44 protein-coding genes and 1 tRNA gene (2 of these 45 only partly in view) are annotated in these 57,671 nt (G+C 60.0%); 13 read left to right on the top strand and 32 right to left on the bottom strand.

Annotation, left to right across the window (positions count from 1 at the left end; all coding sequences use genetic code 11):
* On the bottom strand, window positions 1-144 hold the 5' portion of the coding sequence (locus V7Z56_RS00980) for an acyl-CoA dehydrogenase family protein (RefSeq protein WP_334127470.1). Its footprint begins 1,062 nt before the window's first position; the window shows 144 of its 1,206 coding nt (coding positions 1-144); its start codon is at window positions 142-144; its stop codon lies beyond the left edge, outside the window.
* Between the two features lie 12 nt (window positions 145-156).
* The gene (locus V7Z56_RS00975) at window positions 157-924 is read right to left on the bottom strand and encodes an SDR family NAD(P)-dependent oxidoreductase (protein ID WP_334127469.1); all 768 of its coding nucleotides are present in this window, start codon (window positions 922-924) and stop codon (window positions 157-159) included.
* A 268-nt stretch (window positions 925-1,192) separates the two neighbouring features.
* Here V7Z56_RS00975 and V7Z56_RS00970 point away from each other — a divergent pair, with 268 nt between their 5' ends.
* Genes V7Z56_RS00970 through V7Z56_RS00950 form a run of 5 tightly spaced genes read left to right on the top strand, consistent with a single transcriptional unit; the run spans window position 1,193 to window position 7,100 of the window.
* Window positions 1,193-1,669, top strand: coding sequence for a formate dehydrogenase subunit gamma (locus V7Z56_RS00970; RefSeq protein WP_334127468.1), 477 nt, complete (start codon window positions 1,193-1,195; stop codon window positions 1,667-1,669).
* On the top strand, window positions 1,666-3,183 hold the full coding sequence (locus V7Z56_RS00965) for an NADH-ubiquinone oxidoreductase-F iron-sulfur binding region domain-containing protein (RefSeq protein WP_334127467.1): 1,518 nt from the start codon (window positions 1,666-1,668) through the stop codon (window positions 3,181-3,183). The genes V7Z56_RS00970 and V7Z56_RS00965 overlap by 4 nt, the downstream gene beginning before the upstream one ends.
* Complete coding sequence (gene fdhF, locus V7Z56_RS00960) at window positions 3,180-6,059, top strand: formate dehydrogenase subunit alpha (RefSeq protein WP_334127466.1); 2,880 nt, start codon at window positions 3,180-3,182, stop codon at window positions 6,057-6,059. Before V7Z56_RS00965 ends, fdhF begins: the two co-directional genes overlap by 4 nt.
* Before the next feature lie 2 nt (window positions 6,060-6,061).
* Window positions 6,062-6,892, top strand: coding sequence for a formate dehydrogenase accessory sulfurtransferase FdhD (gene fdhD, locus V7Z56_RS00955; RefSeq protein WP_334127465.1), 831 nt, complete (start codon window positions 6,062-6,064; stop codon window positions 6,890-6,892).
* Window positions 6,882-7,100 carry a formate dehydrogenase subunit delta gene (locus V7Z56_RS00950; RefSeq protein ID WP_334127464.1) on the top strand — a complete coding sequence of 73 codons (219 nt, stop codon included), beginning with the start codon at window positions 6,882-6,884 and terminating at the stop codon, window positions 7,098-7,100. The genes fdhD and V7Z56_RS00950 overlap by 11 nt, the downstream gene beginning before the upstream one ends.
* 338 nt (window positions 7,101-7,438) lie before the next feature.
* On the opposite strand, the gene V7Z56_RS00945 is transcribed toward V7Z56_RS00950, so the two are convergent.
* From V7Z56_RS00945 to V7Z56_RS00915, 7 genes are all read right to left on the bottom strand, one after another.
* Window positions 7,439-8,497, bottom strand: a complete 1,059-nt coding sequence (locus V7Z56_RS00945) for a phosphotransferase family protein (RefSeq protein ID WP_334127463.1) — start codon at window positions 8,495-8,497, stop codon at window positions 7,439-7,441.
* Window positions 8,498-8,767: 270 nt separating this feature from the next.
* A complete protein-coding gene (locus V7Z56_RS00940; RefSeq protein ID WP_334127462.1) occupies window positions 8,768-9,436 on the bottom strand; it encodes a TetR/AcrR family transcriptional regulator in 669 nt (222 codons plus the stop codon).
* A gap of 155 nt (window positions 9,437-9,591) precedes the next feature.
* Window positions 9,592-10,905: a TRAP transporter large permease gene (locus tag V7Z56_RS00935; protein WP_334127461.1), complete on the bottom strand. Its 1,314-nt coding sequence runs from the start codon at window positions 10,903-10,905 to the stop codon at window positions 9,592-9,594.
* A gap of 34 nt (window positions 10,906-10,939) precedes the next feature.
* Window positions 10,940-11,422, bottom strand: a complete 483-nt coding sequence (locus V7Z56_RS00930) for a TRAP transporter small permease (RefSeq protein ID WP_334127460.1) — start codon at window positions 11,420-11,422, stop codon at window positions 10,940-10,942.
* A 41-nt stretch (window positions 11,423-11,463) separates the two neighbouring features.
* Entirely contained in the window at window positions 11,464-12,585 is a 1,122-nt protein-coding gene (locus tag V7Z56_RS00925) for a C4-dicarboxylate TRAP transporter substrate-binding protein (RefSeq protein ID WP_334127459.1), read from the bottom strand.
* Window positions 12,586-12,836: 251 nt separating this feature from the next.
* Window positions 12,837-16,115, bottom strand: a complete 3,279-nt coding sequence (locus V7Z56_RS00920; RefSeq protein ID WP_334127458.1) for a carboxyl transferase domain-containing protein — start codon at window positions 16,113-16,115, stop codon at window positions 12,837-12,839.
* A gap of 57 nt (window positions 16,116-16,172) precedes the next feature.
* Window positions 16,173-19,469 (bottom strand): acetyl-CoA carboxylase family protein, encoded by a 3,297-nt coding sequence (locus V7Z56_RS00915; RefSeq protein ID WP_334127457.1) that lies wholly within the window; start codon window positions 19,467-19,469, stop codon window positions 16,173-16,175.
* 244 nt (window positions 19,470-19,713) lie between these two features.
* Between V7Z56_RS00915 and V7Z56_RS00910 the strand changes: the two genes are divergently transcribed.
* From V7Z56_RS00910 to V7Z56_RS00900, 3 genes are all read left to right on the top strand, one after another.
* On the top strand, window positions 19,714-21,342 hold the full coding sequence (locus tag V7Z56_RS00910) for an AMP-binding protein (protein ID WP_334127456.1): 1,629 nt from the start codon (window positions 19,714-19,716) through the stop codon (window positions 21,340-21,342).
* 51 nt (window positions 21,343-21,393) lie between these two features.
* Window positions 21,394-22,491, top strand: a complete 1,098-nt coding sequence (locus V7Z56_RS00905; protein ID WP_334127455.1) for a CaiB/BaiF CoA transferase family protein — start codon at window positions 21,394-21,396, stop codon at window positions 22,489-22,491.
* A 596-nt stretch (window positions 22,492-23,087) separates the two neighbouring features.
* Window positions 23,088-24,725: an AMP-binding protein gene (locus tag V7Z56_RS00900; RefSeq protein WP_334127454.1), complete on the top strand. Its 1,638-nt coding sequence runs from the start codon at window positions 23,088-23,090 to the stop codon at window positions 24,723-24,725.
* Window positions 24,726-24,770: 45 nt separating this feature from the next.
* On the opposite strand, the gene V7Z56_RS00895 is transcribed toward V7Z56_RS00900, so the two are convergent.
* The 15 genes from V7Z56_RS00895 to V7Z56_RS00825 form a co-directional block, all read right to left on the bottom strand.
* Window positions 24,771-25,556 carry an IclR family transcriptional regulator gene (locus V7Z56_RS00895; RefSeq protein ID WP_334127453.1) on the bottom strand — a complete coding sequence of 262 codons (786 nt, stop codon included), beginning with the start codon at window positions 25,554-25,556 and terminating at the stop codon, window positions 24,771-24,773.
* 62 nt (window positions 25,557-25,618) lie between these two features.
* Complete coding sequence (locus V7Z56_RS00890) at window positions 25,619-26,338, bottom strand: ABC transporter ATP-binding protein (RefSeq protein WP_443023729.1); 720 nt, start codon at window positions 26,336-26,338, stop codon at window positions 25,619-25,621.
* 34 nt (window positions 26,339-26,372) lie between these two features.
* A complete protein-coding gene (locus V7Z56_RS00885) occupies window positions 26,373-27,131 on the bottom strand; it encodes an ABC transporter ATP-binding protein (RefSeq protein ID WP_334127451.1) in 759 nt (252 codons plus the stop codon).
* Window positions 27,128-28,144, bottom strand: a complete 1,017-nt coding sequence (locus V7Z56_RS00880) for a branched-chain amino acid ABC transporter permease (RefSeq protein WP_334127450.1) — start codon at window positions 28,142-28,144, stop codon at window positions 27,128-27,130. Before V7Z56_RS00880 ends, V7Z56_RS00885 begins: the two co-directional genes overlap by 4 nt.
* Window positions 28,144-29,007 (bottom strand): branched-chain amino acid ABC transporter permease, encoded by an 864-nt coding sequence (locus tag V7Z56_RS00875; RefSeq protein ID WP_334127449.1) that lies wholly within the window; start codon window positions 29,005-29,007, stop codon window positions 28,144-28,146. Before V7Z56_RS00875 ends, V7Z56_RS00880 begins: the two co-directional genes overlap by 1 nt.
* Before the next feature lie 18 nt (window positions 29,008-29,025).
* Complete coding sequence (locus tag V7Z56_RS00870) at window positions 29,026-30,201, bottom strand: ABC transporter substrate-binding protein (RefSeq protein ID WP_334127448.1); 1,176 nt, start codon at window positions 30,199-30,201, stop codon at window positions 29,026-29,028.
* Window positions 30,202-30,248: 47 nt separating this feature from the next.
* Window positions 30,249-31,115 (bottom strand): MaoC/PaaZ C-terminal domain-containing protein, encoded by an 867-nt coding sequence (locus V7Z56_RS00865; protein ID WP_334127447.1) that lies wholly within the window; start codon window positions 31,113-31,115, stop codon window positions 30,249-30,251.
* 24 nt (window positions 31,116-31,139) lie between these two features.
* Window positions 31,140-32,354, bottom strand: a complete 1,215-nt coding sequence (locus V7Z56_RS00860) for a CaiB/BaiF CoA transferase family protein (protein WP_334127446.1) — start codon at window positions 32,352-32,354, stop codon at window positions 31,140-31,142.
* Window positions 32,355-32,796: 442 nt separating this feature from the next.
* A complete protein-coding gene (locus V7Z56_RS00855) occupies window positions 32,797-33,603 on the bottom strand; it encodes an ABC transporter permease (RefSeq protein WP_334127445.1) in 807 nt (268 codons plus the stop codon).
* Window positions 33,604-33,605: 2 nt separating this feature from the next.
* The gene (locus V7Z56_RS00850) at window positions 33,606-34,481 is read right to left on the bottom strand and encodes an ABC transporter permease (protein ID WP_334127444.1); all 876 of its coding nucleotides are present in this window, start codon (window positions 34,479-34,481) and stop codon (window positions 33,606-33,608) included.
* Window positions 34,482-34,503: 22 nt separating this feature from the next.
* Window positions 34,504-35,370, bottom strand: a complete 867-nt coding sequence (locus V7Z56_RS00845; RefSeq protein ID WP_334127443.1) for an amidohydrolase family protein — start codon at window positions 35,368-35,370, stop codon at window positions 34,504-34,506.
* On the bottom strand, window positions 35,367-36,809 hold the full coding sequence (locus V7Z56_RS00840; RefSeq protein WP_334127442.1) for an amidase: 1,443 nt from the start codon (window positions 36,807-36,809) through the stop codon (window positions 35,367-35,369). Before V7Z56_RS00840 ends, V7Z56_RS00845 begins: the two co-directional genes overlap by 4 nt.
* Window positions 36,810-36,814: 5 nt before the next feature.
* Window positions 36,815-38,512, bottom strand: a complete 1,698-nt coding sequence (locus V7Z56_RS00835; RefSeq protein WP_334127441.1) for a class I adenylate-forming enzyme family protein — start codon at window positions 38,510-38,512, stop codon at window positions 36,815-36,817.
* Window positions 38,513-38,585: 73 nt separating this feature from the next.
* Window positions 38,586-39,644: an ABC transporter substrate-binding protein gene (locus tag V7Z56_RS00830; protein WP_334127440.1), complete on the bottom strand. Its 1,059-nt coding sequence runs from the start codon at window positions 39,642-39,644 to the stop codon at window positions 38,586-38,588.
* A gap of 92 nt (window positions 39,645-39,736) precedes the next feature.
* On the bottom strand, window positions 39,737-40,852 hold the full coding sequence (locus V7Z56_RS00825) for an ABC transporter ATP-binding protein (RefSeq protein ID WP_443023696.1): 1,116 nt from the start codon (window positions 40,850-40,852) through the stop codon (window positions 39,737-39,739).
* Between the two features lie 189 nt (window positions 40,853-41,041).
* Between V7Z56_RS00825 and V7Z56_RS00820 the strand changes: the two genes are divergently transcribed.
* Window positions 41,042-42,052, top strand: a complete 1,011-nt coding sequence (locus V7Z56_RS00820) for a LysR family transcriptional regulator (RefSeq protein ID WP_334127438.1) — start codon at window positions 41,042-41,044, stop codon at window positions 42,050-42,052.
* A 27-nt stretch (window positions 42,053-42,079) separates the two neighbouring features.
* Here V7Z56_RS00820 and V7Z56_RS00815 read toward each other — a convergent pair whose 3' ends face one another.
* From V7Z56_RS00815 to V7Z56_RS00790, 6 genes are all read right to left on the bottom strand, one after another.
* Window positions 42,080-43,657, bottom strand: a complete 1,578-nt coding sequence (locus V7Z56_RS00815; protein WP_334127437.1) for a long-chain-fatty-acid--CoA ligase — start codon at window positions 43,655-43,657, stop codon at window positions 42,080-42,082.
* A gap of 160 nt (window positions 43,658-43,817) precedes the next feature.
* Entirely contained in the window at window positions 43,818-45,029 is a 1,212-nt protein-coding gene (locus V7Z56_RS00810; protein WP_334127436.1) for an MFS transporter, read from the bottom strand.
* Window positions 45,030-45,236: 207 nt separating this feature from the next.
* A tRNA-Ile gene (locus V7Z56_RS00805) sits at window positions 45,237-45,313 on the bottom strand.
* Window positions 45,314-45,440: 127 nt separating this feature from the next.
* A complete protein-coding gene (gene rpoD, locus V7Z56_RS00800) occupies window positions 45,441-47,498 on the bottom strand; it encodes an RNA polymerase sigma factor RpoD (RefSeq protein ID WP_334127435.1) in 2,058 nt (685 codons plus the stop codon).
* A 67-nt stretch (window positions 47,499-47,565) separates the two neighbouring features.
* Complete coding sequence (gene dnaG, locus V7Z56_RS00795; RefSeq protein ID WP_334127434.1) at window positions 47,566-49,431, bottom strand: DNA primase; 1,866 nt, start codon at window positions 49,429-49,431, stop codon at window positions 47,566-47,568.
* A gap of 55 nt (window positions 49,432-49,486) precedes the next feature.
* The gene (locus V7Z56_RS00790) at window positions 49,487-49,945 is read right to left on the bottom strand and encodes a GatB/YqeY domain-containing protein (protein WP_334127433.1); all 459 of its coding nucleotides are present in this window, start codon (window positions 49,943-49,945) and stop codon (window positions 49,487-49,489) included.
* Window positions 49,946-50,174: 229 nt separating this feature from the next.
* Between V7Z56_RS00790 and carA the strand changes: the two genes are divergently transcribed.
* From carA to greA, 3 genes are all read left to right on the top strand, one after another.
* Entirely contained in the window at window positions 50,175-51,359 is a 1,185-nt protein-coding gene (gene carA, locus V7Z56_RS00785; RefSeq protein ID WP_334127432.1) for a glutamine-hydrolyzing carbamoyl-phosphate synthase small subunit, read from the top strand.
* Window positions 51,352-54,594: a carbamoyl-phosphate synthase large subunit gene (gene carB / locus V7Z56_RS00780; protein ID WP_334127431.1), complete on the top strand. Its 3,243-nt coding sequence runs from the start codon at window positions 51,352-51,354 to the stop codon at window positions 54,592-54,594. Before carA ends, carB begins: the two co-directional genes overlap by 8 nt.
* 93 nt (window positions 54,595-54,687) lie before the next feature.
* Window positions 54,688-55,164, top strand: coding sequence for a transcription elongation factor GreA (greA, locus tag V7Z56_RS00775; protein WP_334127430.1), 477 nt, complete (start codon window positions 54,688-54,690; stop codon window positions 55,162-55,164).
* Window positions 55,165-55,249: 85 nt separating this feature from the next.
* Here the strand turns inward: greA and V7Z56_RS00770 are convergent, their stop codons facing one another.
* A complete protein-coding gene (locus tag V7Z56_RS00770; protein ID WP_334127429.1) occupies window positions 55,250-55,639 on the bottom strand; it encodes a cupin domain-containing protein in 390 nt (129 codons plus the stop codon).
* 134 nt (window positions 55,640-55,773) lie between these two features.
* On the opposite strand from V7Z56_RS00770, the gene V7Z56_RS00765 reads away from it, so the two are divergent.
* Entirely contained in the window at window positions 55,774-56,265 is a 492-nt protein-coding gene (locus V7Z56_RS00765) for a response regulator transcription factor (protein ID WP_334127428.1), read from the top strand.
* 18 nt (window positions 56,266-56,283) lie between these two features.
* On the opposite strand, the gene V7Z56_RS00760 is transcribed toward V7Z56_RS00765, so the two are convergent.
* Window positions 56,284-57,671: the 3' portion of a propionyl-CoA synthetase gene (locus V7Z56_RS00760; RefSeq protein ID WP_334127427.1), read on the bottom strand. It continues 517 nt past the right edge of the window; only the last 1,388 of its 1,905 coding nucleotides appear in the window; its start codon lies off the right edge, out of view; its stop codon occupies window positions 56,284-56,286.

Here is a 57,671-nt window from a genome sequence, read left to right as displayed (position 1 = left end):
CCACCACTCCTCGTCGTCCATCTTCTGTTGCAGGGGAAAAAGCTTCTCCTTGAAAAGCTCGCTCGCATGGGCACAGATCTCCACCTGCTCATCGGTGAGCCTGAACTGCGCGCCGGCACGATACTGGTCAAAATCGGTGTGCATATGCTTCCCCGTTCAGGCGCTGATAAACTGACCGCCATCCACCGGAATGATCCGCCCCGTGACATAGCTCGCCGCGGGCGACAGCAGGAAGGCGATGACGCGGGCGACCTCTTCGGGAAGCCCGATGCGCGGCAGCGCCGACTGCGCGAGGATCTTCCCCGTCATTTTCTCGCCCCAGTGATTTATGGCGTCCTGCCCCATATCGGTCTCGGTCAGCCCCGGCGCAACAGCATTGGCGCGGATGCCGAACCGCCCCTCCTCCTTGGCGATAACCCGGATCATCGCCTCAACGCCTGCCTTTGCCGCCGCCGTCTGCGCCGCGCGGGGGGAGCCGGCGCGCGCCGCGATCGAGGTGACGGCGACGATGCTGCCCGACTGCTGCTCATGCATGATCTTGAGCGCGGCATTCATGACGTTGAAAAAGCCGTTGAGATCAATATCGATGACGCGTCGCCAGTCCGCGGCCGTCAACTCGCGCACCGACTTCCAGTCGGAGTTCGCTCCCGCAGAATGCACAACGCCGTCAAGCGATCCGACGCGCCGGGCGACCTCGGAAATCTGCCGGAAAATGTCCTCGGCATCACAGATATCGGCCTGCATCAGAAGCGGCGCCGCGCCGTGCGCACGAACGAGATCGGCGGTATCTTCCGCGGCCTTTTGATCCGAGCGATAAAGAATGCCGACATTCTCATAGCTTTCGGCGAGAAGAGCGGAAACCGCACGGCCAATTCCCCGCGATCCGCCGACGACAATTACCAGCTTTTGTTTGTCCACCTGCATGCCTTCCATACCAACGCCCACTTTTCTTATTTCTAACACGCGTTCAAAAAATATCAACTGGAAGATAGTAACATCGCACCAATTATAGCGATAAAAACGCCCGCTGTTACAGATATTTTCTAACTCACGTTTGAAAAATAAATGAAATGTGAGCGGGAAGTGATACGAACAGAAAACTTTTTTTGAGGGATGCATCTTCCTTCGTCCATGATTTAACAAATCACCCCGGATTCTGTTATAATGTCCGATGGGATTGGAGGCCCGGCGGATGAAAACGGACGCGAACGTATTGGAAACAGATGAGATTGCAGATCTGATCGACCAGCATCTGGACCTCGAGGGGCCGCTGCTGCCGATCCTGCATGCGGCGCAGGCGCGCTATGGCCATATTCCCGAAGCGGCGCTGGCGCCGATTGCCGCGGCGCTCAACATCACGCGGGCGGAACTTCATGGCGTTATCTCCTTCTATCATGATTTTCGCGAGCGGCCGGCCGGGCGCCATGTGGTGCGGCTCTGCCGGAGCGAGGCCTGCCAGTCGGTCGGCGCCGAGCGCCTTGCCGAGGAGGTGAAGGCCGTGCTCGGCATCGGCTGGCATGAGACAACGGCAAACAATGCTGTGACGCTGGAGCCGGTCTATTGCCTTGGGCTTTGCGCCTGCGGCCCGGCGGCGATGGTGGACGGCCGCCCATTGGGACGGGCGAGTGCGGCCGGCATCAAGGCGCGGCTTGAGGGGGCAGAGCGATGAAGATCTATGTCTCCGGCGACAGTGCAGGAAAGGCGCTCGGCGCCGATGCGGTGGCGGCGGCGATCCGCGAGGAAGCAGCACGGCGCTCGCTTGAGATCGAGCTGATCCGCCCGGGCTCCCGCGGCATGATGTGGCTTGAGCCGCTCGTCGAGATCGACCGGGGCCACGGCCGCGAAGCCTACGGCCCGGTCGCAGTGGAGGATATCCCTGCCCTCCTCGCCGGCAAGCTCGAAAGTCACGGGCTGATGGAAGAAATCCCCTTCTTCGCGCGGCAAACGCGGCTCACCTTCGCAAGGTGTGGCGTAATCGATCCGCTCGACCTCGCGGCCTATGAGGCCTTGGGTGGCCTTAAAGGCCTTCGCCGCGCGCTCTCGCTTTCGCCCTCAGAAATCGTTGCGGAAGTGACGAAAAGCGGCCTTCGCGGGCGCGGCGGCGCGGGCTTTCCGACCGGCATCAAATGGCAGACCGTTCTCAGTGCCGAAGCCGCGCAGAAATATATCGTCTGCAATGCCGATGAGGGCGACAGCGGCACTTTCGCCGACCGGATGCTGATGGAGGGCGATCCCTTCTCGCTGATCGAAGGGATGATCATCGCCGGGATCGGCGTCGGCGCGACGCGGGGCTATGTCTATATCCGCTCCGAATACCCGGATGCCATCCGCGTGATGGACGAGGCGGTGACTATCGCCCGCCGCGAGAGGCTGCTCGGGCCGGACGTGCTCGGATCGGGCAAATCGTTTGATATGGAGATCCGCGTCGGCGCCGGCGCCTATGTTTGCGGCGAGGAGACGTCGCTGCTGAACTCTCTTGAGGGGAAGCGCGGCGTTGTACGGGCAAAGCCGCCGCTTCCCGCTCTGCAGGGCTTTATGGGACGGCCGACGGTCGTCAACAATGTCATCAGCCTCGCGACCGTGCCGGTGATATTCGAGAAGGGCGCGGACTTTTACGCCAATTTCGGGCTTGGCCGCTCGAAGGGAACGATCCCGATCCAGCTTGCCGGAAACATCCGCCGCGGCGGTCTTTTCGAAACCGCATTCGGCATGACACTCGGTGAGCTGGTCGAGGAGATCGGCGGCGGGACAGCGACAGGCCGGCCCGTCAAGGCGGTGCAGGTCGGCGGGCCGCTCGGTGCTTACCTCCCGACCGAGAAATTCGACATTCCCTTTGGTTACGAGGAGTTCGACTGCCAAAACAGCCTGATCGGCCATGCCGGGATTGTCGTCTTTGACGATCAGACCGACATGCTGAAGATGGCACGCTTCGCCATGGAGTTCTGCGCGATTGAAAGCTGCGGCAAATGCACGCCCTGCCGCATCGGCGCGGTGCGGGGCGTCGAGACCATCGACCGCATCAAAGGGGGCGACCCGGCAGCGATCCCGCTCCTTCGCGATCTATGCGAGACCATGAAGGATGGCTCTCTCTGCGCGCTTGGCGGCTTCACGCCCTTTCCGGTGATGTCCGCCCTCACCCATTATCCTGAAGATTTTTCGATATCGGAGGAGGCCCTGCCATGACCGATAGGCTCCCCCTTGATGACCGCGACTTCGGCACCCCCGCCGCATCGGGCCGGCCCGTGACGCTCCGCATCGACGGCTTTTCCGTCACCGTTCCGGAGGGCACCTCCGTCATGCGGGCCGCGATGGAGGCCGGCCTTTCCATCCCCAAACTCTGCGCGACCGAGAGTCTTGAGGCCTTCGGCTCCTGCCGCCTCTGCGTCGTTGAAATCGAAGGACAGAAGGGCACGCCCGCTTCCTGCACCACACCGGTCCGCGACGGGATGGTGGTCACGACGCAAACCCCGCGCCTTCAGAAAATCCGCAAAGGCGTGATGGAGCTTTATATCTCCGACCATCCGCTCGACTGCCTCACCTGCTCGGCGAATGGCGATTGCGAGTTGCAGGATATGGCCGGCATGGTCGGGCTTCGCGAGGTGCGCTACAAGCCCGTCCGCACCCATTTTGAAACGCAGGATCAGGCGGGCGCGAAGAACCCCGACTATCACGATGTCGATTGCAGCAACCCCTATTTCACCTTCGATCCGGCGAAATGCATCGTCTGCTCGCGCTGCGTCCGCGCCTGCGAGGAGGTGCAGGGAACCTATGCCCTGACGATCGAAGGGCGCGGGTTTGATAGCATCGTCTCGGCGGGGACGCGGAGTGACAGCTTCATGACTTCGGACTGCGTCAGCTGCGGCGCCTGCGTTCAAGCCTGCCCGACGGCGACGCTGCAGGAAAATTCCGTCATCGCACTCGGCACGCCCTCGCGCAGCGTCGTCACCACATGCGCCTATTGCGGCATCGGATGTAATTTCAAGGCGGAACTAAATGGCGATACGCTGGTGCGCATGGTGCCCTATCGCCACGGCAAGGCGAACCGGGGCCATTCCTGCGTCAAGGGCCGCTTCGCCTATGGCTATGCGACCCACAAGGACCGCATCCTGAAGCCGATGATCCGCGAGCGGATCACCGATCCGTGGCAGGAGGTGACCTGGGAGGAGGCGATTTCCTTCGCCGCCAATCGCCTGCAGTCGCTGCAACAGCAATATGGCCGCCGCTCCATCGGTGTCATCACCTCCTCACGCTGCACGAATGAGGAAACCTATCTGGTCCAGAAGCTCGCGCGCGCGGTCTTTCGCAACAACAATACGGACACCTGCGCACGCGTCTGCCACTCGCCGACCGGCTACGGCCTCAGCCAGACCTTTGGCACATCGGCCGGGACGCAGGATTTCGATTCCGTCGAGCAGAGCGACGTTATCATCGTCATCGGCGCGAATCCGACGGACGGCCATCCCGTTTTCGCGAGCCGGCTCAAGAAGCGCCTGCGGCAGGGGGCGAAGCTTATTGTCATCGATCCGCGCCGTATCGACCTTGTGAAATCGCCCCATATCGAAGCGGCCTATCACCTGCCGCTCCGACCCGGCACCAATGTCGCCGTGCTGTCTGCCATGGCCCATGTGATCGTGAGCGAAGGGCTGATGAATGAAGCCTTCATCCGCGAGCGCTGCGATCTTGAGAGCTTCGAGGATTATCTCGATTTCATCCGCGATCCCCGCAGCAGCCCCGAAGCGATGGAGGCGGAGACCGGTGTTCCCGCCGCCGACATCCGCGGCGCGGCGCGACTTTTCGCGACCGGCGGCAATGGCGCCATCTATTACGGGCTTGGCGTCACCGAACACAGCCAGGGCTCGACCGCCGTTATCGCCATCGCCAATCTCGCGATGCTGACCGGCAATATCGGCCGGCCGGGTGTCGGGGTCAATCCGCTCCGCGGCCAGAACAATGTTCAGGGCTCCTGCGACATGGGCTCCTTCCCGCATGAACTGCCGGGATATCGGCATATCAAGAACGCGGATGTGCGGGCAATCTTCGAGAAGGCGTGGAATGTCGAGATCGACCCCGAGCCCGGCCTTCGCATCCCCAATATGTTCGACGCCGCCATAGACGGCACCTTCAAGGGGCTTTACTGCCAGGGCGAAGACATCCTGCAATCCGATCCCGACACGAAGCATGTGGCGGCGGGACTGAAGGCCATGGACTGCGTGATCGTGCATGACCTCTTCCTCAATGAGACATCGGCTTACGCCCATGTCTTCCTCCCCGGCTCGACCTTTCTTGAAAAGGACGGCACCTTCACCAATGCGGAGCGGCGCATCAACCGGGTGCGGAAGGTGATGGAGCCGCGAAACGGCTATGCCGACTGGGAAGTGACGCAGCTTCTCGCCAAGGCCATGGGGGCGAGTTGGGCTTATACACACCCCTCCGAAATCATGGATGAGATTGCCGCGACGACGCCGAGCTTCGCCGGCGTCTCGTACGCGCTACTCGATGCGGAAGGTTCCGTTCAGTGGCCCTGCAATGCCGCCGCGCCCGAGGGAACGCCCGTCATGCACATGGATGGCTTCGTGCGCGGCAAGGGCCGCTTTATCATCACCGAATATCTCGCGACTGACGAGAAGATCGGGCCGCGCTTCCCACTCCTTCTCACCACGGGGCGCATTCTCACCCAGTATAATGTCGGGGCGCAGACGCGGCGGACGGAAAATATCCTCTGGCACGACCGGGATGTGCTGGAGATCCACCCCCATGATGCCGAGATGCGCGGCATCAATGAGGGCGATCTCGTCAAGCTCGCCTCCCGCTCTGGCGAGACGACGCTGCATGCCCACATCACCGACCGCGTCGCGCCGGGCGTCGTCTACACCACCTTCCATCATCCCGGAACGCAGACGAATGTGGTCACCACCGACTTTTCCGACTGGGCGACCAACTGCCCTGAATATAAGGTGACGGCGGTGCAGGTCTCGCTCTCCAACGGGCCGAGCGACTGGCAGGAGGAATACCGGCGGCATCGCGAGCGGGCGCACCGGGTCGCGCCTGCGGCGGAGTGACGATGGTCCCTGTCTCCCGAGCCTCGACCGCCTCCGTGCCCGGTCTCGCCATTCGCCGCGAGGGGGATCGGGATATCGCCCGCATCCTGCCCGAGGAGCGGCCTGTCGCCCTCGTCTTCAACGGCGCGACCGCCGCGGTAATGATGGCGACGCCCGCCGATCTTGAGGATTTTGCGACCGGCTTCGCCCTGACGGAGAGGTTCATCGAGCATCCGGATCAGATCGAGTCGCTGGAGAATATTACCCACGAGAACGGGATCGAGGCGCGCGTCTGGCTGCGTGATGACCGGCGTGATGTTGTTTTTGAACGAAGGCGGACCATGCTGGGCCCTCTCGGCTGCGGCCTTTGCGGTATCGACAGCCTTGAACAGGCGCTCCGTCCGCTGCCCACTCTGACCGGCGACGGCCCTTTCCTTGACCGCCTTGAGGCGGCGCGGGCGACCGATGCACTGCGAAACTTCCAGCCGCTCCATGATATGACGCAGGCGCTCCACGCGGCGGGCTTCCTGCTGCCGGAGCGCGGCATCCTCCTCGCGCGCGAGGATGTCGGCCGGCACAACGCACTTGACAAGCTGATCGGCGCCCTTGCCCGGCAGGGGATCGACCCGGGCGATGGCGCCATCGTGCTGACATCGCGCGTCTCCGTTGATATCGTGCAGAAGACGGTGATTGCGGGCTGCCGCATCCTCATCGCCGCCTCCGCCCCGACCGCATATGCGCTTGAGCTTGCGACCTCGGCAGGGTTGACGCTGGCCGCCTTCGCGCGCGATGGGGAGGTTGACATTTATTCCCACCCGAACCGGATACGCAGAGGCCACCCAGATGAAAGCTGACAAGATGGTAACAATGGCCAACCAGATTGCCGCCTTTTTCAAGACGCAGCCCAACACGGATCAGGCGCGGAGCGTCGCCAACCATATCAACGACTTCTGGGAACCGAGGATGCGGACGAAGCTTTTGCAATATATCGCCGAAGACGGGCCCGGCCTTGATCCGCTCATTCTCGAAGCGAAAGAAGAGATCCGCATCCCGGCCGACTGACGCCGCGACGCCGATATTCCCTCGCCCGCTGCCGCAACATGTGAGCATATCCGGGTCCCGCGCATCACTCTGCACCAATTGCAATGGGAGCCGATTTCACCAGGGCTTCAGTCTGGAGAAACCCGACGGCAAGCGCGTCGGAGAAGTTCTGCTCATTCATCTACGTCATGAAGTCCTGCAGAACGACTGAAGCAATGGCGGTCGGTCCCGTCGCGGGGGGCGCGAGGCCCGCATATGCCCGCACTGGCACTAACCTTAACAACCAGATCCTGACCCGGATCCGTTGCAGAAAAAGCGGGCGCGCATCTGGCGCCCGCTTTGGCTTTTACGCCTGCGCGTTACTTTGCGCCCAGTTTCTGCGCATATTCCCATGCCGTTTTGGCGAGCGGAACGACGCGCTTTGCCGCGAGATGGGCTTTGTCGGACGAGGCGTTCCCCTGCTTGATGCGCCCGGCGATACCTTGCGAGATGCCGGCAAGACGGAACATGTTGAACGCGAAATACCAGCTAAGGTCCGGAATTTCCGCGCGATTTGCCTCCGTGCAGTAGATTTCCAGCATTTCATCAACCGTCGGGATATTGAGCCCACCCAGATCCGCGCCAAGCAGGCCGCCGAAAAGATCATCATTGCGGACCCACTGCATCAGCATATAGCTCACATCCGCCATCGGATCGCCAAGCGTCGAGAGTTCCCAGTCGAGCACGGCCGCAACCCGCGGCTCGGTCTTGTGGAACATGACGTTGTGCAGCTTGTAGTCGCCATGGACAATCGACAGCCGCTCCTGCGGCGGAACGGAGGTCGGGAGCCACTCCATCAGCTTTTCCATCTCGGGGATGTCGCGATCTTTGGTCTCGCTGTACTGACGCTGCCAGAGGCGGATCTGACGCTCGAAATAGTTGCCGGGCCTGCCATAGTCGCCGAGCCCGATTTCGTCGGGTTTGAAGTTGTGAAGCCGGGCCAGCGCCTTCGCCTGCGAAACGAAAATGGAGCGCCGGTCCGCAAAGCTGACGTCCGGCAGGAGCTGGTCGGTAAAGACGCGCCCGTCGATCATCGACATCACATAGAAGGCAGATCCGATCACGGCATCATCCATGCAAAGGGCATAGGCGTGCGGCACGAGATAGCCCTGCTTATGCAATGCCGACATGACGCGATATTCGCGGTCCACGGCGTGCGCGGATTTGACAAGCTGGCCCATCGGCTTGCGTCGCAGCACATAGGCGCCGCTCTTTGCCTCCACCTTGAAGGTCGGGTTTGACTGGCCGCCTGCAAATTTGGAGATTTCAAGCGGCCCTTCATAGCCCGGGATATTCTCCCGCATCCAGTGATCGAGACGCTCCGCATCGACGCCCTGCGCCGCTGCGCCTGCAGCATTCTGTTCGTTATTTCCCTGCATACCGTTTCCTTTGTCTATCACGCGGACTGAAACGAGGGAGCAGCACATATCCGGAAGGTCCGAACGCGCTTTTCCCTCATCCTCACTCCTCTACTCATATATATTTCCGAATGTTGAGCGACTTGATCCCCGACCATCCGGCTAACTTTACGGCGGCGCCGATTAAAGCAATTAAATTGGTTGACCTACCTATTTATATCCGGCCCTTTTTGATTGCGCAACAAAAGCGCCTGCCTGTTGAAGTCCTGATCGATTTATGATTGTGGCGTCTCAGTCCCGCTTCAGCATCCCGTTGAAGAGGACATCAATATAGGTTTCGCAGAGGCCCGCCATATACTCTTCCGGGGGCGTATCGATGTTGTGAATGTCCCGGACAACAGCCTCGAAGACGATGCTGAGATAGCGCGGGACGGAGATGATCGCCGTCAGATGTTCGACAGGAAGATCGCGAATTTCGCCGGATTCCACGGCTTCGGCAATGGTTTTGTCGATGATGGACACGGACCGGCGCACATAATGATCCATCAGCCATTTGAACCGCTCCCCGCCGACGATGGCTTCATATTGGAAGATCCGGCCATATTCCGGCTCCTTGATCGAGGCATCGAAAAGGAGCCGGATATGTGTCTTGGCGCGCTCGACGGCCGGCAGGCTGGTGATCAAGGGGTCATTGATCGGAAAAAGCGCCTTACGCTTTCGCATAATATAGTGAATCGCTTCTTCCCAAAGCAACGCCTTGGACTTGAAGTGATAATGAACCATCGATTGCCGGACGCCGACAGCTTTGGCGATGGCGACAGTGGTAACCCCGTCATACCCGTAGCGGGCGAACAGCTTCGCCGCCACAGCGAGCAACTGCTCTCGAGAATCCCTGTCTTGCGCCACCGCCTTGTTCGGACGCCCCGGCCCCTTGCTCTTCTGTCGTTTAACCTGGTTCATTTCTCTCGAGTTTCAATAGAAAAACCCAAATATACAATAGACTTGCGAACACACAAGACCTCACTCGGAGATCACCTATTCTACGCCAAGCTGCACAGCCGCCTCCGACACCCGGAAGTGTTCCGGGCTGCTTTATGCGGCAGCCCGGAGATATGTCACCCGGTTATCATAAGGCTAGGCAGGAAATGTACCACCTGCGGGACAAAGACCATAAACAGAACCACAAGCAGGTCGACGGCAATGAACCACATAACGCCCTTGAAGATCGTGCCGAGAGAGATACTCTTGTCGACCACCGTTTTCAGGACGAAAACGTTCAACCCCACAGGCGGCGTGATCATTCCGATTTCCAGCATCTTGACCAGGAAGACACCAAACCAGATGAGGGAAATGTCAAGCTGCGCCAGAACCGGCATCACCAGCGGCAGCGTCAGCAGCATCGTCCCGAGCGGATCGACGAACATGCCCATGAAGAGATAGATACCGATCATGCCGAAGATCAGCGTCAGGCGATCGGTGCCAACCTGCAGAATGATCTCGGAAATCAGATCGTCCGCTCCGGAAAAGGTGAGGAAGCGGATGAAAAAGCTCGCGCCGATGGCGATAAAGAACAGGCTCGCCGTGGTGCTCAGCGTCTCGACGAGCGTCGTCTTGATTGCGTCGAAGGTAAGCGTCTTTTTGAAGAAGCTGATAATGATCGTCATCAGCGCGCCGACCGCACCGGCTTCCGTTGCCGTGAACAGGCCGATGAACATACCGCCGAGCACGACGCCGAAAAGAATAAGGACCGGCCATACTTCCTTCAGCGAGGCGACTTTATCGGCCCAGGACGGCTGATCGTCAACCTGTGGCGCAAGTTCCGGGTTAATCGCCACGCGGATGATAATCATCAGGATGTAGGCCAGGGCCGACGCGACACCTACGCCAATTGACGCGATGAACAGGGTATTGATCGACGTTTCCGTAAAAATACCGAAAAGGATCAGAAGGATGCTCGGCGGGATCAGAGCCCCGAGGGTTCCTCCCGCGGCAACCGCGCCTGTCGCAAGGCTCGGCGAATAGTTATACTTCATCATCTGCGGGACGGAGATGCGCCCCATCGCCGCCGCACAGGCCACGCTCGACCCCGAAACGGCCGCAAAACCCGAACATCCAAGGACGGCCGCGACGGCCAGCCCGCCCGGCAGCCGGGAAAGCCATATCCGCGCTGCGGAGAAAAGCCCGGCTGTCAGCCCACCGTGATGCGCCATAAAGCCCATCAGCAGGAACATCGGGATGGAGGACAAGGTCCACTTCGCCGCGAAGGCATACGGGATAACCGACAGGATTCCCCACGCCTGCTTCGTCCCGAGTATGAGGCTGATTCCCACAAAAGACACGGCGATCAGAGCAACCGCAATCGGGACGCGCAGCAGCAGCAGTCCGATTACAGCCGCAAGGCTGATCAACCCGATAATTTCACTTTCCACGGATTACCCTCCCCCGCTTCTTTGTATTTTCTGATTACAGACCGCGCTTCAACGCGTCGGCTTCGACGGCGTCCGGACCTTTGACCATGTGCCGCACGAGAACAAGACCCATGATCGCGAAACTGAACGGCAGGATAAAATATGTCGGCCAGGTTACGAGATTGATTTCCTGCTCGAGAACGAACGCGTTGGTCTGGAATTTCTTCACCGCATATTCCCAGAGGCTGACAATCAGCAGGCCGCAAATAACGAGACTGAGCGTCCAGGAGAAATACATCGTCGCCTTCTGCATGCCGCGCGGCATCACCTGATAGGCGATTTCAACGGTAATGTTGTCGTCACGCAATTCCGCAAGGGCGATCGGGAGAAAGACAACCGCAACCATGTAGTAATGCGTCACGACAACAGAGTTTGCGGGGATGGGGCTGTGAAAGACGTTGCTTGCAATGACGTCGGCCACAACCTGGATCATCATCAGGATGAGAATGACCGCCCCGACAAAAGTCGAGGCGGACACAAGCCTGTTGACAAGTTTATCTAATAAACCGGTCATAGATGTTAGTTGAGCTTGGAGACGTCAACTTTGGAGTAGACTTCATCATAGTAAAGCTGCCCCAGTTCATCGATATTCTTGAAGTCGACCGTCTTGACCAGATCTTCCCACTTCGCCATCAGCGCGAGGAAGCGGTCCTTGCGTGCTTCGGCATCCGGAATGCCATACTGCTCGATGGCGTTCTTCACGATCAGGTCGATATCCTTCGCGCGGAACTCTTCGTGCTTTGCCATGAAGGCGTCGTCCGCCTTGATGATCTCGACGCCATGCTCGCCGGGCTTGCCTTCCATAACGATGAGGTTGTCAGCCTGGTATTCGATCGTCGCTGCCGCGTGGCCATATGCAACGGCCTTCAGGAAGGCACGCTTGTCTTCTTCGGACAGCTCGTTCCAGACATCGAGGTTGGTGCTGAACAGGGAGTTACCCATCCCGAGGCCGATCGGCGCATCGAGAAGATAGTCGGTAACTTCACCCATCGAGAGGTTAATGATGGTGTAGGCGGTGTGCGTGGAACCGCTCAGAACGCCCTGGCTCATCGCGCTGTAAACGTCGTTGGACGAGATGTTGGACGCGGAGCCGCCCATTTCCGTTACCCAGCGACCGAAGGTGCCGAAGCCGCGGATTTTCTGGCCCTTCATGGTTTCCAGCGAATCGATACGCGGCTTGGAATACATGTAGTACGGGCCGATTGCCGTCATGCCGGTCAGCAGCTGGTTCTGCTTCTTGAACTCTGCGATACATTCATCGCAGGTCATGTAATATTCGTTCAGCGCACCGGACGCCGCATACGGATCGGCGCCTGCAGTAGCAAGGTCGGCGATCAGGTTGGTCTGCGGGTATTCAGCACGGAAGTAGGGTGCGACAAGGAAGCCGACATCGGCGAGACCTTCGCGCAGCGCCCCGTTGGTTTCGCTGTAACCGAACAGGTTGCCGATATAAACCTTGGCCGTGTAGCGGCCGTCGGTCTCTTTTGCAAGCACTTCGGCGAACTTGTCAGCGCCCCGTGAAAGGCCCGATTCGCTACCACCAAAGTTATACTTCAGCTCTTTCGCGTCCACGGCGGCGACGTTCATGCTGACAGCCATTGCCGCGCCGAAAACCAGGGACAGATACTTCGCTTTTTTCATTATGTACTTTCCTCCCAGTACGTTAGGACTGCTTCTGTTTCTGTTATTCTACTTAGGGCCAGACGGTGCGCCGACCATCCACAGAATTTCACTTACTTCTTTCTTAATTTTATCGCATATTAATCAGCGCCGGTTCACCGTGTCAATATTAATTGGTCAATCTAACAATTAATATTTCAGCCCTTTGCAGAACAAGGATTTAGCGGCTTTCGCTGATATTTTAGTGTCGATTTCATCACCGGTTTCCGGCCTCAAATCGGTGCAATCGAGCGGAATTTCGGCGGCATCCGGGACGGCCGCCGCGCCGGTGCCCGTTCAAGAACCTCGATGATCCGCTCGCGTGTTTCCGAGGGCAGAATCAGCTCGTCTATGCCAAATCCTTCCGCCGCTTTCAGGGGGTCGATCTCGCGGCGCATCTCGTCGATCAGCTCCTGGCGGCGGGCCTGCGGATCCGGCGCATTCTGATACTGTTTGGCATAGGCGACGTCGATCGATCCTTCCACCGACATCGCGCAGATTTCAGCGGTCGGCCAGATGAAGTTGGCATCCGCATCAAAGCTCCGCCCGCCGGCCATCACCACATAGCCAAGCCCGTAGCCCTTGCGAAGAACGATTGAGATGCGCGGCACCGTCGCATGGCCGAGCTCGAACAGCATCTTCGCGCTCCGCCGTCCGAGATTGGTATCTTCCGCCGGTGTGCCGATGGACATGCCCGGGATATCGACCAGATAGACGAGCGGTATTCCGTAGGCATCGCAGAGCGCGATAAAGCGCGCCGCCTTCTCACAGGCATCCGCATTCAGCATTCCGCTGAGATGCAGCGGCTGGTTGGCGATAATTCCGACCGGACGCCCGTCAATGCGGGTCAGAGCCGTGATGACGTTCTTGGCAAAATCGGGCTTGATTTCGAACACGCTGTCCGCATCGGAAAGAATTTCGATCACCCGGCGCATGTCATAGGATTTGCGCGTATTCGCCGGCACAAGGCTTTCGAGAAGCTCCTGATCCTCCTTCGGGGCAATGGCGGGCTTGATATTCGCCGGCGCCTGCGCGTTGGAGGGCAGATAGGAGAGGAACCGCCTTAAGGTGAGGATCGCTTCTTCCTCGCTGTCGACGGCCGCATCCGCAAGACCGGTCTTTTCGACCTGCCGCGCGGTTCCGCCAAGCTCAACCGCGGTGATCACCTCGCCGGTTCCGGCTTTGACAAGCGCAGGGCCCGCGAGACCCATTGTCGACTTGCCCTTCACCATCAGCACGAGGTCTGCCATCGCGCTGTAGTTGGTGTTTGCCGCGAACCCGAAGCCGAGAACCGCGGAAACGATCGGCACCCAGCCGGTCATCCGGGCAAAGGTCGCGAACAGATCGCGCGAGCGGGCATAGGCGCGGGAATTCTGGCCGTCCTGAATGCGATGTCCGCCGCCATCGAGCAGCAGGACCAGGGGGCAACCGTGCAGCTCGGCGAGTTTGGCGATGCGCACCAGCTTTTCACTTCCCAGATGCCCCGAACTGCCGCCATAGACGGAGAAATCCTGCGAGACGACCATCACCGGGCGGCCCTCAATGCGCGCAGACCCGGCGACGATCCCGTCCGCCGGTGCTTCGCGCGAGAGCGCGGGATTGCGGATCAGGCTGCCGATTTCTTTGAAAGTCCCTTCATCGCAGAGGATATCAATCCGCTCGCGTGCGGTCAGCGATCCGCGCTTGTGAAGCGATTCCACCATATCCGGCCGGCTTTCATCGAGCACCGAACGCCGTGCCGTCCGCGCAACCTCAAGCGCTTTCTCGGTCTCGGCATCGGGTCCTTCTTCTTCCTGATGCGCCTCCGCGACGTCGCCAACCTCGGCCGGCTCAAAGAAATAGAGGGTTTCGCCGCGCTCGATCGTGCCGCCTTTTTCCGCGGCAACCAGTCGGACAATGCCCGACCGCTCCGCCGTGATGATATGCTCCATCTTCATGGCTTCGATAATCGCGACTTTCGTGCCCGCAGCGATGAGCGCGCCTTCTTCGGCTAAGATCTCGACGAGCAGCCCGCCAAGCGGCGCCGGCGCGGCACGGGTGCCGGCCGGTCCCTGCGACTGCGCGGCATCCGCGGAGCCCGAGTTGTCAGCCGGTGCGTCATTCCTGAAATAGCGCGGATGCTCCATCCCCTGCTCGACAATCTTCGGCGCGTAGGCCTCAACAAGACCGGTTGTCGTGTGTCCCTCTTCAACCTCGGGAAGCCGCATCAGGCTTTGCAGAAAGCCGATGTTGGTCTCAAGCCCCTCGATGCGGAATTCGGAAAGTGCCCGGTAGCCGCGCGCGAGAACGTCCCGGATATTGCCGGACGGGGCGAAGGCAATCACTTTTGCGAGCAACGAATCAAAAGCGGATGTTGTCCGGTAGCCCGTATAGCCGAATGTTTCCACCCGGATACCTGCCCCGCCCGGAGGCGAGAAGGCGCGGAGCGTGCCGCCTGTCGGCATCGCGGTCCCGTCAGCCGACACCTGCTCCATATTCACGCGAAGCTGCACCGCCATGCCGCGCGGGCGTCCGATGGCGTCCTGCGACAGGCCGAGCGCCTCAAGGCTCTCCCCTGCCGCGATGCAGATCTGGGTCTGGACGAGATCAATGCTCATGACCTCTTCGGTGACCGTATGCTCGACCTGAAGGCGCGGGTTGGCCTCCATAAAGACGAAGCGATTTGCCGCCGGGTCCGGATCGACAAGAAACTCCATCGTGCAGAGCGTGTGAATTTTCGCGGCGCGGGCAAGTTCAACGGCCGATGCGGCAATTTGATCGCGTAAATCAGGGTCAAGACCCGGCGCGGGGGCGAATTCGATCAGCTTCTGCTGGCGCCGCTGCAGGCTGCATTCGCGCTCGAAAAGATGGATGACGTTACCGGCACGGTCGCCGACAATCTGGATTTCCACATGGCGGGCAGGCCGGATCAGCTCCTCGATATAAAGCGCGTCCGAGCCGAAGGAGGCCTTCGCCTCCGAGCCGGCGCGAACAAAGGCGTCCTCGAGGTCGTCAATGTTTTCGACAACACGCATCCCGCGGCCACCACCGCCGGCAAGCGCCTTGATCATCGCGGGACGGCCGCCGAAGCTTTCCATGATGCGGCGGGCTTCTGCGAGATCGGTCGCGCCGACGCTGCCTTCGGCAAGCGGGACGCCGATTTTCTTGGCAAGCGCCCGCGCCTTGCCTTTATCGCCGAGCAGCTCAAGCGCCTCCGGATCGGGGCCGATAAAGGTGAGTTTGGCGTCCTTGCAGGCGCGCGCGAACGCCGCGCTTTCAGCGAGAAAGCCATAGCCCGGATGGACGGCATCGCAGCCGGTCTCAACCGCCGCCGCGACAACCGCCGCGATATCGAGATAGGCGGCCGCTCCCCGTCCCGGCAACGCCACCGTTTCCCCGGCCTGGGCAAGATGCAGGGAGGCGACATCCTCCGGCGCATAGACGGCAACGGTTTTGATGCCAAGGCCATCCGCCGCGCGGGCAATCCGGATCGCCACTTCGCCGCGGTTCGCAATAAGGATCTTCTCAAACATTTTCTTTAATCGCTCCCCGCATCACTTCGTTGCGTTGCTAGCTGACTTTTTTATTTTTTACCAGGGATCAATGTAGCGGTGCGGCGTCGCGCCCCACGGCCGCGCTTCGTGCCCTTTCAGCATGATGGAAATCAACTCCCGGGTGTCTTTCGGGTCGATCACGTCGTCAATCTCGAAGAAGGTGGCGACATTGAGCCCCTTGCCCCGCTCATAGGCGGCGTCAACCATTTCCTGATATTTCGCTTCGCGCGCGACCGGATCCTCGATCGCTTCCAGCTCGCGGCGGAAACCGAGGCGGACGCTGCCCTCAAGCCCCATGCCGCCGAACTCGCCGAGCGGCCAGGTCACGGCATATTGCGGCACGAAGAAGTCGCCGCCTGCCATTGCCATGGCGCCAAGCCCATAAGCGCGGCGGAGGACGACCGTCATAAGCGGGGATTCGAGCGCCGCGCCCTTGATAAAGAAGCGCGAGAACTGGCGGACCGCCGCTTCCTTCTCGGAGTCGGGGCCAACCATGAAGCCGGGCGTATCGCAGAGCGAGACCACGGGCAGATCATAGGCGTTGCACAGCTCGATGAAGCGGGAGGCTTTACTTGCCGCCTCGCTGTCGATTGCGCCCGAGAGATGCTGGCTGTTATTGGCGATCAGGCCGAACGGACGCCCCTCAATGCGGGCAAGCGCGGTGATGATGCCGAGCCCGAAGCTCTCGCGGATTTCGAGAACGGAATCGGTGTCGCAGAGCGCGTGGATAATCCGCCGCACGTCAAAAGCGCGTTTGCGGTTCTCGGGCACCATGTGACGAAGCAGGCGCTGATCCTCAGCCGACCACTCATTGATCGGTCCCTGGAAATAGGAGAGATATTTCCGCGCAACCGCCGCGGCCTCGATCTCGTCCTTCACCAGAATGTCGATGACGCCGTTCGCTGTCTGCACATCGACCGGGCCGATATCCTCGGGCCGGAAAACGCCGAGGCCGCCGCCTTCGATCATCGCAGGCCCCCCCATGCCGATATTGGCGTCGGGTGTTGAAATGATGACATCGCAGCAGCCAAGCAGCGCCGCGTTCCCGGCAAAGCAGCGGCCGGAGACAATCCCGATCGACGGCGCCTTACCGCTCCGCCGCGCCAGCATGGTGAAGGTCGGGAAGTTCAGGCCGGCGACGCGGAGGTTGTCGATATCGCCCGGACGACCGCCGCCGCCTTCGGCAAAGAGGATCAGCGGCAGGTTATCGCGCTCGGCGATATTGAACATCCGGTCCATCTTTTTGTGGTTGGCGCGTCCCTGCGTTCCGGCAAAAACGGTGTAGTCATAGGCGATGATGGCGCATTTGCTGTTCTCGCCCGGGAACTGCTCGGAGTTGACGCGCGCCGTTCCGGTGATCAGACCGTCGGCGGGGCTCATCTTGATCAGCTCTTCCATGCTGCGCCGGCGCCGCTGCTCGGCGAGGACAAGCGCGCCATATTCCCGGAAAGTTTCCGGATCGCAAACCGCGGCGACATTCTCGCGCGCCGTCTGCTGCCCCGTCTTGCGCCGGCGGGCAACCGCATCGGGACGGAATTCATCTTTCAGCATGTCTTTGCGCGCCAGAATTTCCGCAAGCGACGGCGGAATGGCATCAATCGACTGCTCGGCCGCGTCAACGACTTCGCCCTCGCCCGCCCCCGCCGGATCGATCGCGAGGATGATCGAGCCGACCTCAAGCTGCGCGCCGCCCTCAAACGCGATTTTTGTGACAATGCCACCTTCCGGCGCCACGATGATATGCTCCATCTTCATCGCTTCAAGGACGGCAATCGGCTGGTTGGCGGCAACAACATCGCCTTCGGCGACGAGGACTTCGGCCAGATACCCGACCATCGGGGCGGAGACCGCAATATTGCCGGCCGGAACGTCGATCTGCTGCACTTCCTGGGCGGCGACTTCCGTTGCTGCTGGCGCCTCCGCCTCCTGCAGCGCGACGGCCCTCGCCACCAGCTCCGCGCCCTTCTCTTCGATAAAGCGCGTAAAGACCTTGTTGGCCGCGAGGTCGGGGTGCGCAAGCAGGGCACGCTGGAAATAGAGGTTCGTCTCGACGCCGCCGATACCGCATTCATTCAGCGCACGCTGCGCCTTGATCAGGAGCCGCTGATAGGCTTTATCATCGGCGCCATTTACCGAGACAATGACTTTCGCAAGCAGGCTGTCATAGGTCGGCATGACACGATAGCCCGAATAGCCGAAGCCGTCGATCCGGACACCGGGCCCGGACGGCATATCATAGCGCGTAAGCGTGCCGCTCGCCGGCAGGATCTCTCCAATTGCGGTCAGCTTTTCCATATTGACGCGAAGCTGTACGGCGAATTTCGATGGTTTCGCAATGGCATCCTGCGAAATGCCGATATCGGCAAGAGTCTCCCCCGCCGTGATGCGGAGCTGCGCCTGCACCAGATCGACGCCGGTGACCTCTTCGGTGACCGTATGCTCCACCTGGATGCGCGGGTTGACTTCCATGAACCAGTAGCGGTCGCCTTTATCGGCATCGACGAGGAACTCAAACGTCGCGGCGCCGCGATAGTTGACTTCTGCCGCCATTTTCAGCGCATCGCGAAGAAGCGCGGCGCGCACCTCTTCGTTCAGGCCGGGCGCAGGCGCAAACTCGACCAGCTTCTGGTGGCGGCGCTGCAGCGTGCAGTCGCGCTCGCCGAGATGGACAAGACCGCCCTTGCCGTCGCCAAGGATCTGCACTTCGATATGGCGGGCGCGGGGTAAATATTCCTCGACATATAGTTCGCCGCTGCCGAAGGCTTTCTCGGCTTCCGAGGCGCAGGCCGCATAGGCTGCATCGAGATCGCGGCCCTTCTGCACGATCCGCACACCGCGTCCGCCGCCGCCGAGCAGCGCCTTCAGCATCACGCCGCCCGTCTCCGGCGCCTTCTCCAGAAATGCGCGGACCTCATCGAGTGACGTTGCCTTGTTGGTGCCGGAAAGCAGTGGCACACCGAGTTTCAACGCCAGCGCCCGGGCCGCCGCCTTGTCGCCAAGCTTCTCCAGCATATCCGGCGTCGGGCCGACGAAGGAAAGACCCTCCGCTTCACAAGCCCTTGCAAATTCAGCGCTTTCGGAGAGGAACCCGTAGCCCGGATGCACCGCAACGCAGCCCGCCTCTTTGCCTGCCGCAATGATCGAGTTGATATTGAGATAGGCCGCAACGCCTCGTCCCGGCAAGGCAAGGGCCCGGTCGGCCGCCTTTACATGTAACGAATCGCTGTCATCAGATGCGTAGATCGCAACACTTTCGACCCCCAGTTCGGCCAGCGCGCGGGCAATGCGCACCGCGATCTCCCCACGATTTGCGATCAGTACAGGTCCAGACAACAAGGCGAACTCCATTCGATTTTCAGGTCAAAAAAAAGGGATTGCGAGTAATTATAATTTCCGTTCTTCTTCACTCGGCTGTCGCGAAACTATCAAAAAATAAATTGATTTGTCTACCAATTTATTTTTGGATAAAGTCATCAAAAATCAAAACCGCTGCCCCTCACAACCCGCAGCACCCGACCAACCTTATGTGAATAAAAAGAATGCCGTCGCATCCGGCACAGACCGAGGGAGACTATTTATGAGTTCTCAGCTGCCGCACCTGCTGAAAGTGAAATTACCCCCTTTAATGGAACGGACGGCGAGCGCCGTCATGAAGACCGCGCTCGCGGAAATCCCCGACAAGCTGGCGCTTCGCGGTCCGGAGCGGGAGCTGACCTATCGTCAACTCGTAGAGGAAGGCCTCAATCTCGCCGGCGCGTTCGTTGACCTTGGTGTCGAGCGCCAGAAGGTGGTGCTCGCCATGCTGGACAACTCGGTCGACTTTGTCCTGCTCTCGGTCGGCCTTTCATTGACGGCCCGGATCGAGGCGCCGATCAATACGGGATACCGCGGCTCGCTCCTCGCCCATGTCATCCGCACGTCCGGCTCAAAGATTATGATTGTCGAAGCGAAGTATGTCGAGCGGCTGGTTGAAATCGCGGGTGAACTCGACATGATCGAAACGCTGGTTGTGCGGGGCGAGATGGCGACGCGCCCGGATCTCCCGGCGCATATGAAAGTCATCGCGTTTGACGATCTGAAGCGGCGGCCGGAACCAATGGAGGACGTAAAGCCCTGGGACACGATCTGTATCATCTATACGTCCGGCACGACGGGCCCGTCCAAAGGCGCCATGATCAGTCACGCGCAGGCCTACAGCTATGCCTCCATCGTACAGCAGGACAATCTCGACAGCAGCGACGTCAGCATGGTCGTCCTGCCGCTCTTTCATGTCACTGCAAAATGGGCCGGCGTCTACGCGCCCTTTATCTATAAAGCGACGGCCGTCATCCTTCCCGGCTTCTCGGCCAGCACCTTCTTCGACAGCGCGCGGAAATATGGCGCAACCTCGTCGCGCATGCTCGGCACGATCGCGCAATATCTGCTGAACCAGCCGGAGCGGCCCGATGACAAGGATCAGCCGATCAAGAAGATCGGCATCACCCCGGTCATTGCCGATCTCGAGCGCTTCAAGGAACGCTTTGGCGTTACCGGCGTGGCCACCGGCTATGGCTCGACCGAGGCGTCGGTCATCGCAACGGCGCCGATGGGAAAAGGCCTCAGCGGCTATGCCGGCTACATCCGTGACGATTATGAGGCGCGGATTGTCGATGAGAACGACATGGAAGTCGCGCCCGGCGAAGTTGGCGAGATGGTTGTCCGCTCCCGCGAGCCGTGGATGATTATGCAGGGCTATGTGAATATGCCCGAAGCGACCGCCAAGGTCATGCGCAATGGCTGGTTCCACACCGGCGATCTGATGCGAATGGCGCCGAACGGCCAGCTTATCTTCTGCGATCGCAACAATGATGCGATCCGCCGCAAGGGGGAGAATATCTCAAGCTTCGAGATCGAGCGGGAGATTAATGCGCATCCGGCAGTCTTTGAATCGGCCGCCATCAAGGCGCCGAGCGATCATGCCGATGACGACGTCAAGGCCTGCATCGCGATCAAGGAAGGGCACTCGGTCACGCCCGAGGAAATCATCGAGTTTCTGACGCCGCGCCTCTCGGCCTTCATGCTGCCACGCTATATCGAGTTTTTCGATGCCCTGCCAAAAACGCCGACGGAAAAGATCCTGAAGGCCGACCTCAGAAAAACGCCGTTCACCACGACCACCTATGACCGCGAGACCAAGCGATACCTGGTTGACGGCAAGCCTTTCTGAGCAGGCCGCGAACGACATGAGTTGATGAATAAAGATTTTAAGGAGTTTAATATGAGTGGCCCTCTTACAGGTCTTAAAGTGGTTGAGTTTTCGGGAATTGGGCCGGGTCCGTTTTGCGGCATGCTCCTCGCCGACATGGGCGCAGACGTCATCTGCATCGACAGGAAGGCGGCGGAGAATGAAGCGCAGAACTCCGTTCTCTCCCGCGGCAAGCGGTCTATCGCGCTCGATCTCAAGAACCCTGCCGACGTTGAAACCGCGCTTCGCCTCGTCAAACGATCCGACGTTCTGCTCGAAGGTTATCGCCCGGGCGTCATGGAACGGCTCGGCCTCGGCCCCGATGTCTGCCTCAAGGCAAACCCCGCGCTCATCTACGGGCGCATGACCGGCTGGGGTCAGGAAGGCCCCCTTGCCAACGCGGCGGGACACGACATCAACTATATCTCGCTGACCGGCGCGCTCGCCGCGATCGGCCCGAAAGATGGCGCGCCGGTCATCCCGCTCAATCTCGTCGGCGATTTCGGCGGCGGGGCGCTCTATCTCGCCATGGGCATCTGCGCCGCGCTTTTTGAGCGTTCACGGTCCGGAAAGGGACAGGTCATTGACGCCGCCATGGTCGACGGCGCGACCTCGCTCGCCGGCAGCATTTATGCGCGCGCGATGGAAGGGGTCTGGAAGGCCGGGCGCGCATCGAACCAGATTGATGGCGGCGCGCCCTATTACAATGTCTATGAGACATCGGACGGCGGCTATGTCTCCATCGGCAGCATCGAGCCGCAATTCTTTGCGATGCTGAAAGACAAGCTGAAGCTGGAAGGTGCGCTCTGGGACCAGCAGCTGAACGAGGCCAACTGGCCGGCGATGACCGAGGAGCTCCGCAAGATCTTCCTCACCCGCACCCGCGATGAATGGTGTCAGTTGATGGAGGGAACCGACATCTGCTTTGCGCCCGTCCTCACCTTCACCGAAGTCGGAAACCATCCGCACATGAAGGCGCGAGAGACGGTTGTTACCGTCGATGACCGCCCGCAGGTCAACGCCGCGCCCAGGTTCTCAAGAACGCCGTCCGCCGTCGGACGGCTGCCGGAGAAAATCGGCGCGCATACAAAGGAAATCCTCCGCGAACTCGAGATGGAAGCGACCGCATAGGATAAACAAAACGGGGCGGGAGAGCGTCACGGCCCCTCAACAGGGATCAACTCTCTCCCTCCCCTCATATAAAGTGACGCCAGGCTGGCGACGGGGCGGGACAACCTGTGGTTTACTTGTCCTTTCGACGCCTAAGTCTCGGCTCGCCCTGACAATGCCGCAAAAGGGGCCGGGCGGGAGATAAAAACCGCCCGGTTTCGTCCGCGCCTCCAGGACTTATTTTCCCCTCCCCCGTCCCGATCAGTGAAGGAAAGCTTGTCAGCCTTTCTGTTTATTGTTATTAATTGAGCTACCAATTAATAACAATAATTCGGCGCCTTTTCCTCCGCTCCGGAGACCGAAGCACCAGGCAGAATGACGTGAAATGATGGACAGGCTACGCGTGATCCCCCGTCCGCCAACTCAAAAGCCATCGCACAGCTTTTGGCTGACTGCCGGGCGTCCGTCCCGATGGAGCGTCGGGATCGGATGTCTATAAGCAATGAACCCGTTGGGATGTAAAAACAGCAGATCAGTAAAGAGAATGCGCCGAGCGTAGAACATTCCATATAATATAAAAGCCCGAGACAAGATGGACCAATCCGAGGGAGGAAAGAATGCACTCAACCGATTCGATATCAGCGCCCTTTTCTGATCCGCGCATTCCGCCGCGTGACCAGTGCGTGCTGCGCCATATCCTCGACCGGCTGGCTGTCGAGTGTCCGGATCGCGAGTTCGCCTGGTTCGAAAACGAGGCCGCCTGGACGTATCAACGGATGCAGCAGGAAGCGCAGCGGACCGCCGCCGGCCTTCAGAAACTTGGCGTCCGCCGCGGTGACCGCGTCCTCGTCTGGATGCCGAACGGACCGATGATTTTGCGCTGCTGGTTCGGCATCAACTATATCGGCGCCGTTTTCGTCCCCATCAATATTGCCTATCGCGGCACGCTGCTTGAGCATGTCATCCGCAATTCCGGCGCCAAGGTCATGATTGCCCATGCCGAGCTTGTCGAGCGCATGGAAGGGCTCGACCTCGCCGATCTCGAGACCGTTGTTGCGGTCGGCGGCGCGGCCGCGCTCACGCAGGCGAAAGTTCTCGGCGCCGACGCGCTCGGCGAAACGGGGGACGTGCCGGAGCCGCTCGATCGCCCGATCGATCCGTGGGATCTGCAATCCATCATCTATACCTCGGGCACGACCGGCCCATCGAAAGGCGTCCTCTCCTCCTACCTGCATCTCTACACGATGACCACCAGCCTGCAGGTCATGCTGACGGAGAAGGACCGGCGGCTGATCAGCCTGCCGATGTTCCACGCGAGCGGCACCAATGCGATTTACGGGATGCTCGCTAAAGGCGGATCGATTGCCATCGTCGATTCCTTCAAGACCGATCAGTTCTGGGATACCGTGCGGCGCTCGAAATCGACGGGGGCAACATTGCTCGGCGCGATGACCCCTTTCCTGATCAAAGCGCCGGCGAGCCCCGATGATCGCAATCATACGCTCCGCATGGCCATGATGGTCCCGCTTTCCGAAGATGCCGCGGCATTCCATGAGCGGTTCGGAACGGATCTTTACACGGCCTTCAACATGTCGGAAATCAGCGGCCAGATCCTGTCGGAGAAGAACCCGACGAAGGCCGGCACCTGCGGCAAGGTGCGCCCCGGCGCCGAAGTCCGGCTGGTCGACGCCAATGACTGCGAGGTTCCGATCGGCGAGATTGGCGAGATGGTCATTCGCGATGAGCGCCCGTGGGGCCTCAGCCACGGTTATAACAACAACCCCGAAGCGACCGCCGCCGCCTGGCGGAACGGCTGGTTCCATACCGGCGATCTTTTCTATCGCGATGAAAGCGGCAACTACTTCTTTGTCGACCGCGCCAAGGACGCCATCCGTCGCCGCGGCGAGAATGTGTCATCGTTTGAGGTGGAAAACGAAGTGCTGTCGCATCCCGATATCCGCGAGGCGGCCGCCATCGGGGTCCCGAGCCCGCTCGGCGAAGATGAAGTGATGGTAGTGATTGCGCCGGTTCCGGGCCGCACGATCGACCCCGCCGCACTGATCGAGTTTCTCCGTCCGCGGATGGCGCATTTCATGATCCCGCGCTACATCCGCGTGATGGATGCGCTGCCGAAAACCCCGACCGAGAAGGTTCAGAAGCATCTTCTGCGCGATGAGGGCATCACCGCGGACACCTGGGACCGGGAGGATGCGGGCATTCGCATCACCCGCGACAAGATCGGAACGTCTGTTTAAGCCGCAGCGCAGAGAAGATTCCCGCCGGGCGTGAAGACGGGGGTGTTATTTTCCCTGATCGTTCTGCCCGGCGTCACGGAACAGCCGCTCGGTAATATAATGCGATGCCTGCTCCGCTGAGTCCTGCAGCACCCCCTGCAGCCGGTCGATGGAAAGCGCCTTCATCCGCGCTGTCGGGCCGACCACGCCAATGCTGAACAGGCCCGGCATATTGGCGACGATCACCGGACAGGCGACACTGTAGACGCCCTCATCGATCTCACCGTCGCAGATGGCAATGCCGTTCTTTCGCACATTTTCCAGCTCCCGGCTGAAGGCGCCCCAGTCGTGGCTCGGCGCGTTGCCGTCATTGAGATAGGCTTCGTAAATCTCCCGCGCCGTATCATCTTCAAGATAGGCCAGAATCGCCTTGCTGGACGAGCAGGTATCGACCGGCCGGGCGCCGGTTCCGGGGTAAACGTAAGAACGCCCGGTTGATTCGGGCGGAACGGCCTCCAGCAAATCGATATGCTTCTCGACCCGGCGGGCAAAAAACGCGGTCTCGCCAAGCTCGGCGGTCATCGATGCGAGAAGCGCTCTTGGCAGATAATCCATCGCACTTGCCGCAAGACTGCGTTTCAGCAGTTTCAGCAGCCCCGGGCCGATGCTGTAATGCCCGTCCTCCTGCATTTCGACATACCCGACCGCGCAAAGTGCCGCCGCAAGCCTGTGGGCCGTGCTCCGTGGCAATCCGCTTGCCTCGACTAGTTCACCCAGACTGATACCCTGAGGAGCGCACGAAACAATCTCCAATATCTGATTATATCGCACGAGCGGCGCGGGAACTTCCATATTTGCCTCAACCTGCTATTTATTCGCTGCCTTTTTATTAGCGCCAAATGACGCATTTCTCCTCATGAAACTTCATCTATACCAATAAATGCCGATAATAGCGCGGGATCTGTTCTAAGTTTGGCCGCCGGACCCGATTTTACGATACGGCCCGCTTCCATGACATAGGCGCGATGCGCAACGCCAAGCGCCGACTGGACATTCTGCTCGGCGATCAGCACCGCGCAGCCGCTTTTCATGATCGTCACGACAATCTCGAACACCCGTTCCACGAGAAGCGGGGCGAGACCAAGCGACGGCTCATCGAGAATCAGCAGTTTCGGCCGCGACATCAGCGCCCGGCCGAGCGCCACCATCTGCTGCTCGCCGCCCGAGAGCGTACCGGCGAGCTGACTCCAGCGCTCCCGCACCACGGGGAACAGCGTTTCGATCTCATCGAGCTTCTCGCTGATCTGCGCCTTGGTGAGGGTGAGCCTCGTCGCACCGAGCAGCAGATTGTCGCGTACCGACATTTCCGGAAAAAGATGCCGCCCCTCCGGACAGAGGATAGCGCCGCCCCGAACGGCCTCTTCCGGCGTCCATCCTGTCACATCCCGCCCCTCATATTGTATGGAGCCGCCGAATGACTTCTGGATCCCGACAACAGCTTTAAGAAGCGTGCTTTTCCCCGCGCCATTCGCGCCAACGAGCGCGACGCATTCGCCGGCGCCAACCGTCAGGGAGGCCCTATCGACTGCAATCCGCGATCCATAGGCAAGCGACAGGTTATCGATTTTCAGGATTGTCTCATTTTCGCTCATCATGATCTCCAGTCCTTCAGTCCGCGCTCGCCGGACGGCCGAGATAGGCGTTCTGTACAGTGATATCATTGGCGATATTCTTCGGCGTATCGAGGGCGATCATCTTGCCCGCCGACATGACCATGATGCGATCCGAGAGCGCCATCATAAGGCGCATCTTGTGATCGATGACCACAATCGTAACGCCGCGATCGCGAATGCGGCGGATGAAGGCGAGCAGTTCCAGCACTTCCGCTTCGATCAGCCCGCCCGACGGCTCATCCAGCAACAGCAGCTCCGGACCGGTCATCAGCGCCATGCCGATTGCGAGCTTCTGCTGTTGCAGGTTCGTGAGTTCCGAGGGCAAGGCGTCCTCCATCCCCTCAAGGCCGATAAAGGGAAGGAGCGCCCGCATTTCTTCGCGATCAGAGTCGAGATCGACCGGCCGCAGCCATCCCGAAATGCCGCGGTGCTTGGCCGATCCGGCCGACAAAAGGCTCTCGCCGATCGTATGGGTCGGAAACATTTGCGACGCCTGGAACGTGCGCCCGATCCCCATCCAGCAGCGCTTTTGTGTCGGCAGCCTGTCAATTCTCTGGCCAAACGCCTCAATAGTGCCGTGACTTGGCGGGAGGACACCCGCGATCAGGTTGAAGAGCGTGCTCTTCCCCGCGCCGTTCGGGCCGACAATCCCGAAAACCTCATGTCTTTTTACCCGGAACGACACCTGATCGACTGCCGCAAGCCCGCCGAAGGAGCGGGACAGGTTTTCCGTTGAAAGAATCCATTCCTTCATAGCGCACCTTTTTGCTTTGAGAGCGTCTCATCGGCGTCCGGCGCGGACCCCGTTGCCTTCAATAAAAGTTTTTCCATCACTTTATGGATAAGCGCCTTGCTGCGCCCGGCCAGCCCGTCGGGCGCGAACAGGACGACGAGGATCAGGATCAGACCGAGCGTGATGAGGCGGAACTGGTCCGCGCTTCGCAGCAGCTCCGGCAGAATGACAAAGATCGCCGCGCCAAGGAACGGACCCGCGACGGACGCCCGTCCACCGATGATAATTGCCATCAGCGCGGTAAAGCCGATCTCGAAACTCGCGATCGAGGGTTCGATATAGGAGAGGTAGGACGCCTGGAAACTGCCGGCGAAGGCGGCCATCCCGGCGCTGACGAGAAAAGCGACGAGACGCGTGCGCGATACGTCAATGCCGACAGCCGCCGCCAGCGCCGAATTGTCCCGAATTGCCCGCAAGCGCCGCCCCGTCGAGGTCTTCATCAGCAGGAAGGAGCCGAGAACGCAGAGGAAGCAGATGACAGCCATCAGGTAATACATCCCGAGCGAGGGATTGATTGCGAATTCATGAAAGGCGATTGCCTTCGGGATCGGGCTCAAGCCGAGATCGCCATGCGTGAGGTCCGTCCAGTTGCGGATGATGATGGTGATAAGGAGCCCGATGCCGAGCGTCGCGATCACAAAGTAATGCCCATCGAGGCGAAGGGTCAGGACACCGATGCCCAGCCCGACGAGGGCGCCGATCAGGATCGAGACCGGCAGGGTCGACCAGAAGCCCCACCCCACATCGACGGTGAGGATACCGGTGACGTAAGCGCCAAGCCCGAACAGCGCGCCATGCGCCACCGAGACAAGCCCCGCATGCCCCACCGCGATGTCGAGCCCGGTGAAAAGGATTGTCCAGATCAGCAGCTGCGTCAGGATCTGAATGTGATAGGGCGATTGAAAGATGAATGGCAGGATTGCGAGAAGAAGGATACCTGCCGCCGTTGGCAGTATGTTGGAACGATTGAACATCAGGCCACCCTCACCGACTTGCCGAACAGGCCCTGCGGCCGGACGATCAGCACAAGAACAAACAGCACGACCGGATAGGCGTCCTTGAACTCAAGCGACAGATACGCCGATCCGAAGGATTCGCAGAGACCGATAATGATCCCGCCAAGCAGGGCGCCGTTGATGCTGCCCATCCCCGCGAGCACAATAATGATAAAGGCCTTGAGAACGATGGTGTCGCCCATCGTCGGATAGACCTGGGCAATCGGAGCGAGCAGCGCGCCGGCGAGACCCGCGAGAGCGCTGCCGATCGCCATCGTGATCAGGCCGATCCGCCGCGGCGACAGGCCGACGACGAGCGATCCCGTCCGGCTCTGCCCGACGGCGCGAATGCTGCGCCCGGTTTTGGTGTAGCGGAGAAACAGGTTCAGCCCGACCACCGCGACGACTGTTGCGACGACCACCAGCATCCGCTGATAGGTCACCATGGCGCCGAAAATGGTCGTGCCCCCGGAGATCGCCGGCTCGACAGTATGGTTGTTGGGGCCGAACAGGATCAGCGCAACCCCCTGCAGAACCAGCAAAAGCCCGAACGCGGCGATAAACAGGGTGGCGGGCGGCGCGTTTCGAAGCGGATCAAAGATCAGCGCCTGAACCAGAACGCCGAGGATCACCATCAGCACTATCGCCACCGCCACGGGGATCCAGTATCCATAACTGGCTAACATTGCGACCGTATAAGCCCCGAGCATGGCATGTGCGCCAAACGCAAACTGGGGGACTTCCAATACACCAAACACAAGCGCCAGAGACACCGCCAGAAGTCCGTAGATGCTCCCGGCCATCAAGGCATTGGCAATATTCTGCGCAATGTCAGCCATCATGGTACCGCTCCCTATCGATTAGTTGCTGTCTGTGTAGTCGATGACATCATTCGGGCCCTTGACGACACGAGGATGAATGATCGCCGTCGTCTCGCCGTTGCTTTCCAGGTCGTAAATGTCGAGGACGTTCCATTCCTGATCCATCACGCCGGCCATTGCGGCGCGAATTTTCTCGGCGCTGTCATAGCCGCCGGCAGCCTCAACAGCGGCGAACAGCCACATCGCCTGGGCATATCCATCGGTTGCGATGACCACGGCCTCGCGGCCAAATTTCGCCTTGAAGGCTTCCTTGAATTCGGCAACACGGGGAGAGTTGCTGTCCCAGCCGCTGCCTTCAAAGACGGATCCGACAAGGGAGTCCCAACTCGCGAAACGCGCCGCCTCTTCCGGACCGCAGGAGACCTGGAAGATAAACGGCCCCTTGAAGCCAAGCTCGATCGCCTGCTTCACGACCGGGGCAACCTGCGGGCACGCGCCCGGAACGGCAAGGGTATCGGGCTTCTCTTTCAGAAGCGCCGTCAGCTGGGGATAGAAATCCGTCGAGCTGTTGGCATAGGTTGCAATCTGCCCAAACTCGCCGCCGGCGGCTTTCCAGCCGGCGGAGAATGTGTCCGCCCATGCCTTGCCGAACTCATCCTCGCTTTGCATGATCGAGATTTTGCCAAGCTCCGGCAGGGTGTTTTTCAGCCGCTTGGTGAAGCCGTTCATATATTTATAGGTGTTGAACCAGTAGCGCGCGACGAGCGGGTTGCCAAGCTCCACCAGCTTGTTCGACGCGGACGAGCTGATAATCAGGAACGGCGGAACGGCCGTCGTGTTAAAGCTCATGATCGGAAAGGTCTCGATACTCGTCGAAATCAGCATCGCCGGCACCTGATCCTGAGACGAAAGCCGCCGCCCGCAGGCCGCGGCCGTTGCGGAGTTCGCCTGCGTATCGCAGTAGATTGCCTCCACCTTGACGTTCTTGCCGTTGATGTTGAGGCCGCCCCTGTCGTTGATCTCCTGCACCGCCAGCCGGATGCCGTCGGAATAATTTGCGCCATATTCCGCGAATTTGCCGGTTTCGGGATAGGGAACGCCGAAGCGGAACACCTCGTCACTGGCCGTCGCTACACCCATCGACATGGATGTGAGTGTCACGCCCGCGGCCACGCCCGCCGCAATCGCAAGACTTCTTGATCTTCTGAATTTCATCTTGACCTCCCTTGGTTTGAAATTTTGATCGCGCGCCTGCTGGTTACTCACCGTTTCGCAAACGCGACGATCCCGTTTTTGATTGCGAGATCGCCCGATTGGGTGGCGAGCTCGTAGGCGGCGACCTGGCCGCCGTCATTGGCTTTGTAGAGCTGGTAGCTGAGCGTGAGCGCAGTCGGCACGATAACCATGGCGCGCAGCTCGGCCGAGACGCGTGAGACAGGACGCGGATCGCCGCCCGTCACCCCGTCGCTAATCGCCGAGACCGCCATCGCAATCGTCGCCGTCCCATGCAGGATCAGCCCCGGCAGTCCCGCCGTCTCGGCAATCCCGAGATCGGTATGGATCGGGTTCCAGATCCGCGCACATTCCGAATAGACATGGCACGCCGTCGCGCCGACCTCGATCGTCCGGACGACCCGCTCGCCAATCGTCTGGCCGAGCGCGGGACGTGCCGGAAGCGCCGGCGGGCGATCCTCGCCTTCCACCGCAACGTCACGGAAGATCGCCCCCGAGATTGTCGTCGCCAGCAGCTCGCCCGCCTCCGTCGACGTGTCATTCTGCATTGTCGCAAACGCCCCGGCCCGGTGGCGATGCACCCCGATGAGCTTCGCTGTCGTCACGGTGCGGATACCGGAGATCAACGGCTTGAAAATCTGTGTATCCTGCATCACCTGAACGCCCTTGCTAAGCTCGGCCTCCGTCAGCCCGAGCTTGCCGCGGATCAGCTTCTGGCTCTCCCACTCGGGATGCGACAGAAACAAGGGATGCACCGGCACCGAGCCGCCGCGCGTGTCATAGAGGATCTCGCTCTCATCCGCGATCGACGCGGCATAGTTCATCGCCCAGCGATTATCCACCTCACAGGCTTCAGGACGCGAGGTGAGACCGATCAGGCTGCTTGAATAGGGCATGAGAATTACCTTTCTGTTGAGGGATTAAGACGCCCGGGTGGCGCGTTCAATGGCGGCGGCGTCGAGCCCGGCAATACCGCCCAGCACCGCCGCATTGTCATGTCCGGCGGTAACCGTCTCGGCGGGCGCGATCTCGGGCTTTGGAGTCATTCGGACCGGGCTTGCCGGCAGCGGCCAGCGCCGCCCATCCGGCGCCATCACTTCTTCGACCATCTCGCGCGCGCGCGCCTGCTCCGTTGACAGCACTTCGCCTGCGCCGAGCACCGGACCCGATGGTACCCCCGCCTTCGCCATCGCCGCCGCCGCTTCCTCGCGCGTGCGTACCGCGAGCCACGCCATCATCACCGGTTCAATGCGGCTGTAGAACTGATCGACCCGCCCCGCGCCGCTTCGCAGATCGGGATCGGCAGCGAGATCCGGCGCGTCAATCGTCTCGCAAAAGCGCAGCCACTGTTCCTCGCTCGCCACCGCAATGCAGACATAGCCGTCTGACGCCTGATAGAGCCCGTAAGGGGCAAGATTGGGGTTGATCCGCCGGCCATATTGAAACGTCTCCCCCGTCATCAGGGTTGTCGCGATGGCCAGCTCGTTGATCGAGGCGCAGGAATCGAACATCGCGATATCGACATAGCTGCCCTCGTTGGTAAGGCCGCGGCGCAGCAGCGCCATCAGGATCCCCGACACCGCATGGAGCGAGGGCACCAGATCGCCGATAGCCGGGCCAAGCGCCACCGGCTCGCCGGTTTCGGGCCGGTGCTGCACCAGCCCGGTCATCGATTCCGCCACCAGGTTAAACGCCGGCCAGGCGCGCAGCGGCGATTCCGCACCGCCAAAGCCGCTGATCGAGCAATAGACAAGCCGCGGATTGATCTCGCGGAGCGCCTCCTGACCGAGACCGAGCCGGTCCATCACGCCGGGGCGGAAATTCTCCACCACCACGTCGGCCTTGCGCACCAGCGCGCGGAATGCGTCCTTGGCGTCGGGATTGCGCAAATCGAGCGTCACGCTCTTCTTGCGCCGGTTCAGGCGGAGGAAATAGGAACTGACCGGCTCATGGTCGGCCTCGTGCAGGATCGGCTCAAGCGCACGGGTGATCTCACCGCCTGCCGGCGGCTCAATCTTGATCACCGTCGCCCCGGCATCCGCCAGCATCATCGTGCAGTAAGGGCCCGCAAGCCACCGCGTCAGATCCAGAACAACCGTCCCCGATAACGGCGCAACATTTGATCGATCCTGCATCTTAACTCCCCTGTCATACGTTGTTCCCACCCGGAATTCTTGCGTCCGGACCAGTTTTTTCATCCCATTTTACAGGATATTATCCTAAATAATAAGATGGACATTTTGCTTGTCAACGGCTTTCTAATGTAGAAAAGCGCGGACAGATCAGCGCCACCGACGCCGCGGATGCAAAGCCACGGGCCTGACTATCGAAAATCGGGAAAAAACGTAAAGCAACTATAGGAGGATTATTATCATCTTGCCTGCGACCCGGATCGGACAATCTTTTCTGTTGAAGATACGCGCCATAAGGGGAGAAGAATGCGGCAATCAGGCGAATTTACGCCCTGATTTATTTGGATAAAATGAGAAAAAAACGCAGCCCACCGGCCGCATCTCTGTGCATCCAGTCCCTATTCTTCCTACGAACGGACTACACTACTAAGACGTATTGAATATTTTACTTGTGCGTCTTGGCACTATCGGGATCGACAAAGAACTGTAGGCCGACCAGCCGTTCCAGCAACAGCACAAGCACCAGCGTCAGCAGCACGAGGGACGTTGAAATAGCCGCCACAACGGGCGTTCCACTTTCCTGGATGAAGGAATAGATCTGCACCGGAAGGGTCGTGACGAACGGTCCCACCAGGAACATGGTGGTCGTCACCTCATCGAACGAAAGAATGAAAGAGAAGAGGAGCGACGTGATCAGGCCGGGACGGACAAGCGGGATGGTCACGAAGAAAAAGGTCTTCCACCGGTTGGCGCCGAGACTCATCGACGCCTCCTCCATCGATCGGTCGAGCTTCTTGAGGCTGACCGAGATCGGCCGATAGGCATAGGGCAGCGTGATAATGCAGTGCGCAAGCAGGAGCCCGGCAAAAGTGCCATAGATATAGAACATGGACAGCAGCGCAAGCGCAGTCACGCCAAGCGCAGCATGGGGAAAGATCAGCGGCAGCATGATCGCCGTCTCGAACCAGCGGAAGAACCAGCCGTCGTTCCGCGCAACGACATAGGCCGCAAGAAAGGCTGTTACCGTACTGAAAATCGCCGCGGCCACAGCCAGTTGCAGGCTCGTCATAAAGCCTTCCATCCAGCGCGGATCGCTGAGAAACTCTTCATACCAGCGCAGCGACAGCGCGCCCGGTGGAAAGCGGATATAGCCAACCTCGCTGAAGGAGGCGGCGATGACAATGATGATCGGCGCCGGGAGAAAAAGCAGTAGCGCCCAGATTCCAACCTTATCCCAACGGAAGAGATTCATCGCTAGTTCCCTCCCGCGGTGCCGCCGGCGGAGAATCGCTTCTCAAGCTTCTGGAGCGGAATAATGACCGCAAGGCCAACGATCAGGAGCAGGAAGGCGAGCATCGATGCCTTCGGGAAATTAAAGGTCTGGATTACTTCCTGATACATCTGCGTGCCGACCATCCGGTCCTGCACGCCGCCAAGCAGGATTGGCGTGACAATCGCGCCGGTTGACATGAGATAAACCAGCATCGAGCCGGAAATGATCCCCGGCATGGTCAGCGGCAGCGTGATCCGGCGGAAGGTGTGAAACGGCTTCGCGCCAAGGCTCATGCTTGCTTCCTCGAGCTTCTGATTGAGATGCAGCATGACCGAGAGGATCGAGATGATCATGAAGGGCACCAGAACATGCGTGAGGCCGATGATCACGCCGGTCGAGTTGAACATCATCTTGACCGGGCTGTCGATGACGCCAACCCATTTCAGAAATTCATTGATGAGCCCCCTGGGCCCGAGAATGACAATCCAGCCGTAGGTACGGACCACCAGACTGACGAGCCACGGAAGGATCACGGCGATCATCAGGTAGTTCCGGTTGCCCTTATATTTCCAGATCGCAAAGGCCATCGGATAACCGATGAGGATGCAGAAAAATGTCACCGCAAAGGAGATCAGCACCGTGCGGATGTAGATTTCAATATAGTCGGGGCGGGAGAAAAACTGGATGTAATGTTCCAGCGTAAAGCCGTTATTGTCAAAAAAGGACAGACCGATCATACGGACCACGCTCACCAGAAAGAGGGCAAGGATGATCAGCGCCGGAACCATCAGCAGGATCGACCTGCCGGGAAACCGGAGTTGCGTCTTGCGTGCCGCTTTCGCCTCGCTGCGTTGCACTGTTCTCTGCCCCTCCCTCACATCAGCCCGCTAACCCGAGGAACCGCCGGGCATTCTCATAGAGCCACTTGCGCTTCACCGTCTCGCTCAAGGGCAGCGCCTCCACCTCGCGGATCGTCCGCTCGATCGGCATCAGCGGATAGGAAGTTCCGAAGATGATCCGGTCCTGCAGCACGGTGCGGCCATATTGCAGCAACGGCTCATAGCCGGATCCGGCGACCGCAAGATATTTCGGGCGGACAGCGACAAGGCCGATATGCACATTGCGATGACGCCAGGCGACGCCGATCAACTCATGCACCCAAGGAAAACCGGGCGGCGCCGCACAGACGCGAAGGTCCGGAAAATGCGTCATCACCTTATCGAGCAGGATCGGACGGCCGTATTCCATCAGGCTTTCGGTTGAGAAATTGATGCTGCAGTGGAGATTGACCGGGATATCGAGCTCAATGCATTTTGCATAAAGCGGATACATCTTGGGATCATCAATGGCGAGCTTATGCTCGAAACACTGCAGGTTCAGGCCACGCAGGCCAAGCTCGCGCACGGCATATTCGAGCTCGCGCAGGGCCACGATGCCTTTATGCGGATCAACGCCGGCAAAGCCAATAAACCGGCCGCCCTGCGATTTGCAGAATTCGGCAACTTCCTCATTGCCGATGCGCCAGCCGAAGGTGGTTTCAAGATCGCGCGCCTTGACGACGATATGCTCGGCCTCCATCGCGTCATAGACCTTGAGATAGTCCGCAAAGGCATCCTCACTCGGCGGCGTGGTCGCGGCTGCGGCAGATTCGCTCGCTTCATAGATCGTCCGATAGCGTTTGAGATGCGCGGTGTTTGACTGGTCAAATGCCGGAACAGGCGGCCGGCTTCCATAGTCGATGATCACGATACAGTTTCCTCATGTGCAAGAGCTGGCCATAAATTCTGCCAGGGAGAAATGCTTTCAATGGCGGCAGCGATGGCGACCAGCCGCTGCTCCGCATGCCAGGGCGCAACGATCTGCAGGCCGACAGGAAGCCCGTCCTTGCTAAGGCCGCACGGCACCGATATGGCCGGGTTTCCGCTCGGGTTGAACGGGATGGTGTAGCAATACCAGGTCTCCCGAAGCGTCCCGAGCGGCGTCCCGTCGATGACGAGCGGCTGATCGGCCTTTTGCGTTACCGGGACGGTCGGCGTGGAGACGGTCGGCGTGATCAGCACGTCGCAATGATCGAACAAGGATTGAACGCGGCGGAAGAGATCGGTCCGCCGGCTGAGGGCGGCGCGAAGCGCGGCAATCTCCTGCACCCTTCCGCCGTCAAGGATCGCGACAACCGTCGGATCCATCTTGTCGCACCATTCCTCGAGAAGATCGCCGTAGCGGTATGTCTGATAGGCACGCATCAGCGCGCCGCCGATATCCAGTCCCCAGTCCGTTATCTCCGGCCCGTCAACGACTTCCGCCCCGTTGTCGCAAAGCCGGTTGACCACGGCGGTGGTCAGGCGTTCGGTTTCGGGATCGAGATAGCTGTTGATCGTCCGCGGCATCCAGCGGATGCGAAGCCCTTTGAGGACCGCAACCGGGTCCTCTGCAAGGGTAAGCGGCGAGAAGGAGCCGCCATACGACCAGGGATCCCGCGCATCGGGCCCCGCCATCACATTGAACAGCAGGGCAAGATCGCCGACAGTTCTTGTCATGGGACCGATCACCGAGAGGGAGCCGAAAAGATCGGTCGTCGTTTCATGGGGAATTGCGCCAACCGTCGGCTTCAGACCGACAACGCCGCAGCAGGACGCCGGAATGCGCCCCGAACCCGCGCCGTCAGTCGCAACCGCAAGCGGTCCGAAGCCCATCGCCACGGCCGCCGCCGCCCCGCCGCTCGATCCGCCGGGAGATCGCTCGAGCGCCCAGGGGTTGCGCGTCAGGCCATGCAGCGGGCTGTCCGTCATCACCTTGTGGCCGAGTTCTGGCGTCGTCGTCTTGCCAAGCACAATGCCGCCCGCCGCGCGCACTCTGGCAACCGCCTCGGTATCCTGATCGGGGATATTGTCCGCAAAGGCGTGCGATCCGTAGGCGGTTCGGAGCCCACGTGTCGGCAGCAGATCCTTCACGGTAACCGGCAGGCCATGCAACGGCCCAAGCACGTCCCCCCGGATCGTCGCGGTATCCGCTTTCTCGGCATCGGCGATCGCCTGCTCACGATCGATCAGGGCGAAGGCATTGACGGCGGGATTGAGCCGGTCAATGCGGCTGAGGAGAGACGACACCACTTCGCGCGAGGAGATCTCCTTCTCTCTGATCTTCCGGGCAAGCGCGGTTGCCGGCAGTTGCCATATCTCGGTCATGTCGATTATTCCATCTCCTGGTGCCACCTGTTTTCGATGCGATCGAACGCCCCTACCCGCAAATTGCTCTTTGCTTTCAGAAGTTCGCCTTTGGCGACTTTTTCCGAGGGCGTGCGCGGCAGCGCATCGATGAACTCCACATATCGCGGCACCTTGAAGGCCGCGAGATTAACCTGGCAATGCTCGAATATCGCGCCGATCAGCTCATCATTCACCGTCAGGCCGTCTTTCAGGACGATATAGGCCTTCACTTCCTGGCCGCGGGTGTCATCGGGCACGGGGATGATCGCCGCATCGACAATCTCGGGCATATTCTTGAGCACCGCCTCGACCTCGCGGGCAGCGATATTCTCACCAGCCCGGCGCACCATGTCCTTGAGGCGGCCGACGATGTAGAAAAAGCCCGCTTCGTCCTGACGGAACAGGTCCCCGGTTCGGAACCACTCGCCGAAGAATGAGTCTTTGTTGGCTTCCGGCTTCTTGTAGTAGCCGAGCATGATACCGGGGCCGCGGATGATGAGCTCCCCGATCTCGCCCCTTGGCACATCTTTTCCGGTCTCATCGACGATGCGACATTCCCGAAACGGCGCCGGAATACCGCAGGAGCCGGAACCGACCATCTGCGTTTCCTCAAGCGGCACATAGATGGCAGGACCGACTTCCGTCATGCCGAACGCCTCCATTGCGGGCACGTTGAAACGCCTCCGCAAATCGGCATGAATTTCCTTGCGCACACCATAGATATTTGCCCGGCGCAGCACGAGCTGACCGTCCAGCGGGGTCGGCGGCTGCTTGTAGACGACTTCCGGGAACAGGCAGAAGTGAATTTTATGCTCATGGAGCCAGGAGACAAACCGGCTCGCACTCTGCCGATAGGCAACAACGAGCGTCGCTCTCTGGTAAAAGGTCAGGATCAGCAGCCACTGCGGATCGAGGTAGAAAAACGGGGTCGAGGCGAAAACCCGCTCATATCGCCGGCCATCGCGGACGCCGTTCACCTTCCCGCTGCTCAGCCAATATTCCTGCGTCAGCATGCATCCCTTTGGGAAGCCCGTCGTCCCGGAGGTATACTGGATATTCATCAGCTCCGTCGCCTCGACAGTATAGTCGAGCGCAAGCTGCGCCGAGCGGCCCTTGGTCAGATCGTCAAAACGCGCGTAAGGCGGCTTGGTCGCGGCGCCGACGATCGCAATCCGCTCCGGCGGGATGGCGAGCGCTTCCCCCTCCATATCATGAGCGGGGGAGAGAAGATCGACATGCTCCGCGTGCACGATAAGAAAAGTCGCGTCTGAATCATTCGTGATGTAGCGAAGCTCACGCGCGGTATAGCGCGTATTCACCGGCACCATCACCGCGCCGATACGCGCGAGCGCGAGCCAGATCGTCGGCATGGTCGGAATGTTGGGGAGCATCACCGCGACATGGGTTCCGCGCGCGACGCCCCACGCCATCAGCCCGTTGGCCGTCCGGTTCACCTCCGCCACCAGTTCTGAATAGGTTGTCGTTATCTTGCTTTCAAAAAAGTTCCAGGCCGGCTGGTCACCGACTTCGGCGGCCGCCTGATCGAGAAGCGCACCGATATTCTGCGGCAGCGGCTCCGCTTCAATCGCCTGCCGACGCTCCTGATACGTCATTCGTGCCAGACGCTCGACATAGTCATCAATGGGCAAATGCCGCTTTTCCATACGCACTGGTAAATCCATATCTTGTAATTTTTCCGGATTTTATGAGGGGCAGCCGGCGCTGCCTGCACGCGGCGCCGGCCGAAGGTTATTTTTACTGCGCGTTTGCAATCACCTTCTCGAGGGTATTGATACGCTCTTCCTGATGTTCGGCGATATATCCCCAGTCCGGCTGATAAAGCTTGGTCATCAGCTCCTTCAGCGTCATGCCCATCTGCTCTTCCGCTTCCGGGGGCAGCACGGCAGTGGCGTTGAGCGGCAGGTAGCCACCCAGAACCGATCCCCGGAGCTGCGGATCCGCCTGCGAGACATAATCCATGAACTTCTTCGTCGCTTCCATTTCCTTGGCCCCCTTCGGCGCGACCAGCAGATAGGGGATCATGAGCGCCCCTTCTTCGGGCACAACCATGGTGACATTCTCCGCTCCCTGCTGGCGGAGGTGCCAGACGCGACCGGAATAATAGGGACCCGCCGCCACTTCGCCGCGCGTCAGAAGGCCGTTCATATGAGCGATCGAGCTATAGGTGGTGAGAACATTGGGAACAATTTTCTCAAGGAGCGCGATACCGGAATCGGCATTCACCGCATCCCCGCCGGTTGCTTTCGCCATGATCGGCAGATCATAGGAGGAGAGAAAAATCGGCCGCGTCAGGGTGATCCGCCCCTTCCACTTGGGATCGGCAAGATTGCTCCAGGACGAGAAATCCTCGGGCTTTGCCTCGTCCGTGTTGACGGCAATTCCGTAATACATGAAATAGGGGCTGACGCCGGCGAGTTTCCCGTCCGCTGTGCGCATCAGATAGTCAGGATTGGTATCCTTCGTCGCCGGCAGTTCGTTCGGATCCAGCAGTTCGATCATATTGTCGCGGAGCAGGTTCGCCCCTTGCGGATAGGTCACCATCACGGCGTTATACTGCGGATCACCGGCCTGCGTGCGGAGCTGGGCTTCGGGCGAAGGCACCGGGACAATCGTCACCTTGATACCGGTTTCCTTGGTGAACGGCTCGGCGAAAGCCGTCTCCCACACCTTTTCAACCCCGCCGCCCCATGTCGCGACCAACAGCTCGGTCGCACTGGCCGCACCTGCGGCAAAGAGCATCGTGCCTGCCGCCGCGCAGCCGAGCAGGAATGGCTTCAACTTCCCTTTTTGCATTTTGAACTCCCCGTATTTAGCCTCTGTGAAGGTGAACAACTTTTTGATGACTGACGCAGACGCGACTTTCAAATCAACATTCTCTCCTCTTTTCAATGCGTTGGCGTCTTTAACGGAACGGCCACGACATTATCTTCCGACCAGCCGAAATAGACCGGCTGACCGGCTTTATAGATGCTGTTCTGCAGATGCGTGGTCGGCACGAGAGCGATAAACTGCCCGACCTCCGATGCAATCGCGTAGCGTGAGTTCGCACCGACAAAGGAGCTGTCGACAATTGTCCCGGCATGGGCGGCGCCCGGCTGATCATCCGCTGCCTGCACCACAAGATGTTCGGGGCGGATCGAAATACCGACCGCCTGGCCAATTTCGAGCGCCGGGTTATCCCGCGCGGTGATGGTTCGGCGAAGCGTCGGCACCTCGATTTCCGCGGCGCCGCCGCTGCGGGCGATCAGGCGTCCTTCGAAGAAGTTGGTCTCGCCGACGAACTGCGCCACGAACGGCGTTGCCGGCCGGCTGTAGATGACCTCCGGCGTGTCGATCTGTTCCAGCACCCCCTCGTTGATCACCGCAATCCGGTCCGACATCGTCAGGGCTTCTTCCTGGTCATGCGTGACAAAAATGAAGGTTGCCTCGACGCGCTGCTGAATGCGTTTCAACTCGAGTTGCAGCTGGCGGCGGAGTTTGAGATCGAGGGCGCTGAGCGGCTCATCAAGAAGCAGCACCTCGGGGCGCATGACCAGCGAGCGCGCCAGCGCGACCCGCTGCCGCTGTCCGCCGCTCAGTTCGCCGACGCGCCTCCCCTCATAGCCGGCGAGATCGACGAGGTGCAAAATCTCCTCCGTTTTCTGAACGATCTCCTTCTGTTTCTCGCCGCGGATCTGTAGCCCGTAGCCGATATTCTTGCCAACCGTCATATGCGGGAAAAGTGCGAGATTCTGGAACACCATGCCGATCGGGCGCGAATAGGGCGGAATATCATTCATTTTCCGCTTGGCGATATGGATTTCCCCGCTTGTCGGGGTTTCAAAGCCGGCGATCATGCGAAGCAGCGTCGTCTTGCCGCATCCGCTCGGCCCGAGCAGGGTGAGAAACTCTCCGCGGCGCACCGTCATGGAAATATTATTCACGGCAGGGTGGCTGCCAAACCATTTGCTGACGCCCAGAATATCAAGATTAGAATCTGAAGTTATGTTTGGCGCTTCCAAGCCCCGCTCCCAATCATTCCCAAAAACGCGATTTTTATGCGTATCCCCTTCGCCTGTTTCGGCGTTACAGGTATCACAACACGGTTGCAACCAACCGTCAAATAACTAATACTATATTATTGATAACTTAAAGTTATATACCTGAAGGCCGACATCGGCGTCAGCCTCCGACCATCGGAAAGAAGTGAAATGGGCATTACGCACCGCCAGCTGGAAGTGTTCCAGCAGTTCATGGAGACCGGGTCTGTCACCGCCACGGCGGAGCGCCTGCGGGTTTCCCAGCCGGCCGTCAGCAAAATACTTGCAACGCTGGAAATGGACCTGAAACTTGAACTTTTCATCCGCGAGAGGAAGCGTATCGTCCCCTCAAGCGACGCGCATCTTCTGCACAGGGAAGTATCGCGCGTTCTCTCGTCCTTGAGCGAAATCGAGACCTATGCCGAGGAAATCCGAAATCTGAACGCGGGCGAACTGCGCATCGCCTCCGCCGCCTCGCTCGGAAATACGATCCTCGCAGATACCATCGCGAGCTTCGCGCGCAAGCACACGAACACCCGCATCGTCTTCAATGTGACCAACACCGTCAGCCAATTCGTGATCAACAACCATGTGGACATGGGCTTCTCGCTGCTGCGGGTTCCCCATCGCAGTCTTAGCATCGAGCCGCTGATGCATGCGCGTGCGGTCTGCGTCGTCCCGCATACCCATCGCCTCGCGGGGCGCGATGTCATCACCGCCGAAGATCTGCGTGATGAGGAGTATATTTCATTTATGCACAACAGCCGCATGCGCCATCTGATCGACGCGACGTTTGAGCAGCTCGGCATTTCCCGGGACTTGCGCTGCGACGTGTTCTCATCCGTTGAAGCCTGCGCCATGGTCGAGCGCGGCTTCGGCGTCAGCATCGTGGAGCCTTTGGGCGTCGGCTACTATAACCCGTCCGGCATTTCGGTCGCCCATTTCGAGCCGCCGATCTATTTCACCTTCAATATCCTCCGGGCGCGCGACAAGGAGATCTCAAAGCTGTCGGAAGCCTTTTATACGCTGCTCCTCGACAATATCCGATCATCGGGGGAGCGGGATGCGTACAAGGGCCGCAAGATCGACCTCATTCTGCCCGAAGATTTTTCATCGTTTCGAAAGGCTGGCGAAAGGGAGCGCATTGGCGGGAGAGGCTTTACGCTCTCGCCCCGTTCATAGCCAAATAAGATTGTTCGCAGTCGCGGATCAGTTGATGCGGCGCGACTGGTCCTGCCAGAAGCGTTCGCGGACCGCCTTTTTCAAGATTTTTCCGGGTCCGCTCTTCGGCAGCGGCTCGGCGCTGAACTCAACGGATTTCGGGCATTTATAGCCGGCAATCAGGGTGCGGCAATGCGCGATGACATCCTCCGCCGTCAGGGACGCGCCGTCTTTCAGCACAATCACGGCATGGACGGCCTCGCCCCATTTCTCATGCGGAATACCAACGACGGCGCATTCTGCAATATCGGGGTGCTTGTAGAGCGCATTCTCGACTTCGGCGCTATAGACATTCTCCCCGCCGCTGATGATCATATCCTTGATGCGATCGGCAATATAGAGATAGCCATCTTCATCCATATAACCGGCATCGCCCGTGTGCATCCAGCCGCCGCGAAGCGTCTCGGCTGTAAGCTCCGGCTGGTTCCAGTAACCTTTCATCACCATCGGGCCGCGCACCACGACTTCGCCAACCGTGCCCGTCGGCAGCTCGCGATCCTCGGCATCGACGATCCTGACCTCGGCCGTGGTGATCGGCCGGCCGGCCGAGCGACGCCGGCCTTCCTTGCCAGGCGGCGGCAGGTGATCTTCATGCCGCAGGATCGAGACGGCCGGCGAGGTTTCCGTCATGCCGTAGGTCTGCAGCATGCGCGAATTGGGAAACACCTCGAGCGTTTTCAGAAGCAGCGATTCCGGTATCGCCGAGGCGCCATAGCTCACAAGCCGCAGGCTGCGGAAATCATACTTCTCAATACCCGGCCAGTTGACGATGCTATTCAGCATCGTCGGCACGACGGTCGCATGCGTGACCTGCTCGCGGTCGATGGTATCCAGCACTTCAGGCAGCGAGAACTGCGGCAGAACCACAAGCGTCGCGCCGGCAATGACACCGCTGTAGACGCGCGAGCCAGAGCCGAGATGGAAGAGCGGCCCGCTGACGAGCGCGGTCGAATCTTCCCGCATTCCGATATCGCCCGACGTGCCAAGGGCGTTAAACCAGAGGTTATTGTGGGTCAGCATGACCGCCTTCGGCTGGCCGGTGGTGCCGCCGGTGTAGTAAAGGCAGGCGACGTCATCGCCGCCGCACATGGCATCTTCAACCGGCTCGGCACTCGCCATCATCTCTTCATAGCTCTGCGTGCCATCAGGCAGCGGGCCCTCCTCGTCAATCAGCAGGACGTGGCGAAGGTCCCTCGCCCCCTGCCGGATCTCGGGCAGCATCGACACATGACTGTTGCCGATCAGCAGGATTTTCGCGCCGCTGTCGTTGAGGCAGGCCGTAATCTCGCTGACCGAATGGCGGGTGTTGAGCGACGAAATCATGCCACCCGCCCAGACGGGGCCAAAATAGGTTTCGATGAAGGTCGAATTGTTGTTGGCCAGAATGGCGATGCGATCACCGCGCTTCATGCCCAGCGAATGAAAGAGCCCGGCCTGCCGGGCGATGCGGTCGACAAATTCGTTCCACGTAAACCGGCGCTCGCCGTCAACAAGCGCGATATCATTCCCCCGCAGACGACGCGCCCGTCGCAGCGCGTTGGTCAGATGCATCTTGTGATTTTCCAAAATCTTTCCCCTCGGCCCATTGTTCTTATTAGATTTGACTGGCGCCAATTAGACGAGATACCCATTGTGTCGGCCAAAAATATAGCGCCCGGGTCCGGAAGACAATGGTTTTCTCGCCGCGGCTGTGGGCGGCGCAACGCGCACCAATTTCCCGCCCGGCTCAGCGCGCCGGGCGCTCACTCGCCAGCAACGGCCGCATGGCGACAAGACCCAGGATCGGGCCGATTATCAGGAAAAGAAACAGCCAGCGCACCTCGATCACCCCGGCAAGCCATGACAGCAGCTGGATACTGACAATGGTGATTGCAAACCCGATGCAGTTGGCGATCGTCAGGGCCGAGCCGATCAGCTCCTTCGGCGCGTTCATCGCGTTCAGGGTCGAAAACTGCGGGGAATCCCCCACCACCGTTATGCCCCAGAGCAGCAAGAATGGGAGGAGGAGGACGGGCGAGAGGCCGATGATGAGCGGCGAGAGAAGACAGCAGAGCCCGGAGAGGAAAAGCTGCGCCACGGCAATGCGGGCGCTGCCGAATTTATCGGCGAGCAGGCCGCCCGCGATGCAGCCGATGCAGCCCGATCCGATGATATAGAAGGCCCAAAGCGAGACGTCGCGCTCCGTGAAAAGCCCACCCTCACCCGCACTTGCAAGGATAAGCGGCACGAAGGCCCAGAAGGCGTAAAGCTCCCACATATGCCCGAAATATCCGAACGCGGAGGCCCGGAAGCCGCGCGAGCGGAAGATGATCTTCAGCGCCGCCGGATCGAACACCGTTCCCTTGCCGACATAGGGGCCGTCCGGAACCGCGACATACATGATGATCCCGCCAAGCGCCGCGATGGCAGAAACCATAAGGATGACATCGCTCCAGAGGAGATGATGACCGATCGCTTTCAGAAGATGGGGGAACGCCGTGCCAAGCACCAGCGCGCCGACGAGATAGCCGAGCGCCCGTCCCAGCCCCTCGCGGTACCAGCCGGTCGCGATCTTCATGCCGACTGGATAAATCCCGGCGAGGAAAAAGCCGATCAAAAAGCGGAGAAGGAGCAGCGAGACGAGCCCGTTGCCGAAGAGATAAATCCCGATATTGCACGCCGCGCCCGCGAGCACGCAGACAAGGAATACCCGGCGCGGCGAGAAGATGTCGGAGATGCTCATCACCGCAAAGACCAGCGTGCCCATGATAAAGCCGAACTGCACGGCGGATGTCACATAGCCAAGCGCCGCAGGCGACAGTCCCCAGATCGCACTGAGATCGGGCAGCACGGCGTTGCCGGCGAACCAGAGCGACGTTCCGGCGAACTGCGAAAAGACAATTGCGGGGAGAATGCGCCGCGGGCGCGTTGGTTCGACGAGAGCCGCTTCTTCGCTCACCGGAGGCGACCGGCGCGGGAGATATCCGCTTTCGGTATTTCCATCGCCATTCCGGCGCGCCGGACCATGACATGGTCTTTGGCAAGGATAACAACAACTTTCGCCATTTCAGAAACTCACCCGGACAGGCTGGTCACATTCGAAAGGATATCAAAGACCGCAAGCGAAATCCATGATGACAGAGCAGGTCCGGAATCCGGGAAGCGATGGTGGGCCCGGTAGGACTTGAACCTACGACCAGTCCGTTATGAGCGGACGGCTCTAACCAGCTGAGCTACAGGCCCTTATCGCATGTTCCCTTGCGGACATGACGTCCGCAAGGGGTTGCTGTGCCTATTTAGCCCGATCAAGACGGCGACGCAATTGGCGAAATGCTTACGCCGCCAGTTTTATCGCCGGGCCTTGCTTCCGTTACGTATCGAGGAAACTTCTCAGCTTGCGTGAACGGCTCGGGTGCTTCAGCTTGCGGAGCGCCTTCGCCTCGATCTGGCGGATACGCTCGCGCGTGACGGAGAACTGCTGGCCAACCTCCTCAAGCGTGTGATCGGTGTTCATGCCGATACCGAAACGCATTCTGAGGACGCGCTCCTCGCGCGGGGTGAGCGAGGCAAGAACGCGCGTCGTCGTCTCGCGCAGGTTCGACTGGATCGCGGCATCGAGCGGCTGCACCGCATTCTCGTCCTGGATGAAGTCGCCGAGATGGCTGTCCTCTTCATCGCCGATCGGGGTTTCAAGGCTGATCGGCTCCTTCGCGATCTTCATGACCTTCCGCACTTTCTCGAGCGGCATGCCGAGCTTCACGGCCAGCTCCTCCGGTGTCGGCTCGCGGCCGATCTCATGCAGCATCTGGCGTGAGGTGCGGACCAGCTTGTTGATCGTCTCGATCATATGCACCGGAATACGGATGGTGCGCGCCTGATCGGCGATCGAGCGGGTGATCGCCTGGCGGATCCACCAGGTCGCATAGGTCGAGAATTTGTAGCCGCGGCGGTATTCGAACTTGTCGACCGCCTTCATCAGACCGATGTTGCCTTCCTGGATGAGATCGAGGAACTGCAAGCCGCGGTTGGTGTATTTCTTGGCGATCGAGATTACGAGGCGGAGGTTGGCCTCGACCATCTCCTTCTTCGCCCGGCTAGCCTCGCGCTCGCCCTGCTGCACGGTCGAAACAATGCGGCGGAATTCATTCATCGGCAGGCCGAACTCGGAGCTGATCTTGATAATCTCGCTGCGGATCTCGGCAATCGCGTCGCCTTCCAGCGTGATAAAATCCTTCCAACCCTTGGTTTTTAGCGTCGCCATCTTGTCAACCCAACCCGGATCGAGCTCGTTGCCGACATAATGCTCAAGGAAGCTCGCGCGGGAGACTTTGTGCCGCTCGGCGAGGCGGAGCAGACGGCCTTCAAGGCTCATCAGCCGCCGGTTGATACCATAAAGCTGATCGACCAGCGCTTCGATGCGGTTGTTGGTCAGATGCACGTCATCCATCAGCTTGACCATCTCAAGCTTCAGCTTTTCGTACTTCTTTTCCTGTGCGCTGGAGACGACTTCATTTTCAAGCGCGGCGGAAAGACGCGATTCCTGCAGCTTGTAGAGCTTTTTGTATGTCTTGGCGATTTCATCAAAGCGCTCGAAGACTTCCGGCTTCAGCGTTTCTTCGAGGGCGGCAAGGGACATGGTGTTCGCCTCGCCCTCTTCCTCCTCGTCTTCCTCGTCATTACGATTGCGCTCGGCGTCCTCGTCGTCCTCGTCGCGCTCCTCGTCATCATCGGCGGCGGAGTCGCTCTCTTCCTCATCCGCAAGACCTGCAGCCGGCAGTTCATCCTCTTCGCTTTCCTCGCTGAAGCCTTCACGGAGCGCCTTTTCCGCCGCGGCGCCCGCACCATAGGTCGCATCGAGATCGATGACGTCGCGCAGCAACAGTTTTTCCTGCAGCATCAGCTCGCGCCAGTTGAGGATCGCGCGGATGGTCAGCGGGCTTTCGCAGATGGCGCCGATCAATTTGCCGCGGCCCGCCTCGATGCGCTTGGCGATGGCGATTTCACCCTCACGCGAGAGCAGCTCAACCGTGCCCATTTCGCGAAGATACATGCGGACCGGATCATCGGTGCGGTCACCGGCGGTAGTGGCGGGTTTTTCGGCGACTTCCCGGCCCCCGCGCTCATCCGCGTCGTCGGCCTCGTCATCCTCCGCGTCCTCTGACACGCCCTCCTCGCCGCCTTCCTCGTCATTCTCGACGACATTGATGCCCATCTCCGAGAGCAGGGACATTGTATCCTCGATCTGCTCGGACGACATCTGGTCCTGCGGCAGGACGGCGTTCAGCTCATCGAAGGTCACATAGCCTTTGCCCTTCGCTTTCGCGAGCATCTTTTTAACTGCAGCCTGAGAGGCATCAATAAGGGGGCTGTCGGGGCTTTCGTCATTCTGGTCTGACGTATCAACAGCTTCCGCACTTTTTGTCGCCATAAATCCTCACTCCTGAAAATTTTCGCTGAAGGGTCCCGCCCGGCGGGTCACTCAAGATCCTTGATGTCTAAATATTCTTGCTTCGTCCGGAGGCCAAGCCAAATCCTTCCAGGCTGGCTTCGCTTCCCGAAGCCTCATCCAATGCCTTTTTCGCCAGCTTGAGCCGTTCGAGATTCTCCGCCGTCGCATTTTCTCCCAATTGGCGCTCCGCAATCGCCAAATCCCTGCGCAATGCATCCAGCTTGTGGCGGTCAATGATATGCAGCCAGGCGCTGAGCGCATCCTCATAGGCCGCGTCGGGGCTGGCGAACCAATCCATGGACCTTGTTGACGGCCGTTGTAACCTCTTTACCTGATCAGACAAGCCACGTTTTGCTAAATGGTGTGCCATACTCGTGTAGTCAAGAGGGGATTCGACCGTGGCAATATCTATTATTGCGCGCCTCAGTCTGTCAAGTCGCGGCGCCTCCAACTTCAGCGCCCCCAGCGTCTCAAAGTGATTTTCCATTATCTCGGGATGGTTTATCACGGTCAGCAGGATCAGTTCTTCGCGCCGGTTCCCGGGCTTTGCCTCGCGCGGGCGGAGCAACGGAGTGGCGCGAGAGCGTGAATCCCGGGACTGATTCCCGAATCGTCCGAATCTCTCGCTGCCGGCATTTTGCGAGCGCGGCCGAAAAGCCTGCCACAACCGCTCCTTGAAGAAAGCCCGGTAATGCCCCTGCACGGCCTGATCCTGCATCGCATCACAAAGCCCGTAAAGCGCCTTTTCAAGCGCCGCCTTACGCTCCGGCGTATCCACATCCCGCCCCTCGGTTTCCTTGCGCCAAAGGATCTCGGACAGCGGCAGGGCATTTTCAAGCACCTCGCGGATCGCCTCGACGCCGCGGCTGCGGATCAGATCATCGGGATCGAGCCCGTCGGGCAACAGCGCGAAACGCAGTGAATGCCCGGGCCGGAGAAGCGGCAACGCCCGCTCCGAGACTTTAAGCGCCGCGCGCCAGCCCGCCGCATCGCCGTCAAGACAGAGGATCGGCTCCGACGCCATCTGCCAGAGGATGCGCAATTGATCCTCCGTCACCGCGGTGCCGAGCGGGGCGACCGCCTCGGCGAAGCCCGCATCGCTGAAGGCGATCACATCCATATAGCCTTCCGCAACGATGAGCCGTCCCGCCTCGAACGCCGCTTTCCGCGCCGTCGCCATATTATAAAGCACACGGCCTTTGTGAAAGAGCGGCGTTTCCGGCGAATTGAGATATTTCGCGCTCGCCTCGCCGAGCGCGCGCCCGCCAAAGGCGATGACCCGGCCGCGCTGATCGGTGATCGGAAACATCAGCCGGTCGCGAAAGCGGTCGTAACTCTCCCGCCCGTCGTCGGGTTTGATGATGAGCCCGCCTTCGATCAGCGTCGCCTCGCTCACTCCCCGTGCGATCAGCGCTTCCTTCAGCGCCGTCCGGCTCGCCGGCGCATAGCCAAGCCGGAAAGAGGCGACCGCCGCTTCCGACAGCTGCCGGCGCGAAAGATAGTCGCGCGCACCGCGGGCCGCCTGCCCGCCAAGCTGCGCCGTGAACCATTTTGCGGCGAGTTCCATGGCATCATGCAGCGTCGCCGAGCGCTTCTGCCGCTCCCGCTCCTCCGGGCGCTGCGTCGGCACGGCGATACCGGCCATAGCCGCGAGCCGCTCGACCGCCTCCGGGAATTCAACCCCTTCCGTCTGTCGCACAAAGTCGATCAGATCGCCATTCGCGCCGCAGCCGAAGCAGTGGTAAAATCCCTTCGCCTCATTCACGGTGAAGGAAGGTGTTTTTTCATTGTGGAATGGACAAAGGCCGGAATATTCCCGGCCCTTTTTCACCAGCTTGGTCCGGCGCCCGATCAGATCCACAAGACTGACGCGCGCCTTGAGCTCATCCATGAAATGCGGCGGAAAAGCCATCTTCGCCTATTCCGAAGTTAACCGGTTAATAATTCCCATTCCCGAAGCGGACCGATCAGGCCCCGAGCGCTTCCTTGACGATAGCGCTTGCTTTCGAAAAATCCATTTGCCCGGCAAAGCGGATTTTCAGCTCTGCCATCGTACGCCCCATGTCCTTCAGACCTTGCGCGGAAATATCTTCAATCACCTCGGCAACGGCGGCGCGGGTCTCCGCCTCGTCGAACTGCTTTGGCAGATACTCGGAAATGATATCGATTTCCTCCTGCTCCGCCGTCGCGAGATCCGCCCGCCCGCCTTTCTCATAGGCAGCGATGGAGTCTTTGCGCTGGCGAACCATCGTCGTCAGCATCTGCAGGATCTCCTCGTCGGTGATTCCTTTCTCCGCCCCCTTGTCGCGGGCCGCCAGATCGCGGTCCTGCAACGTCGCAATGATCAGGCGCAGCGTCGAAATCCGCCGCTTATCCTTTGATTTCATTGCCTCTTTCAGTGACTCTTTTATCCTGTCTCGCAACATCAATCGTGCACCTGTCGGGAAGAAAGGCGACATCTTAACGGAAAGAAAGATCAATAGCAATCGCAAACTCGATTGTAAGCCATTGAAACATAACGGGAAATTTTCCACTGAAAAGTATTTGAAAAACTTGACGCGCCCGGTCAAACTGCTTATGTTCCGGCGCAACATTCAGCACCAGGCCAGAGAAAATTCGGCTCGGCGGAACTACCGCAAGAGGGTCCCTATCATCATGTCTTATGAAAACAATGGAGACGCGGTCGATCTGAACAGTGAACGGACGGCGACAGCGGTCCTTGTGCTGGGCGATGGGACCGTATTTCGCGGTTTCGGCGTCGGCATCGAGGGCGAGACAGTTGGCGAAGTCTGCTTCAATACCGCGATGACCGGCTATCAGGAAAGCCTGACCGACCCGTCCTTCGCCGGCCAGATCATCACCTTCACCTTCCCCCATATCGGCAATGTCGGCTTCAACGACGAGGATATCGAGACGCAGGGGCGCGCGGCGAACGGCCTTGTCATCCGCGCCAGCATTACCGATCCCGCCAACTGGCGCGCTGCCGGCCCGCTCAACGACTGGCTGATCGCGCGCGGCCTGATCGGCATCTCCGGCGTCGATACCCGCCGCCTCACGCATTATATCCGTAAAGCAGGCGCGCCGAACGGCGTCATCGCCCATCGCAAGGACGGCAAGTTCGATATCCCGGCGTTGCAGAAAAAAGCGGCCGAATGGCAGGGTCTTGAAGGGATGGATCTCGCCAAGGTCGTCTCCTGCACGGAACCTTATGAATGGACGGAGACGGCATGGCGGCTGAACTCCGGCTACGGGCGGCAGGACGCGCCGACACGGCATATCGTTGCCGTGGACTATGGCGTCAAGCGTAACATTCTGCGCTGCCTTGCCGAGCTTGGATGCCGCATCACGGTGGTGCCCGCGACAACGACGTTCGAGGAGATTACCGCACTGAAGCCCGATGGGGTCTTTCTCGCCAACGGGCCGGGCGATCCGGTTGCGACGGGCGAATATGCGGTGCCGGTTATCCGCTCCTGTATCGACAGCGGCATGCCTGTTTTCGGCATCTGCCTCGGCCATCAGATGCTGGCCCTCGCGGTCGGCGCGAAAACCATCAAGATGCATCAGGGCCATCGCGGCGGCAACCAGCCGGTCAAGGATCTTGTCACCGGCAGGGTCGAGATCACCTCTCAGAACCACGGCTTTGTCGTGACGCGCGAAAGCCTGCCTGACGGCGTCACGGAAACGCATAAATCCCTTTTTGATGATGTCGTCGAAGGCATCAGCCTCGATGGTCGTCCGGTCTTCTCCGTGCAGTATCATCCCGAGGCAAGCCCCGGTCCGCAGGACAGCCAATATCTTTTCCAACGTTTCATAGACCTGGTCGATAGAAAAAATGCCTAAACGTACCGATATCCAGTCCATCATGATCATCGGCGCCGGGCCCATCATCATTGGCCAGGCCTGCGAGTTCGACTATTCCGGCACTCAAGCCTGCAAGGCGCTGAAAGAAGAGGGATATCGCGTTATCCTGGTGAACTCCAACCCGGCCACCATCATGACCGACCCGGGCCTTGCGGACGCGACCTATGTCGAGCCGATCACGCCCGAGGTTGTCGAGAAGATTATCGCCAAGGAACGTCCCGACGCAATCCTGCCGACCATGGGCGGCCAGACGGCGCTCAACACGGCGCTTGCGCTTGCCGAGAACGGCGCGCTTGAGCGCTACGGCGTGCAGCTGATCGGCGCCAACCGCGAAGCCATCGCCAAGGCAGAGGACCGCGACCAGTTCCGCTCGGCGATGCTGAAAATCGGTCTCGATATGCCGAAGAGCGGCGTCGCCCACAGCCTCGCGGAAGCCTGGGCGGTGCTTGAGGAAGTCAAGCTCCCCTGCATCATCCGCCCCTCATACACCCTCGGCGGCACCGGCGGCGGCATCGCCTATAACCGCGAGGAATTTGAAGAGATCGTCACCAGCGGCCTTGACGCTTCGCCGACCACGGAAGTGCTGGTCGAGGAAAGCATCGTCGGCTGGAAGGAATATGAGATGGAAGTGATCCGCGACAAGGCGGATAACTGCATCATCATCTGCTCGATTGAGAATGTCGATCCGATGGGCGTGCATACGGGCGATTCCATCACGGTCGCACCGGCGCTCACGCTGACGGACAAAGAATATCAGATCATGCGCAACGCCTCCATCGCGGTGCTGCGCGAGATCGGCGTCGAGACCGGCGGCTCCAACGTGCAGTTCGCGGTGAACCCCGAAAACGGGCGGCTGATCATTATCGAGATGAACCCGCGTGTCTCCCGCTCAAGCGCTCTTGCCTCGAAGGCAACCGGCTTCCCGATCGCCAAGATCGCGGCAAAACTTGCCATCGGCTATACGCTTGATGAGTTGAAGAACGATATCACCGGCGTCACGCCGGCGTCCTTCGAGCCGACCATCGACTATGTGGTGACCAAAATCCCGCGCTTCACCTTCGAGAAGTTTGCGGGCGCCGAAGCCAAGCTCGGCACTTCGATGAAATCGGTTGGCGAAGTCATGGCTATTGGCCGGACCTTTGCCGAAAGCCTGCAAAAGGCTCTCCGCTCGCTCGAGACGGGCCTGACTGGCCTCAATGAACAGAATTTCTCCCGCAGTTCCGGACAGAAGGCGGACAAGCAGCAGATCCAGGCAATTCTCGCGCAAGCGACGCCGGACCGGCTCCTCAATATCGCGCAGGCCTTCCGCGAAGGGCTGAGCCTTGAGGAAATTCACGCGGCCAGCAAGTATGAGCCCTGGTTTCTCGCCCAGATCCGCGCGATTGTGGAGATGGAGAATGCGGTTCGCAAGAACGGCCTGCCGACGACCAAGGGCGGGCTGCTGACCCTCAAATCCATGGGCTTCAGTGATCGTCGCCTTGCGGAGCTCGCAGGCGGGCGCGAAGAGCATGTCGCGGCGGAGCGGCGGAAATTCGGGATCGAACCCGTCTACAAGCGCATCGACACCTGCGCCGGCGAATTCCCGTCGCAGACGCCCTACATGTACTCCACCTATGAAGGCAATGAGTGGGACGACGCGGTCTGTGAGGCGGAACCGACGGATGCGAAGAAAGTCATCATTCTCGGCGGTGGCCCCAACCGCATCGGCCAGGGGATTGAGTTTGACTATTGCTGCGTGCATGCGGCCTATGCTCTCTCCGAGGCAGGCTATGAGACCATCATGGTCAACTGCAACCCCGAGACCGTCTCAACCGACTATGACACCTCCGACCGGCTTTATTTCGAACCGCTGACCGTCGAAGATACGCTTGCGATCATTCGCAAGGAGCAGACGAACGGCACGCTGCATGGCGTGATCGTACAGTTCGGCGGCCAGACGCCGCTTAAACTTGCCGCCGCGCTCGAGGCCGCGAACGTGCCGATCCTCGGAACAACGCCCGATGCCATCGACCTTGCGGAAGATCGCGAACGGTTCCAGCAGCTTCTCCATAAGCTCGGCCTCAAGCAGCCGGAAAACGGGATCGCGCGCTCTGTGGAGGAGGCGTTTGCGGTGGCCGAGCGGATCGGCTATCCGGTTGTCGTTCGCCCCTCTTACGTTCTCGGCGGGCGCGGCATGGAAATCGTGCGCGACGGCGCCTCGCTCGATCGCTATATGCGCGAGGCCGTAATCGTCTCGGGCGACAGCCCGGTGCTAGTGGACGGATATCTGCAGAACGCCATCGAAGTCGATGTCGACTGCCTCTCCGACGGGAAAACCGTCTTCGTTGCCGGCGTCATGGAACATATCGAGGAAGCGGGCATCCATTCCGGGGACAGCGCCTGCGCACTGCCTCCCCATACGCTGCCGGCGGATGTGATTACCGAGATCAAACGCCAGACCCGTGAAATGGCGCTCGCCCTCAACGTGATCGGGCTGATGAACGTCCAGTTCGCGGTCAAGGAGAACGACATCTATATCCTTGAAGTCAACCCGCGAGCGAGCCGCACGGTGCCGTTTGTCGCCAAGAGCATCGATTACCCGATCGCCAAGATCGCCGCGCGCGTCATGGCCGGGGAAAGCCTCGCCTCCTTCAATCTCCAAGATCGCACGCTCAACCATGTAACCGTCAAGGAAGCCGTCTTCCCCTTCTCGCGCTTCCCGGGCGTTGATGTGGTGCTGGGTCCGGAGATGCGGTCAACTGGCGAAGTGATGGGCCTCGACAATGACTTTGGCGGCGCGTTCCTGAAGGCTCAGATCGCCGCCGGCGTCCGCCTTCCGACAAAGGGAACGGTGTTCGTCTCGGTCAAGGATCATGACAAGGCGCTGATCAAGAACGCGGTGGCGAAGCTCATAAAACTTGGCTTCAACATCGTATCGACCGGCGGAACGGCAGCCTATTTCACGGCCGAAGGCCTCGCTGTCACGCGGATCAACAAGGTGATGGAAGGCCGCCCGAATATCGTTGATTCCATGAAAAACGGGGAGATCGCGCTCGTCTTCAACACGACCGAAGGGGCGCAGGCCCTGCGGGACAGTTACGACATCCGCCACACCGCGCTGGTCATGAAAATCCCTTACTCGACAACCGTCGCCGGAGCTTTTGCAACGGTCGAAGCCATTGAGAAAATTATCACCGGGACCCTTGAAGTTAAATCCCTTCAATCCTATTCTTAATTTCTTGACAAGCTCTGACTATCCCTATAGTCAGGGCGGCTTTGTGACCAGTTCAAGCTTTTTATTCACGTAACGACGTAATCGAGATTTCAAATGGAAAGACTACCGATGACGGCTGCGGGTTATGCGCGGCTTGAAAAAGAATTGAAAGAGTTGAAATCAACGGCTCGCCCGGCGGTTATCCAGGCAATCGCGACGGCGCGCGATCATGGGGATCTTTCAGAAAACGCCGAATATCACGCCGCGAAGGAGCAGCAGTCGCTTATCGAAGGGCGTATCGCCGAGCTTCAGGACAAGCTGAGCCGGGCCGAAGTCATCGATGTCGCCTCGATCTCCGGTCGCCAGATCAAATTTGGCGCAACGATCCTGCTCGCCGACGAAGACACCGACGAGGAGACCAGCTACCAGATCGTCGGTGAGGATGAAAGCAACATCGAGGAAGGCCGCCTTTCCATCACCGCACCGCTTGCGCGCGCGCTGATCGGCAAGGAACAGGGCGACAGTGTTGAAGTAATGACGCCCGGCGGCGCCAAGGCATATGAAGTAATCGAAGTCCGCTATCAGGGCTGATACTTCGGTTTTACGTTTGTGCTCCTGAAGATGATTCAGGGGTTTTATTATGTCTGGCGTACCCATTTCCCTTCAGGACTGGATTTCAGCGCGGGTCATCCGCGCTGGAATGTTCCGTTGGCTGGGGCGTAACGGTGAGAACGGTGACGCCGCTGGGTGCGTTGAAGCGATGCCAGCAGCCCTTCGGGACCACGGTCAGCATGCCGCTTTTCAAGATGAGCCTGTCTTCCCCGCCCTCGCGCCCGAGGATCGTGAGTTCCGTCTCTCCGGCCAGCACCTGCACCAGCTCATCGCCGCCCTGATGCCTCTCCCACGGGCTGGCGCCATCGAAACTGCCGGTGAAAACGGCGCCATTTCCGAATTTAGCAAGATTTGCAAAGGCCGCCGCCGCTTCCGCGTCGCTCGTCTGCGGCCCCCGGGCTTTGAGCGGGGTCAGGGTATCGAGCACCTTCCTGATATCAATCGCTTTCGGCATATGAGCTTCCTTCTCTCTTGTTCCGCGCTCAGCGGCCTGATCGCATCCCTGCCATTTAAGGAATATTAGGATTTCTTCGCTAATATAGCTCCCCATGCGGAAACGACCAATGCCGGCAAGAAGAAATCAGTCCCATGTCTGAATTCCCCAAACTCAAAAACCTTCGGGTTCTTTTCGTCGATGATAACAGGGAAATGCAACGGTTTCTCAGGAGCCTCCTCTCCTCCATGGACATCGTCAACATCCGCGGCTGTTCCGACGCGGAGAGCTGCCTGCAGATGATGGCGGAGCAACCTGCCGATATCATCATCACCGATCTTATCCTTGGGTCGGGCAACGGGCTCGACCTGATCCGCCGCATTCGTCAGGCGGAGCGAAATGTCGATTACGACACCCCGATCCTCGTGCTGACCGGCCAGGTGAGTGTCGCCGACGTTCTTGCCGCGCGCGATGCTGGCGCGACGGAGTTTCTCGCCAAGCCGGTGTCCTTCGGCGCATTGCACGACCGGCTCGTCTGGATGATCGAGAATCCCCGCCCGTTCATCAAGGCGGTCGATTTCATCGGTCCCGACCGGCGCCGCCGGTCAGCCGGTGGCTTTGGCGGCACCGAGCGCCGGAAGCGATAATCGCGACGGGCGCTCCGCTTACTTTTTCAGCGGATAGCCGGCGCTTGCCAGTATTTCGGTAATCTCGTCGAGAACGGCCGGATCGTCGATGGTTGCGGGCGCGTTGTAGGGCTCCCCGTCGGCAATCTTTCGCATGACGCCCCGCAAGATCTTGCCGGAGCGCGTCTTCGGCAGCCTGCCCACGATCAGGGCGAGCTTGAAGGCCGCAACCGGTCCGATCTTTTCACGAACGATGGCGACAAGCTCCTTCTCGATTTCTTCCTTCGGGCGGTTCACCCCCATGTTGAGCACGACAAAGCCAACCGGCACCTGCCCTTTCAGGGGATCTTGAACGCCGACGACCGCGCATTCGGCAACCTCGGGATGCGAGGCGAGCGCCTCCTCCATGCCTCCGGTCGAGAGGCGATGCCCCGCGACGTTGATGATATCGTCGGTGCGCGCCATGACGAAGAGATACCCCTCCTCGTCGATATAGCCGGCATCGCCCGTTTTATAGTAGCCCGGAATATCGGCCATGTAGGATTTCACGAAGCCCGCGTCATTCTGCCAAAGCGTCGGTAGCGAGCCCGGCGGCAGGGGAAGTTTCACGGCGATCGCGCCGATCTCCCCGCGTTTCATTTCACTCTTTCCATCGGCTTCGTTGATGACGCGGATGTCATATCCCGGCACCGGGAAGGTCGGGCTGCCAAGCTTGACGGGCTTCATCCCGTAGCCCATGCAGTTGGCGCCGATCGCCCAGCCGGTTTCCGTCTGCCACCAGTGATCGATGACCGGGACTTTCAACTGCTGCTGCGCCCAGATGATGGTGTCCGGATCGGCCCGCTCCCCGGCCAGAAACAGCGTATCGAAATGACCGAGATCATATTTTCCGATATGCTTTCCTTCCGGATCCTGCTGACGGATCGCGCGGAATGCGGTCGGCGCGGTAAAAAGGGCTTTGACCTTGTGATCCTGAATGACGCGCCAGAACGCGCCCGCATCGGGCGTCCCGACCGGCTTGCCCTCGTAAAGGATCGTCGTGCAGCCATGCAGAAGCGGCGCATAGACGATATAGGAATGCCCGACCACCCAGCCGACATCCGATGCCGCCCAGAATACCTCCCCCGGGTTGATGTTATAGACATATTGCATGGACCAGCGGAGCGCGACCGCATGGCCGCCGTTATCGCGCACCACGCCCTTCGGCACACCGGTCGTCCCGGATGTGTAGAGGATATAAAGCGGATCGGTTGCCGCAACGGGAACGCACGGCGCAGGCGTCGCGGCCGCTTCCAGCTCCCGCCAGTCATAGTCCCGGCCGGGGCGAAGCTCGGCCAGACATTCCGGGCGCTGCAGGATAACCACCGTCTCCGGCTTGTGGGTCGACATGTCAATCGCTTCGTCGATCAGCGGCTTGTAGCCGATGG

It is taken from the genome of Sneathiella sp. (assembly GCF_036844445.1).
Classification (GTDB): domain Bacteria; phylum Pseudomonadota; class Alphaproteobacteria; order Sneathiellales; family Sneathiellaceae; genus Sneathiella.
The sequence above is the reverse complement of the archived record's forward strand: the minus strand, read 5'-3'. Positions and strand labels throughout refer to the sequence as shown.

Bases quoted from the DNA above. Each gene is read 5' to 3' on its own strand.
- V7Z56_RS00790 (WP_334127433.1), bottom strand. From the start codon at position 49,945: ATGTTGCGAGACAGGATAAAAGAGTCACTGAAAGAGGCAATGAAATCA.
- V7Z56_RS00865 (WP_334127447.1), bottom strand. From the start codon at position 31,115: ATGCCCTATTCAAGCAGCCTGATCGGTCTCACCTCGCGTCCTGAAGCC.
- V7Z56_RS00895 (WP_334127453.1), bottom strand. From the start codon at position 25,556: ATGGAAGTTCCCGCGCCGCTCGTGCGATATAATCAGATATTGGAGATT.
- V7Z56_RS00875 (WP_334127449.1), bottom strand. From the start codon at position 29,007: ATGATGGCTGACATTGCGCAGAATATTGCCAATGCCTTGATGGCCGGG.
- V7Z56_RS00920 (WP_334127458.1), bottom strand. From the start codon at position 16,115: ATGTTTGAGAAGATCCTTATTGCGAACCGCGGCGAAGTGGCGATCCGG.
- V7Z56_RS00925 (WP_334127459.1), bottom strand. From the start codon at position 12,585: ATGAAAAAAGCGAAGTATCTGTCCCTGGTTTTCGGCGCGGCAATGGCT.
- V7Z56_RS00965 (WP_334127467.1), top strand. From the start codon at position 1,666: ATGAAGATCTATGTCTCCGGCGACAGTGCAGGAAAGGCGCTCGGCGCC.
- carA (WP_334127432.1), top strand. From the start codon at position 50,175: ATGTCTTATGAAAACAATGGAGACGCGGTCGATCTGAACAGTGAACGG.
- V7Z56_RS00905 (WP_334127455.1), top strand. From the start codon at position 21,394: ATGAGTGGCCCTCTTACAGGTCTTAAAGTGGTTGAGTTTTCGGGAATT.
- V7Z56_RS00910 (WP_334127456.1), top strand. From the start codon at position 19,714: ATGAGTTCTCAGCTGCCGCACCTGCTGAAAGTGAAATTACCCCCTTTA.
- V7Z56_RS00885 (WP_334127451.1), bottom strand. From the start codon at position 27,131: ATGAAGGAATGGATTCTTTCAACGGAAAACCTGTCCCGCTCCTTCGGC.
- V7Z56_RS00880 (WP_334127450.1), bottom strand. From the start codon at position 28,144: ATGTTCAATCGTTCCAACATACTGCCAACGGCGGCAGGTATCCTTCTT.
- V7Z56_RS00860 (WP_334127446.1), bottom strand. From the start codon at position 32,354: ATGCAGGATCGATCAAATGTTGCGCCGTTATCGGGGACGGTTGTTCTG.
- V7Z56_RS00970 (WP_334127468.1), top strand. From the start codon at position 1,193: ATGAAAACGGACGCGAACGTATTGGAAACAGATGAGATTGCAGATCTG.
- V7Z56_RS00870 (WP_334127448.1), bottom strand. From the start codon at position 30,201: ATGAAATTCAGAAGATCAAGAAGTCTTGCGATTGCGGCGGGCGTGGCC.
- V7Z56_RS00940 (WP_334127462.1), bottom strand. From the start codon at position 9,436: ATGAACCAGGTTAAACGACAGAAGAGCAAGGGGCCGGGGCGTCCGAAC.
- V7Z56_RS00770 (WP_334127429.1), bottom strand. From the start codon at position 55,639: ATGCCGAAAGCGATTGATATCAGGAAGGTGCTCGATACCCTGACCCCG.
- V7Z56_RS00830 (WP_334127440.1), bottom strand. From the start codon at position 39,644: ATGCAAAAAGGGAAGTTGAAGCCATTCCTGCTCGGCTGCGCGGCGGCA.
- V7Z56_RS00820 (WP_334127438.1), top strand. From the start codon at position 41,042: ATGGGCATTACGCACCGCCAGCTGGAAGTGTTCCAGCAGTTCATGGAG.
- V7Z56_RS00855 (WP_334127445.1), bottom strand. From the start codon at position 33,603: ATGAATCTCTTCCGTTGGGATAAGGTTGGAATCTGGGCGCTACTGCTT.
- V7Z56_RS00765 (WP_334127428.1), top strand. From the start codon at position 55,774: ATGTCTGAATTCCCCAAACTCAAAAACCTTCGGGTTCTTTTCGTCGAT.
- V7Z56_RS00900 (WP_334127454.1), top strand. From the start codon at position 23,088: ATGCACTCAACCGATTCGATATCAGCGCCCTTTTCTGATCCGCGCATT.
- V7Z56_RS00945 (WP_334127463.1), bottom strand. From the start codon at position 8,497: ATGCAGGGAAATAACGAACAGAATGCTGCAGGCGCAGCGGCGCAGGGC.
- V7Z56_RS00840 (WP_334127442.1), bottom strand. From the start codon at position 36,809: ATGACCGAGATATGGCAACTGCCGGCAACCGCGCTTGCCCGGAAGATC.
- carB (WP_334127431.1), top strand. From the start codon at position 51,352: ATGCCTAAACGTACCGATATCCAGTCCATCATGATCATCGGCGCCGGG.
- V7Z56_RS00835 (WP_334127441.1), bottom strand. From the start codon at position 38,512: ATGGATTTACCAGTGCGTATGGAAAAGCGGCATTTGCCCATTGATGAC.
- greA (WP_334127430.1), top strand. From the start codon at position 54,688: ATGGAAAGACTACCGATGACGGCTGCGGGTTATGCGCGGCTTGAAAAA.
- V7Z56_RS00950 (WP_334127464.1), top strand. From the start codon at position 6,882: ATGAAAGCTGACAAGATGGTAACAATGGCCAACCAGATTGCCGCCTTT.
- fdhF (WP_334127466.1), top strand. From the start codon at position 3,180: ATGACCGATAGGCTCCCCCTTGATGACCGCGACTTCGGCACCCCCGCC.
- V7Z56_RS00975 (WP_334127469.1), bottom strand. From the start codon at position 924: ATGCAGGTGGACAAACAAAAGCTGGTAATTGTCGTCGGCGGATCGCGG.
- fdhD (WP_334127465.1), top strand. From the start codon at position 6,062: ATGGTCCCTGTCTCCCGAGCCTCGACCGCCTCCGTGCCCGGTCTCGCC.
- rpoD (WP_334127435.1), bottom strand. From the start codon at position 47,498: ATGGCGACAAAAAGTGCGGAAGCTGTTGATACGTCAGACCAGAATGAC.
- dnaG (WP_334127434.1), bottom strand. From the start codon at position 49,431: ATGGCTTTTCCGCCGCATTTCATGGATGAGCTCAAGGCGCGCGTCAGT.